This window comes from Paraburkholderia sp. RL17-347-BIC-D, assembly GCF_046027915.1.
GTDB lineage: Bacteria > Pseudomonadota > Gammaproteobacteria > Burkholderiales > Burkholderiaceae > Paraburkholderia.
Genome location: NZ_JARESS010000048.1, coordinates 1 through 57671 on the forward strand (window position 1 = coordinate 1; position 57671 = coordinate 57671).

Annotated in this window: 48 protein-coding genes and 1 riboswitch (1 of these 49 running past the window's edge); of the genes, 26 read left to right on the forward strand and 22 right to left on the reverse strand. The window is 62.9% G+C overall.

The window, feature by feature from the left end; translation table 11 throughout:
* The first annotated feature begins 443 nt into the window (after positions 1-443).
* The gene (locus P0D96_RS37995) at positions 444-1559 is read left to right on the forward strand and encodes a porin (RefSeq protein WP_408183143.1); all 1116 of its coding nucleotides are present in this window, start codon (positions 444-446) and stop codon (positions 1557-1559) included.
* 244 nt (positions 1560-1803) lie between these two features.
* On the opposite strand, the gene P0D96_RS38000 is transcribed toward P0D96_RS37995, so the two are convergent.
* Both P0D96_RS38000 and P0D96_RS38005 read right to left on the reverse strand, forming a co-directional pair.
* Entirely contained in the window at positions 1804-2058 is a 255-nt protein-coding gene (locus P0D96_RS38000; protein WP_408280157.1) for a DUF4148 domain-containing protein, read from the reverse strand.
* A gap of 10 nt (positions 2059-2068) precedes the next feature.
* Positions 2069-2344 (reverse strand): DUF4148 domain-containing protein, encoded by a 276-nt coding sequence (locus P0D96_RS38005; RefSeq protein WP_408181418.1) that lies wholly within the window; start codon positions 2342-2344, stop codon positions 2069-2071.
* 325 nt (positions 2345-2669) lie between these two features.
* Between P0D96_RS38005 and P0D96_RS38010 the strand changes: the two genes are divergently transcribed.
* On the forward strand, positions 2670-3848 hold the full coding sequence (locus tag P0D96_RS38010) for a porin (RefSeq protein WP_408318906.1): 1179 nt from the start codon (positions 2670-2672) through the stop codon (positions 3846-3848).
* A gap of 98 nt (positions 3849-3946) precedes the next feature.
* On the opposite strand, the gene P0D96_RS38015 is transcribed toward P0D96_RS38010, so the two are convergent.
* From P0D96_RS38015 to P0D96_RS38040, 6 genes are all read right to left on the reverse strand, one after another.
* Positions 3947-5443: an efflux transporter outer membrane subunit gene (locus tag P0D96_RS38015; RefSeq protein ID WP_408318908.1), complete on the reverse strand. Its 1497-nt coding sequence runs from the start codon at positions 5441-5443 to the stop codon at positions 3947-3949.
* Positions 5436-6650: an efflux RND transporter periplasmic adaptor subunit gene (locus P0D96_RS38020; protein WP_408181423.1), complete on the reverse strand. Its 1215-nt coding sequence runs from the start codon at positions 6648-6650 to the stop codon at positions 5436-5438. The genes P0D96_RS38015 and P0D96_RS38020 overlap by 8 nt, the downstream gene beginning before the upstream one ends.
* Positions 6640-9885 (reverse strand): efflux RND transporter permease subunit, encoded by a 3246-nt coding sequence (locus tag P0D96_RS38025; RefSeq protein ID WP_408280163.1) that lies wholly within the window; start codon positions 9883-9885, stop codon positions 6640-6642. The genes P0D96_RS38020 and P0D96_RS38025 overlap by 11 nt, the downstream gene beginning before the upstream one ends.
* A gap of 247 nt (positions 9886-10132) precedes the next feature.
* The gene (locus P0D96_RS38030; RefSeq protein WP_408318910.1) at positions 10133-10807 is read right to left on the reverse strand and encodes a response regulator transcription factor; all 675 of its coding nucleotides are present in this window, start codon (positions 10805-10807) and stop codon (positions 10133-10135) included.
* 16 nt (positions 10808-10823) lie between these two features.
* A complete protein-coding gene (locus tag P0D96_RS38035) occupies positions 10824-11747 on the reverse strand; it encodes a LysR family transcriptional regulator (protein WP_132375119.1) in 924 nt (307 codons plus the stop codon).
* 325 nt (positions 11748-12072) lie between these two features.
* Positions 12073-12447 (reverse strand): hypothetical protein, encoded by a 375-nt coding sequence (locus tag P0D96_RS38040; protein WP_408318912.1) that lies wholly within the window; start codon positions 12445-12447, stop codon positions 12073-12075.
* Between the two features lie 758 nt (positions 12448-13205).
* On the opposite strand from P0D96_RS38040, the gene P0D96_RS38045 reads away from it, so the two are divergent.
* Together P0D96_RS38045 and rfbC are read left to right on the forward strand one after the other, a co-directional pair.
* Entirely contained in the window at positions 13206-14201 is a 996-nt protein-coding gene (locus P0D96_RS38045) for a GlxA family transcriptional regulator (RefSeq protein ID WP_408181428.1), read from the forward strand.
* 108 nt (positions 14202-14309) lie between these two features.
* Positions 14310-14861 (forward strand): dTDP-4-dehydrorhamnose 3,5-epimerase, encoded by a 552-nt coding sequence (gene rfbC / locus P0D96_RS38050; RefSeq protein ID WP_132375116.1) that lies wholly within the window; start codon positions 14310-14312, stop codon positions 14859-14861.
* 51 nt (positions 14862-14912) lie between these two features.
* Here rfbC and P0D96_RS38055 read toward each other — a convergent pair whose 3' ends face one another.
* Complete coding sequence (locus P0D96_RS38055) at positions 14913-15803, reverse strand: EamA family transporter (protein WP_408318915.1); 891 nt, start codon at positions 15801-15803, stop codon at positions 14913-14915.
* A 107-nt stretch (positions 15804-15910) separates the two neighbouring features.
* On the opposite strand from P0D96_RS38055, the gene P0D96_RS38060 reads away from it, so the two are divergent.
* Positions 15911-16816 (forward strand): LysR substrate-binding domain-containing protein, encoded by a 906-nt coding sequence (locus P0D96_RS38060; protein WP_408318917.1) that lies wholly within the window; start codon positions 15911-15913, stop codon positions 16814-16816.
* Between the two features lie 104 nt (positions 16817-16920).
* Positions 16921-17550 carry a GNAT family N-acetyltransferase gene (locus P0D96_RS38065; protein WP_408181435.1) on the forward strand — a complete coding sequence of 210 codons (630 nt, stop codon included), beginning with the start codon at positions 16921-16923 and terminating at the stop codon, positions 17548-17550.
* Positions 17551-17751: 201 nt separating this feature from the next.
* Here P0D96_RS38065 and P0D96_RS38070 read toward each other — a convergent pair whose 3' ends face one another.
* A complete protein-coding gene (locus tag P0D96_RS38070) occupies positions 17752-17913 on the reverse strand; it encodes a DUF1328 domain-containing protein (protein ID WP_007182451.1) in 162 nt (53 codons plus the stop codon).
* Positions 17914-18253: 340 nt separating this feature from the next.
* The gene (locus P0D96_RS38075; protein WP_408318919.1) at positions 18254-19126 is read right to left on the reverse strand and encodes a spherulation-specific family 4 protein; all 873 of its coding nucleotides are present in this window, start codon (positions 19124-19126) and stop codon (positions 18254-18256) included.
* A 56-nt stretch (positions 19127-19182) separates the two neighbouring features.
* A riboswitch (cyclic di-GMP riboswitch) is annotated at positions 19183-19262 on the reverse strand.
* Positions 19263-20005: 743 nt separating this feature from the next.
* Between P0D96_RS38075 and P0D96_RS38080 the strand changes: the two genes are divergently transcribed.
* From P0D96_RS38080 to P0D96_RS38140, 13 genes are all read left to right on the forward strand, one after another.
* Entirely contained in the window at positions 20006-22711 is a 2706-nt protein-coding gene (locus P0D96_RS38080) for a polysaccharide deacetylase family protein (protein ID WP_408318921.1), read from the forward strand.
* Positions 22701-26687, forward strand: a complete 3987-nt coding sequence (locus tag P0D96_RS38085) for a tetratricopeptide repeat protein (protein WP_408318923.1) — start codon at positions 22701-22703, stop codon at positions 26685-26687. Before P0D96_RS38080 ends, P0D96_RS38085 begins: the two co-directional genes overlap by 11 nt.
* Before the next feature lie 37 nt (positions 26688-26724).
* Positions 26725-27276 (forward strand): LpoB-related protein, encoded by a 552-nt coding sequence (locus tag P0D96_RS38090; protein WP_408181443.1) that lies wholly within the window; start codon positions 26725-26727, stop codon positions 27274-27276.
* A gap of 89 nt (positions 27277-27365) precedes the next feature.
* Complete coding sequence (locus P0D96_RS38095) at positions 27366-28778, forward strand: PelD GGDEF domain-containing protein (protein ID WP_408181445.1); 1413 nt, start codon at positions 27366-27368, stop codon at positions 28776-28778.
* On the forward strand, positions 28771-29781 hold the full coding sequence (locus P0D96_RS38100) for a tetratricopeptide repeat protein (RefSeq protein ID WP_408181447.1): 1011 nt from the start codon (positions 28771-28773) through the stop codon (positions 29779-29781). The genes P0D96_RS38095 and P0D96_RS38100 overlap by 8 nt, the downstream gene beginning before the upstream one ends.
* Positions 29778-31430: a GT4 family glycosyltransferase PelF gene (gene pelF / locus P0D96_RS38105; RefSeq protein ID WP_408318925.1), complete on the forward strand. Its 1653-nt coding sequence runs from the start codon at positions 29778-29780 to the stop codon at positions 31428-31430. The genes P0D96_RS38100 and pelF overlap by 4 nt, the downstream gene beginning before the upstream one ends.
* Positions 31430-32803 carry an exopolysaccharide Pel transporter PelG gene (pelG, locus tag P0D96_RS38110; protein WP_132375106.1) on the forward strand — a complete coding sequence of 458 codons (1374 nt, stop codon included), beginning with the start codon at positions 31430-31432 and terminating at the stop codon, positions 32801-32803. The genes pelF and pelG overlap by 1 nt, the downstream gene beginning before the upstream one ends.
* Positions 32804-32942: 139 nt before the next feature.
* Positions 32943-34136 (forward strand): glycoside hydrolase family 191 protein, encoded by a 1194-nt coding sequence (locus tag P0D96_RS38115; protein WP_408318927.1) that lies wholly within the window; start codon positions 32943-32945, stop codon positions 34134-34136.
* A 38-nt stretch (positions 34137-34174) separates the two neighbouring features.
* Positions 34175-35110, forward strand: a complete 936-nt coding sequence (locus P0D96_RS38120; RefSeq protein WP_408280190.1) for an endo alpha-1,4 polygalactosaminidase — start codon at positions 34175-34177, stop codon at positions 35108-35110.
* A 35-nt stretch (positions 35111-35145) separates the two neighbouring features.
* On the forward strand, positions 35146-36168 hold the full coding sequence (galE, locus tag P0D96_RS38125) for a UDP-glucose 4-epimerase GalE (protein ID WP_408318929.1): 1023 nt from the start codon (positions 35146-35148) through the stop codon (positions 36166-36168).
* A 63-nt stretch (positions 36169-36231) separates the two neighbouring features.
* On the forward strand, positions 36232-38049 hold the full coding sequence (glmS, locus tag P0D96_RS38130; RefSeq protein ID WP_408318931.1) for a glutamine--fructose-6-phosphate transaminase (isomerizing): 1818 nt from the start codon (positions 36232-36234) through the stop codon (positions 38047-38049).
* A 302-nt stretch (positions 38050-38351) separates the two neighbouring features.
* Entirely contained in the window at positions 38352-38684 is a 333-nt protein-coding gene (locus P0D96_RS38135; protein ID WP_408318933.1) for a hypothetical protein, read from the forward strand.
* Positions 38684-38902: a DUF6566 family protein gene (locus P0D96_RS38140; RefSeq protein WP_132375102.1), complete on the forward strand. Its 219-nt coding sequence runs from the start codon at positions 38684-38686 to the stop codon at positions 38900-38902. The genes P0D96_RS38135 and P0D96_RS38140 overlap by 1 nt, the downstream gene beginning before the upstream one ends.
* A 231-nt stretch (positions 38903-39133) precedes the next feature.
* Here P0D96_RS38140 and P0D96_RS38145 read toward each other — a convergent pair whose 3' ends face one another.
* Positions 39134-39925: an alpha/beta fold hydrolase gene (locus tag P0D96_RS38145; RefSeq protein WP_408318935.1), complete on the reverse strand. Its 792-nt coding sequence runs from the start codon at positions 39923-39925 to the stop codon at positions 39134-39136.
* A gap of 149 nt (positions 39926-40074) precedes the next feature.
* On the opposite strand from P0D96_RS38145, the gene P0D96_RS38150 reads away from it, so the two are divergent.
* Entirely contained in the window at positions 40075-41550 is a 1476-nt protein-coding gene (locus P0D96_RS38150; protein ID WP_408318937.1) for an HD domain-containing phosphohydrolase, read from the forward strand.
* A 102-nt stretch (positions 41551-41652) separates the two neighbouring features.
* Here the strand turns inward: P0D96_RS38150 and P0D96_RS38155 are convergent, their stop codons facing one another.
* The gene (locus P0D96_RS38155; RefSeq protein ID WP_132375099.1) at positions 41653-42270 is read right to left on the reverse strand and encodes a LysE/ArgO family amino acid transporter; all 618 of its coding nucleotides are present in this window, start codon (positions 42268-42270) and stop codon (positions 41653-41655) included.
* Positions 42271-42367: 97 nt separating this feature from the next.
* Between P0D96_RS38155 and P0D96_RS38160 the strand changes: the two genes are divergently transcribed.
* Complete coding sequence (locus tag P0D96_RS38160) at positions 42368-43261, forward strand: LysR family transcriptional regulator ArgP (protein WP_408318939.1); 894 nt, start codon at positions 42368-42370, stop codon at positions 43259-43261.
* 17 nt (positions 43262-43278) lie between these two features.
* On the opposite strand, the gene P0D96_RS38165 is transcribed toward P0D96_RS38160, so the two are convergent.
* The 6 genes from P0D96_RS38165 to P0D96_RS38190 all read right to left on the reverse strand — a co-directional run bounded on the left by P0D96_RS38165 (position 43279) and on the right by P0D96_RS38190 (position 48550).
* Positions 43279-44772 (reverse strand): SulP family inorganic anion transporter, encoded by a 1494-nt coding sequence (locus tag P0D96_RS38165; protein ID WP_408318941.1) that lies wholly within the window; start codon positions 44770-44772, stop codon positions 43279-43281.
* Between the two features lie 142 nt (positions 44773-44914).
* On the reverse strand, positions 44915-45541 hold the full coding sequence (locus P0D96_RS38170) for a carbonic anhydrase (RefSeq protein WP_408181471.1): 627 nt from the start codon (positions 45539-45541) through the stop codon (positions 44915-44917).
* A 66-nt stretch (positions 45542-45607) separates the two neighbouring features.
* Positions 45608-45904 (reverse strand): DUF4148 domain-containing protein, encoded by a 297-nt coding sequence (locus P0D96_RS38175; protein WP_408181473.1) that lies wholly within the window; start codon positions 45902-45904, stop codon positions 45608-45610.
* 129 nt (positions 45905-46033) lie between these two features.
* Positions 46034-47491, reverse strand: coding sequence for a heavy metal sensor histidine kinase (locus P0D96_RS38180; RefSeq protein ID WP_408318944.1), 1458 nt, complete (start codon positions 47489-47491; stop codon positions 46034-46036).
* Positions 47488-48171, reverse strand: a complete 684-nt coding sequence (gene irlR / locus P0D96_RS38185) for a heavy metal response regulator transcription factor IrlR (RefSeq protein ID WP_132375094.1) — start codon at positions 48169-48171, stop codon at positions 47488-47490. Before irlR ends, P0D96_RS38180 begins: the two co-directional genes overlap by 4 nt.
* Before the next feature lie 22 nt (positions 48172-48193).
* Positions 48194-48550, reverse strand: a complete 357-nt coding sequence (locus P0D96_RS38190; RefSeq protein ID WP_408318945.1) for a hypothetical protein — start codon at positions 48548-48550, stop codon at positions 48194-48196.
* A gap of 244 nt (positions 48551-48794) precedes the next feature.
* Here P0D96_RS38190 and P0D96_RS38195 point away from each other — a divergent pair, with 244 nt between their 5' ends.
* On the forward strand, positions 48795-49142 hold the full coding sequence (locus tag P0D96_RS38195) for a DUF4148 domain-containing protein (protein WP_408181478.1): 348 nt from the start codon (positions 48795-48797) through the stop codon (positions 49140-49142).
* Positions 49143-49215: 73 nt separating this feature from the next.
* On the opposite strand, the gene P0D96_RS38200 is transcribed toward P0D96_RS38195, so the two are convergent.
* Positions 49216-50544, reverse strand: coding sequence for an NAD(P)/FAD-dependent oxidoreductase (locus tag P0D96_RS38200; RefSeq protein WP_408318957.1), 1329 nt, complete (start codon positions 50542-50544; stop codon positions 49216-49218).
* A 226-nt stretch (positions 50545-50770) separates the two neighbouring features.
* Here P0D96_RS38200 and P0D96_RS38205 point away from each other — a divergent pair, with 226 nt between their 5' ends.
* The 3 genes from P0D96_RS38205 (at position 50771) to P0D96_RS38215 (ending at position 55085) form a co-directional block, all read left to right on the forward strand.
* Positions 50771-51751 (forward strand): LysR family transcriptional regulator, encoded by a 981-nt coding sequence (locus tag P0D96_RS38205; RefSeq protein ID WP_408318947.1) that lies wholly within the window; start codon positions 50771-50773, stop codon positions 51749-51751.
* A gap of 269 nt (positions 51752-52020) precedes the next feature.
* The gene (locus P0D96_RS38210; protein ID WP_408318949.1) at positions 52021-53625 is read left to right on the forward strand and encodes a purine-cytosine permease family protein; all 1605 of its coding nucleotides are present in this window, start codon (positions 52021-52023) and stop codon (positions 53623-53625) included.
* A gap of 68 nt (positions 53626-53693) precedes the next feature.
* The gene (locus P0D96_RS38215; protein ID WP_408318951.1) at positions 53694-55085 is read left to right on the forward strand and encodes an NAD(P)/FAD-dependent oxidoreductase; all 1392 of its coding nucleotides are present in this window, start codon (positions 53694-53696) and stop codon (positions 55083-55085) included.
* Between the two features lie 123 nt (positions 55086-55208).
* On the opposite strand, the gene P0D96_RS38220 is transcribed toward P0D96_RS38215, so the two are convergent.
* Complete coding sequence (locus P0D96_RS38220; protein ID WP_132375088.1) at positions 55209-55580, reverse strand: cupin domain-containing protein; 372 nt, start codon at positions 55578-55580, stop codon at positions 55209-55211.
* Positions 55581-55794: 214 nt separating this feature from the next.
* Here P0D96_RS38220 and P0D96_RS38225 point away from each other — a divergent pair, with 214 nt between their 5' ends.
* Positions 55795-57231, forward strand: coding sequence for an aldehyde dehydrogenase family protein (locus P0D96_RS38225; RefSeq protein ID WP_408318953.1), 1437 nt, complete (start codon positions 55795-55797; stop codon positions 57229-57231).
* A 30-nt stretch (positions 57232-57261) separates the two neighbouring features.
* Here P0D96_RS38225 and P0D96_RS38230 read toward each other — a convergent pair whose 3' ends face one another.
* Positions 57262-57671, reverse strand: partial view of a LysR family transcriptional regulator gene (locus tag P0D96_RS38230; RefSeq protein WP_132375086.1) — the 3' end only. Its footprint extends 541 nt past the window's final position; the window shows 410 of its 951 coding nt (coding positions 542-951); its start codon lies beyond the right edge, outside the window; it ends in the stop codon at positions 57262-57264.

A 57671-nucleotide genomic window follows, 5' to 3' on the forward strand; every position in this document is an offset into this window, starting at 1 on the left:
CACCTACTTTCTTTGCTTGCCGCAAAGAAAGTAGGCAAAGAAAGCGGCTTTACACCGCTAGCCTTTAAGCGGGTCCCCCGCGCATCTCAGGTAGTGGTGCATTTGGAATCCGTGCTCTCGCACATTCCGCGTTCGTGACACAGCAGTCATTCTTCCGGCGGCGCTGCGCGCGCCGTCGCGGTACTTCTCTAAACCAATTGGTTTGCTGCGTCCATGATGCGGACGCGTTCGTTGCTTTTTCTTCCTTCTCTCTCGTTCCCTCTGCTTGCTCGACCCGTTCATGCACTCCCGTCAATGATCGGGGCATGAAAATCCAACGCATTTATTGAAAGTCTGTCTTGCAGGGGCGGTGTTTTCTGATCTGGATATATTCGTCTCGTGGCTGCATCCATTGCAATGCGGTCGCTGTTTTCAGGCATCCTCAATTAAATGGAAGGTGATTCATGAATCAGAAGATGAAGCTGGCGCAACTGGTCGGGGCACTGTTTTGCGTCGGTATCGCGTCGTCGGCACACGCGCAAAGCAGCGTCACGCTCTATGGGCTCCTCGACACAGGTATCGATTTCGCCAGCAACGTCAACGGCAGCCGTCTCTATCAGATGGCCAGCGGTGTGAGCGCAGGCAGCCGTTGGGGGCTCAGAGGCAAAGAAGATCTCGGTGGCGGACTGTCCGCTATTTTTGATCTCGAAAGCGGTTTCAATTCGACTAACGGTAGTCTCGGCAGCGGGCTCGCGTTCTCGCGTAACGCCTATGTGGGTCTCGCCAGTCAGACGGTCGGCACCGTCACCCTCGGGCGGCAGTGGGATCCCGTGGTCGATCTCATTGAACCGTTCTCGCTCAACGATAGCTACGGTGGCTGGTATTTCTCCCATCCCAACGACATGGATAACCTCGATAACGGCTTTGCAATCAGCAATGCAGTGAAGTACAAGAGTCCCACCATCGGCGGATTTACCGGCGAAGCGCTCTATTCGTTTGGCGGTCAGGCAGGGCAGTTTTCGAATAATGCGGCTTATAGCGCGGCGGCGGCGTATACGAATGGGCCGTTTTCCATTGGTGCGGGCTATTTGCGTGTCAACGATCCGGAGGAGTCGATTCAGAGCTATCAGAACAGCCCAGGATTTACCAATGCCGTGTACGGCAACTTTCTCGCCAATGCGCGTAGTCAGGGCATCTTTGCCGCCGGCGCTTCGTATCAACTCGGCAAGTTCAAGGTCATGGGCAACTTTACCAATGTCAATTTCCAGCAGGGCGACGCGGGTCAGGACGTCAAATTCCAGAACTATGAAATCGCCGGCACTTTCGCCGCGACTAGTCAGCTCAATCTCGCAGCAGGCTACACCTACACGGATGGCCGGGATCACGCCACCAATCAGGAGCCGAAGTATCAGCAGCTCAATCTGAGCGCGGAATACGAACTGTCGAAACGTACTGCCGTGTATGCACTCGCCGCGCTGCAGAAAGCAAGCGGCGGCGCAGTCGCGCAGATTGCCGGCTTCGATCCGTCGTCCAACGGCAAACAGGTGGTCGGCCGAGTCGGCGTGCGGCACTCGTTCTAGAATCGGAGCAGTCATTAAAAGAGCGCGCTATCCGCGAGGGTAGCGCGCTCTTCCTTTTAGGAGCCAAAGTAGATGTTGCAGTAACTGGGTGGGCCGACGCAGCTGTCGGCAGTGCTCGAAGGTGTCGTCGCGCAGCCGGACAACAGGAGTCCGGCTGCGACAGCGGCCGCGGCGAAGTGCGCGGAGCGTTTGATCGCGGTGCGAAGAGTCATCGATATCGTCGGTGAGGAAGAGGGTGGTGCGATTAACGGTAGAGCTGGTTGAGATAGTTCATCTGACCGTCACCCTCGGCTTTGATCAATTCGCGGTAGACCCGAGCGCGCGTCTTGCCGTGATCGTTCGTGGCGGTCGGCGAACTCCACTTTCCAGCGGATGACAGCGTCGTGGAACGGCTGAGCGTGCCGCCCACCGGCGGCGCGGCGACGGCCGAAGCGGCCGCGGCCGCGAGGCCGGTGGCGAGCAGCAGCGCGAGAGTGGCGCGTGGTCGGAGATCGAGCATTGCAGGCGTCTCAGTGCGCGTAAATCGTCGAGTTCAGATACGCGAGCTGGCCGTCCTTCTCTGCGTGTACCAGTTCCCGATAGACCTGCGCGCGCGTCTTTTCGCCGGTGGCCTGGCCATACGGCGGAACCCACGAACCGGCGGCATTGATCGCTGCGGTGCTATTCGCGGCAACCTGCATCGACGGTGCGCTGGGCTGTTGGGTCGGTGTCGTGGTCGATTGAGCGAAGGCGGAAGCCGTTGCGGTAGCGCCGATGAAAGCGATGGCGAGCGACAGAGATTTCATGTTCGTAATCCTCACAAATCAAGTTGGATGGGCCGATGCGCGAATCTCACTGCATTCGTGGATCGGTTGATGAGAAGGATAGTCAACCGGCTTTAGCGGATCGGCGGTGTGTGCATGAAAAGATATTTATCCGTTCGAGCGTCCGTGAGCCGATGAATCAGGCATTCGCCGGATGCATGTCACGAAGATAAAAAACGTTTCATGAAACGGCTGGTTTTGATCACGGATGTGTCACCGCGTCTATCTACATTGCGGCTACCCGCACGGTGTGCGGGATCGGTCCGACAATGCGCGGGCCGGCGCCTTCTCTTACCCGGAATCAAACATGAACAAAGCATTGGCAACCACACTCGTCGCGCTGGCCGGCACCTTCTGTGCGGCAGCACATGCGCAAAGCAGCGTGACGCTCTACGGCACGCTCGATACGGGTCTCGACTACATCAGCAATCAGAAGACGGCCGCCGGCGGTAAAAGCAACTGGATGATGGAAAGCGGCAACGTGAGCACGGATCGCTGGGGCCTGCGCGGCAACGAAGATCTGGGCGGCGGATTGAGCGCGGTCTTCGATCTCGAGAACGGCTTCAATATCGACAGCGGCAAATTCTCCAACGGCGGGGACGAGTTCGGCCGGCAAGCATGGGTGGGTATCGCGAGCAAGCAGTGGGGCACTGTGACGTTGGGTCGGCAATACGACTTTCTGGTGGATTTCGTCGCGCCGCTGTCGGCGACCGGTTCGGGCTTCGGCGGCAATATCGCCGATCACCCGTTCGATAACGACAACCTCAACAACGATCTGCGCATGAACAACGCGCTGAAATTCCGCAGTGCGACCTATGACGGTCTCACGGTCGGCGGCGCCTACGCGTTCAGCAACGCGGCGGGCGGCTTCAGCAACAACAACGCCTATAGCCTCGGCGCCCAGTGGGCGGGCGGTCCGTTCAATCTGGCCGTCGCGTATCTGCAGATCAACCAGCCGGGCGGCGTCAATCAGCCCGCCAATACGGGTGGCGCGGTGAGCAGCAGCGACGGCGATGCGACCTTCACCGGCGCGCGTCAACGCATTCTCGGCGCGGCGGGGCGCTATACGTTCGGCGCGGCGACGGTCGGCCTCGTCTTCACGCGTACGATGCTCGACGACCCGCATCAGATCATGCAAGGCGGCGCCTATTCCACGCTCAATGGCGATCTGCTGACCTTCAACAATTACGAGCTGAACGCCCGCTACGCGCTAACGCCCGCGTTTACACTCGGCGGTTCTTATACATTTACCGACGGACATTTCAGCGACGCGGGCAAGAGCGTCTCGCCGAAATGGAATCAGTTCATGCTGCAAGCGGATTACGCCTTGTCGCGCCGCACCGATCTGTATCTCGAAGGCGTTTACCAGCACGTGTCGGGTGCGGACGGCATCGCGGTGCTCGGCAATGCCTCGATCTATTCGCTGGCGGCCTCTTCGAACAACCGGCAGGCCGTGGTGGCCGTCGGCGTGCGGCACAGGTTCTGAGCGAAGCGAGCGGACTATCCGCTCGACGCGAGCGCCCGCGCAAACGCAAAAGTCGCCGGTGATGAGCCGGCGATTTTTTTTATGTACCGTGGGACGCGTTAACCCGCGGCGTCGGCAACGCGTGCTTTAGCGGCGTTCGCGTGCGTTTGTGCCTGCGCCGCCTGGACGTCAGGGGCGCTCCTGGCGGCGTCGGCCGACCAGCCACCGCCCAATGCCTCGATCAACGCCACGGAAGCCAGCAAACGCCGCGTATTGAGGTTCAGCGCCGAGATCTGCGTATCGAGTTCGGTAGTCTGCGCCGTCACCACGTCGAGATAGCTGACCACGCCGTCACGGTAGCGCGACATCGACAGCGTCAACGTGCGTTGCGCAGCGATGAGCGCTTCGTTCTGTTTCGTGGCCTCGTCGCCGAGATGATGCAGTTGCGCGAGGTTGTCCTCGACCTGCTGGAAGGCGAGCAGCACAGCGGCCTTGTACTTGGCGCCATTTTCCGCGAGCTTGGCGCGGGCCCGATCGGTGATCGCCGCGCGGCGGCCGCCGTCGAAGAGCGTGAATACGAGGCTCGGCCCGACCGACCACATTTCGTTCGGCGCGATCAGCCACGGCGAGAGCGTGTCGCTTTGATAGCCGCCGTCGAGGCCGAGCGAAATGTCCGGAAAGAACGCTGCCTTGGCGACGCCGATCTGCGCGTTCGCCTCGGCAACACGCCGTTCGGCCGCGGCGATATCGGGGCGCCGTTGCAGCAGCGCCGCCGGCACGCCGGTCGGAATGGACGGCAAGTAGGCAGAGTCGGTCACGGCGGCGAGCGTGAAACTGGACGCGGGCGCACCGGTCAGGCTGGCGATCGCGTGTTCGAAGAGCGCGCGCTGCGCGGCGATGTCGTCGGCGGAAGCGCGCGCGGTGTCGAGTTGCGTCTGCGCGCGCGATACATCGAGATCCGATGCGATGCCGCCGGCGTGGCGGCTCAGCGTGAGCGTGAGGGCGCGCTGGTAGGTGTCGATCGTATCGTTTAGCAGTTGCTGCTGGGCATCGAGGCCGCGCAGGTTGAAATAGGCGCTCGCGAGATTCGCCTGCAAACTCAGACGCACCGATTCGAGGTCGGCCTCGCTGGCCTGCATCGCGGCGCGGCCGGCGGCCACTTCATTGCGGACCTTGCCCCACAGGTCGAGGTCGTAGGCGATGCCGACGTCGACGGTATTGGCGCCGTACACCGCAGGCTGTCCCGCGCCACGCAGCGGCCGGTTATCCGACTGCCGCTGGCGTTCGACCGAGGCTTCGGCGCCGATGGTCGGAAACAGGCCCGAACGCGTCTGCGAGAGATCGGCCGCGGCTTCGTCGTGGCGCGCCATCGCCGCGGCGACGTCGGGGTTCGCGGCGGCCACCTGTTCTTCCAGATGGTCGAGCACGGGGTCGCGATACACGCTCCACCACGCATCGCGTGGCACGCGGTCAGCGGGTCGGGCGAGCTGCCACGGGCCGCTTTCTTTGAACGTGGTGGGGATGCTGGTAGGCGGCGCGTGATAAGTCGGCGCGAACGAGCAGCCGTTCAGCAACGCCGCGGCCGCCAGTGCGATGCATAGACGGCGTTTATCCATGAGTGCTCTCCACCGTGCGTCGGCCGGCCAGGGCGGTGTCGCTCGTGCCGCTCGGGCTGGTCTGCAAGCGCACTTTATCGCCGGATGCGAGCGAGTCGGGCGGGTTGTCGATTACGCGATCCGTGGCGTTCAAACCCGAGGCGATTTCGACGTGCGTGCCAAGATCGGTCGCGATCGATACGGGCTTGAGCTCCGCTCGATTGCCCTTGCCGACCACGGCGACCTGCAAACCGTTCTGCCGGAAGATCAGCGAGCTCGCCGGAATCGACAACGCGTGCGCGTTGGTCGGCAACGCGAAATGCACCTCGGTGTACTCGCCGGGAATCAGCAAACCGTCGTGATTGTCGACCGCGAGCTGGACCAGCAAGGTGCCGGAAGACGGCGTGATGGCGTCGTCGGTGTCGACGAGTTTCGCGTTGAACTTCGCGCCCGGCCGCTCGGGCACCGTGAGCGTGGCGCTCATGCCGGGCTGGATCGCGGCCGCTTCATCCTGCGGCACGCTCACGTAGACGCGCAGCTGATGCGCGTCGGACACCGAGAACAGTTCGGGCCCATTGCCGCCGCCCGCATTGATGAGCGCGCCGATGTCGGTGGTGCGCGCCGTGACGATGCCGTCGAACGGCGCGGTAATGCGCTTGAACGATTCGAGCGCTTCGAGGCGCCGCACGTTGGCCTCGTTGGCGGCGACGGTGGCCTGTTTGGCGACGAGATCGCTGGTCTTTTCATCGGCGTCCTGCTGCGAGACGGAGTCCTGCTGCAACATCTGCGTCCAGCGGCGCGCGGTGGACGCCGCGAGTTTTTCATTGGCCACCGAGTTTTGCAAATCGGCGCGCGCCTGCTGCAATTGCTGGTCGAGGTCGGGCGTATCGATCTCGCCGAGCAACTGCCCGGCTTTGACATGCGTGCCTATATCCGCGTACCACGCATGCAGATAACCCGACACCCGCGCATAGATCGGTGCATTGACGAAGGCGGACAGACGGCCGGGCAACACCAGTGCTTGCGCGTCGAGGTCCCGCTTAGGTGTGTAAGCCACTACGGTAGGCACGGCTTGCTGGGCGGACCAGGTGGTCAATTCCTGTTTCGCATGCACGCGGCTGGCAACGCCGCTCGCCACGATGCCCGCTGCCGCCAGCAGCGCGACGATACCGATGAGTTTCAGATGACGCAGCCGTTTCGGCGAATTGATCTCGATCTCAGTGGACATGATGGACTCCGGGTTCGGAAGAAGAGTGATCGTGCGAAGGGCGGTGAGCGGCGGCGTCGCGCCGGTGCACGATGCTGAATACGACGGGGACGAACAGCAGCGTGGCGAACGTCGCGCAAAGCAGGCCGCCGATCACGGCGCGGCCGAGCGGCGCGTTCTGTTCGCCGCCGTCGCCGAGACCGAGCGCCATCGGCGCCATGCCGATGATCATCGCGAGTGCGGTCATCAACACCGGGCGAAAGCGCGTAAAGCCCGCTTCCATCGCGGCGACCAAGGCGTTGCCGGTGACGGCCAGCCGTTCACGCGCGAAGCTCACCACCAGAATGCTGTTGGCGGTCGCCACGCCCATGCACAGAATCGCGCCCGTCAACGCCGGCACCGAGAGCGGCGTGCGCGTGGTGAACAGCATCCAGACGATGCCGGCCAACGCTGCGGGCAATGCGGTGACGATCACGAACGCGTCGCTCCACGAATGGAAGTTCACGACGATCAGCAGATAGATCAGTGCAATCGCGCCGACCAGACCGAGCGACAAACCGAGAAACGCGCTATTCATCGTCTGCACCTGTCCGCGCAACGTGACGATGGAACCCTTGGGCACGTCTTTCTCCGTCGCGTGCAGGATGCTCTGAATCTTCGCCGCCACCGCGCCGAGATCCTGGCCTTGGGTTGTCGCGAACACGTCGTAGAGCGGTTCGATGTCGTAGTGCGAGACCACCGCATTGCCCACGCCGCGTGTAATCGTCGCAATGCCGCCGAGAATCTGCGCCTGGCCGCTCTTGCCGGTCACGGGCAGGTTGTTCAGATTCGACAGGGACGTCATGCGATATTGCGGCGTCTGCGCGACGATCGGATACGACACGCCGTTGTTAGGGTTGAGCCAGTACGTCGGCGACACCTGGCTCGTGCCGGACAGACTCGCCACCACGGAGTTGGTGACATCCTGTTCGGTAATGCCGAGCTGATCGGCGCGCGAGCGGTCCACGGAAACGGTGAACTGCGGATACGTCGACGCCTGTTGCATGCGCGTATCGGCAATGCCGGGAATCATGCGCATGCGGCGCATGACTTCATTCGCGTACCGGTGATTGGCGGCCTGGTTCGGACCGGCCACTTGCAGATCGATCGGCGCGGGTGCGCCGAAATTCAGAATCTGGCTGACGATATCGGCCGGCAGGAAGGCGAACGTCGTGCCCGGAAATTGACGCGGCAGGGTTTCACGCAACGTGCGCACGAAGTCCGCGGTGGGCCGATGATTTTCGTTCAGCGAGATCAGAATGTCGCCATCTTGCGGCCCAGCCGTGCCGCTATTGTTATACGTGAGATTGATCCCGCTATTCGGCAAGCCGATGTTGTCGATGATGCTGCGCAACTGGTCCGGCGGAATTGCGCGGCGCACCGCGTTCTCGATCAGATCGAACTGCGCGGCGGTATCTTCGATTCGTGTGCCGATCGGCGCACGCACGTGGATCGCAATTTCGCCGGAATCGATATCGGGGAAGAAATTGCGGCCGAGCCACGGCGCGAGCAGGAACGACGCCCCCACCACGATCAGAAAGCCCGTCACGAAGCGTTTGCGATGCGTGAGCGCGAGACCGAGCACGATCCGGTACACGCCGCGCACGCGTTCGAAGCGCTGCTCGAAGCCGCGCTGGAAGCGCACCAGCGGATTGCGCGAAGGCGCGGCGTGGGAGTGGCCGCCATGCGGGTCCATCGTCGCGGCCAGTTCACCGGACGCGTGGCCGCCCGATGCATGGGCACGCAGCAGGTATTGCGCCATCATCGGCACGAAAGTGCGCGAGAGGACGAAGGAGGCGATCATCGCGAAGATCACGGCCTCGGCCATGGGCACGAACAGGAAACGCGCAATGCCGTCGAGCAACAGCATCGGCACGAACACGATGCAGATGCACAGCAACGACACGAACGCGGGCGCGACGATCTGCGCGGCGCCGTCGAGAATCGCGCTCTTTACGTCCTTGCCCTGTTCCAGATGCCAGTTGATGTTCTCGATGGTGACGGTGGCGTCGTCGACCAGAATCCCGACCGCCAATGCAAGGCCGCCGAGCGTCATCACGTTGAGCGTTTCGCCCATTGCCGCGAGCCCGGCAATGGCCGCCAGCACGGCGAGCGGAATCGACGCCGCGATGATCAGCGTGGAGCGCCAACTGCCGAGGAACAGCAGGATCATCAGCGAAGTGAGCGCGGCGGCGATCACGCCCTCGCGCGCCACGCCGCTGACGGCACCTTTCACGAAGGTCGACTGATCGCCCATCGTGACAAGCTTGAGTCCGGGCGGCAAGGTCGCTTCGATACGCGGCAGTTGTGCCTTTACGCCGGAGATGATGTCGAGTGTGGAGGCGGAGCCGTTCTTCAGAATACTCATCAGCACCGCGCGGTGCCCGTCCACGCGCACCACGTTGCCTTGCGGCGGATAACCGTCGCGTACGTGCGCCACGTCGCGGATATAGATCGTGGCGCCGTCCACGGTTTTGATCGGCAGCGCGTTCAATTCGTCGAGAGCAAGCGGACTGTTGTTCAGCTTGATGTTGTATTCGAAGCGGCCGATCTTCTCGGTACCCGCCGGAATGATCTGGTTCTGCTGCGCGAGCGCGGTGGCGACATCGTTCGCCGAGAGTTTTTTCGCCTGCAAGGCCTGCGGGTCGAGATCGATCTGCACTTCACGCGTCTTTCCGCCGTACGGCGTGGGAATCGCCACGCCCGGCACGCTCAGCAATTGCGGACGAATGAAGTTGGTCGCGTAGTCGGCGAGCTTCTGTTCGTCGAGCGTATTGCTGGTCAGCGCCAGTTGCAGCACCGGCACCGTGGACGCGTTGTAGTTCAGGATTTGCGGCGGCGTGGTGCCGGGCGGCATCTGCTTGAGCACCGTCTGCGAAACCGAAGTCACCTGGGCGGTGGCGGTGCGGATATCCACGGTCGGCTGGAAGAAGATCTTCACGATGCCGTAGCCGCGAAACGACTGCGACTCGATATGCGCGATGTCGTTGACGGTGGTGCCGAGCGTGCGCTCGTAGTACGTGACGATGCGCCCGGACATGTCGTCCGGTTGCAGGCCGGCGTAATTCCACACCACGCTGATCACGGGAATGCGGATGTCGGGGAAGATATCCGTCGGCGTGCGCAATGCGGCAAGCGGGCCGATCAACAGGATCAGCATCGCGAGCACGATAAACGTGTAGGGCCGGGTCAAAGCTAACCGGACTATTTTTAACATCGAAGGCTGCTCCGTTCAGAGGCGCGGTTGAATCTGCGCGGGCGTGTGGCAATGGGGACTCGCGTCGATGGCGCGGCCCGGTAACGGCATTCTGGGGAGCGGGCCCTAACAGGCGCGGACAAAACAAATGAAACTAGTTTTAGGAAGCGGCGTGTGATGTGCGTTTGCGTCGATAGGCGTGCTGAAACGGCTTTGGCGCTGCATGCAGCGCCAAAGCTTGCTCGTCAGAAATGCGAATGCGCCTGGGTCAGCCGAACAGATAGCCCGAGCCGCGAATCGTGCGAATCAAGGGACGTTCGCCGGGCATCTCGACTTTCTTGCGCAAACGCCCCACGTGCACGTCGATCAGATTCGTACCCGGGTCGAAGCGACAACCCCACACGGCTTCGAAAATCATCGTGCGTGTGAGCACCTGGCCGGTGTGGCGCATCATGAATTCGAGCACGCGGAATTCGGTGGGTTGCAGATCGAGCTCGCGCTGACGGTGGGTGACTTTGCGGCGCACCAGATCGAGTTCGAGCGCGCCGTTGCGCAGCATCGTTTCAGCTTTCGCGTGACGTGGACGCCGCCGCAATAGCACCTCGACGCGTGCGAACATTTCATCGGGCGAGAAGGGCTTGGTCAGATAGTCGTCGCCGCCGGCACGCAGGCCCCGAATGCGCTGATCGACATCGGACATCGCGCTCATCACCAGCACGGGCGTTTCCATGCCGACACCGCGCATGGTCGCGACGATCGTCAGACCGTCGAGATCGGGCAGCATGCGGTCGAGCGTGACGACGTCGTAATCGCCCGCCATCACTTTCGCCATGCCTTCGCGGCCGGTGTGAGCCACATCGACGGAAAAACCGCTCGCGCTGAGCGTGCGAACGATGTCGTGAGCGATCAGCTCGTCATCTTCAATCGTCAATATCCTGGGCATGATGCGTGCGCCCGCTTCAGGCGACCGCGCGCAGTGCAACCGGGCGGTCCGGCGCGCGATACTGGCTGACCGCGAAGTCGATGAAGCTGCGTACGCGCATCGACAGGTAATTGCGGCCGGAGTAGAGAATCGACACCTGGCGCGGGCCGCCGTTGATCTCGAACTGTTCGAGCACGGGGACCAGCGCACCGCGCGTGAGATCGTCGGCGATGATCGGCATGGGCAGCAAGGCGATGCCCATATGGTTGAGCGCGGCCACGCGCACCATTGCACTGCTGGTCGCGGTGAGCGCGCTGCCGGTGTTGACGCGGTAGATGCCGTCGGCGTCCGCGAATTCCCAGGCTCGCGGCGAACCGTCGGACACTGTCAGCAGACCATGCCGGTTCAAAGCAGCGGGGTCGCGTGGCGTGCCGTTGCGCGCAAGATAAGTGGGCGACGCAACCGTCAGTTCGTCGACGCTGGTGAGTGTGCGGCTCACCAGCGTGGAATTGGCGAGGCGCCGGTCGTCGGAGAAGCACACGTCGAAGCCGCCTTCCACGAGATCGATCTGCGTGTCGAACGTCGTCACGTCGAAGTCCACGCGCGGATGCAGCGTGCGGTAGGCGGCAAGCAGCGCGCCCAAGCCCGCGGTGGCGAAGGTCATGGGCGTGGCGATCCGTAACGTGCCCTGCGGGTCGCGCGTGGTCTCCAGCAGATTCGATTCCATCTCGTCGAGTTTCTCGATGATCGCGCGGCAACCATCGAGATATTCGCGGCCCACGTCCGTCAGCGAAAGACTGCGTGTGGTGCGGTTCAATAGGCGCATGTTCAGATGCGCTTCCAGCGTGCCGACGCTGCGCGTGACCGCGGCCGCGGACATGCCTAACTGTCTCGCCGCGAGATTGAAGCTGGCGAGATCGACTACTCGTGTGAAGACACGCATCGCTTGTAGCTGGTTCATGTTGGAACAGTAGAGAAGGGCGATGGGTGCATCATCGGCGATGGCGGATAAATCCGCGCTGCTAGGTGCATTAAGTCTTTTTTAATTTTGTGCAATGTTCATGAACTGTACGCGCGAACGGCTTGCCGATTCCAGGAGAACTGTCAGCAAAACTAAGCAATGGACAAAAAAAGAGCGCGGACAAAGCCGCGCTTGCGAAAGAGACTTGAATGAAAGTAACCGCAGCTACGCGGCCACTGAAGTATAGGTGGACTGCGTAACGCGTTGCGCGCGTGATCTGAAACGCAGTCCTGCGTGAAACGCAACAAGCCTGCCTGCGGGTGTTTCAGTTGAGCATGCCGTGTACTTCCAGCGACGCTTCCAGTTGCTGCGTGAGCGCGTGGTGCAGTTTGGCGAGGCTTTCGGTGGGCAGTGCGAAACCGGCCCAGCCGAGACCGGAATGCCGCAGGAACAGCACGGCGCCATCGTGCAGCGGATGCTTCTCCGCATGCCAGCACGGGTCGATCTCGATCACGTACTGGTGGGTGCGCAGCGGCTCCTTGGGCACTTCCGGGCGCATGCCGGCCCGCAGGACGCTGAGGTGCTCGATCACGGCGTCCAGATCGGCCACGTCGAGCAGCACGGCGCTGTCTGCGATGGCGATGCGAACCGCGTGCTGACCATATTCGTTGACTCTCTCGATGCTCATGGGGCGCGACATGTGCTGGCTCCTTGCGGCTATCACGATGCACAAATTATGTCGCTGCCGCGTCTGGCGAATCCTTAAAGAGCACGATCCACGGATGAAACTTTGTTTAAGGAACGCGCCTGCCGCACTCGCCACGGCCGGCGTTCAATCCTCTGATGTTTGCCGGAATTGTGCGCCGCAACCTCGCATTGTTCATACGTATAAAACCGCCAATGTTTCAATATAGAAACATTTTTAGGCGTTCGAGAATCGCGATTCCAAATCTAAATCGCGATCGATTCGTTAAATACGGGTTCGATTGCATCGGGTGGTCGATAAATTCCCAATTTGCGAATAAAGCCGCTATTGAACGGTCATTATCTGGGAGGTTTGGAGTTCAAGTTTGAAACACTTTTGGATGACGCTCCGCCATACGCGGGTCACAAATCGAATCCCTGCCGACAGGCTCGGTTCACGCGCGCCGATGCCTGAAGATCAAGGCTGCACGTGGCTTCCCCGCCAGATGGCGAAAATCGCGCCAGCATGGTTTGCTGTCGCGGCTGCGCGACCCGCCGTTCTCATATCAAACGCAAGATTACGGTTTTCTTCATACATTCTGTTTCTCGATAGTAATTTGTTTTTCAAATTTACTATAGCGATCCATTCCGCTAACATCACGCTTAATCCGTTAAGTGGCCTTGCCGTGATTCTGCCGGCAATAAATCATTTCGCTCATAGTGGCTGCTAACGGCGATCGGGGTCCACAATGTACGACAGTTTGGGGAAATATCATGCCGCACATGCACCTTGATACTGCGAGGATCACCTGGTTACATACGCCGACGCTGAACGTGCGTAGTGCAACGCGGCGAATCGGCGTGCTGCTGTTCGACGGCTTCTGGCTGCTCGGCCCAGGCACCGTGGTGGAGATGTTCCAGACCGCAAACGAACTCTCGGGCTCGCGCGCCGGTGAAGAACAGCCTTACGAAGTGCAATTCCTTTCCATGGACGGCGGCAGCGTCGCCAGTTCTTCTTCCGCGCGCATCTGGACTGACCGTATCGACGCGCGCTTTGCCAGCGGTTTCGACGTGCTGTTCATCGCGGGCGGCTACGGCGCGCATGTGGCCGCGCGCGACGAGCGCGTGCTGGGCTGGCTGCGTTCGGTGCAATCGCGCACTCGTGCGATCGAAACAATCGGTGAAGGGCGGCTCGTGCTGGAAGCGGCTGGCCCGACGGATAGCGACGGACTGCAGGTGAGCCGCTACCTCAACAATGTCACCGGCGAGTCCGCGCTCAACGCGTCCAATGATCGTAACGATTGTGCCCGCAGCGCGCTCATGTTCATCAAACGCGATCTCGGTGCCGAGCTTGCTCGCAGCGTTGCCGACCGTGTGATGCCTGGCATGGCTGCAACCTGGGTGCCGTTGCCGGCGGAAGGCGGCACGCTCAGCGTGGCCGAGAAGATCCGTGCCGCGGCGCGCTGGATGGAGGCCAATTGCGATCGTCCGGTTTCAGTGGCCGACGCCGCGCAGGTCGCGGCGATGAGCGAGCGCAATTTCCTGCGGCGCTTCAAGCATGAAATGCAGGTCACGCCGTCGGACTATCTGCTGCAGGTCCGACTGCGCATTGCCTGCAACTTCCTGACCGAGACCGAACTACCGGTCGACAAGATTGCGCGGCGCAGCGGCACGGGCAACGGCGATCGTCTGGCGAAGATTTTCCGCAAGCGCATGGCGCTATCTCCAACCGAATATCGCGCGCGCAGCCGCGTGGCGAGCGAGGCGTAATATTCATGCAGGTGCCCGTGCCGGCGGCGGGGCGCCTTACGACAGTTGGGCGCGTCCGTCGTGGCGGCCGCGTTTTCGCCGGTCAGGCTTCTTACGAGCACAGCAGCAATGGGCAACAAGGTGATCGCGACGGCATTGCCGGAGGTGAAACTCATCGAGCCCGAGGTGTTTTGCGACGAATTCGGCTTCTGCTTCGAGAGCTTCAGCGCGGACGAGTTTATCGACGACCTCTCGCAAGCTTTCCAGTTCGTGCAGGACCGGCATTCGCGTGCGGTGCATGGCGTGTTGCGCGGGTTGCACTATCAGGTGCAACGTCCTCAGGGTCGCCTCATGCGGGTCGTGGTGGGCGAAGTCTTTGCGGTTGCCGTCGACGTGCGGCTCAATTCGCCGAATTTTGGCAAGTGGTGCGGGGCGTATTTGAGCGCGGCCAATTATCGGCAGATCTGGGCGCCACCGGGCTTCGCGCTCGGTTTCGTCGTGCTGTCCAACTTTGCCGAATGTTTGTGGAAGACCACGGAATACTGGTTTCCCGAACTGGAGCGCTGCATTCTATGGCGCGATCCCGACATCGGCGTCGAGTGGCCGATCGATTTCGAACCGACCCTTGGCGCGAAGGATGCCGCGGGCCGGCGTCTTTACGAAGCGGAAAACATCGCCTGAGTTGAGTGTGCGGTCTTGCCGCGCCGAAGCGCACGCCTCGCGCCGCGCCTGTCAGCGCGTCGCCAATACGGCGCCGACGCTTGCGGTCACCACTAGCAACGTGCCCGCTATCTGTAAAACCCCCATCGGCTGATGCAGTACGACGAAGCCGGCCAACGCGCCGATCGCCGGTTCGACGCTCATCAGGATTCCGAATGAGGCGGCCGGCATGTGCCGCAGCGCCACCATTTCCAGCGCGTACGGCAACAGCGGGACCAGTACCGCGAGGCCCGCCGTCGCCGCGATCTGGCCCGTCTCGACATGCAGACCGCTTTGCGCCAATCCGAATGGCGTGGCCACGAGTGCCGCAGCGATCAGCGATACCGACAGTCCCTCGAGTCCAGCGAACAAGGTGCCGGTCTTCTTCATCAACACGATGTAGGTGCCCCACCCGAGCGCCGCGCCGCAGGCGAGCAGCACGCCGAGCGGTTCGCCGATCCAGCCGGCGCGATCACGCGAAAGCAGTATGACGCCGGCAATCGCCAGCGCGGGCCAGAGCAAGGCTCGCGCGCGACGGACCGCGAAGGTCGCGACGGCGAGTGGCCCGAGAAAGTCGATCGCGACGGCGAGTCCTAAAGGAATGCGCTGGAGCGCCGCGAAAAAGCACAGCGTCATGCCCGCCATCGCCGCGCCGAGCACGCCGGCGGCAGTCCAGTGAGCGCGCGAGTATCTCAGCAAGCGCGGACGCACCAGCAAGGCGAGCACCAATGCCGCCCAGCACAGGCGCAACCATGTGGTGCTGAGTGAACCGTAGGTGGCCATCGTCGGCGCGGAAAGCGCGGCGCCGAATTGCACGCACGACATCGACAGTACGCACAGCAACGCCGCCCCGGCCGCGCTGCGGGCGGGTTTGACGCTGGTTTGCGCGGGATTCAGCGCGGCTTGGAGGGTGGTGTCCTGCATGGTCGTCTGGTGAGTTGGCGCTCGATCGGAGTTCGTCATCGCTATCTTATCGGTGCCGGCGGTATTAAGATAAGTTGATATTTCTTATGCTGACTTCAAGTACCTTTATGACCCGAGATCTCGACAGCAGCCTGCTGCGCGCCTTCGTCACCGTGGCCGAGACGGGCGCAGTGGGCGTGGCGGCGACGCGCCTCGCGCGGACCCAGGCCGCGGTGAGCATGCAATTGCGCCGGCTCGAGGAAGAACTCGGCCAGCGTCTGCTCGACCGTTCGCCGCGCGGCGTGCAGCTTACCGAAGCAGGTCACTTGTTGCTGCCGTATGCCCACACGATACTCGGCGCGGGCGCCGATGCGCGCCGCGCGTTGAGCGCAGGTCAGGTGTCCGGCACCGTGCGGCTCGGCATGCTGGAGGACATTGCGGTCGGTCGTTTGCCGCGGGCGTTGCGGCGCTTTTCGATCGCTTATCCGCAAGTGGCGCTGGAGATCGTCGTTGACAGCAGTGCGGCGCTGTCGAACCGGCTCGCGGATGGCAGCCTCGACGTGGTGGTCGGCGATCCCGCGCTGGTCGACGCGACGCCGCTTCTCACATGGACGCAACCGCTCTTCTGGGTCGGCGCGCGCGGTTTCAGCCGCGACGCGCAGGCCGCGTTGCCGGTGGTGGCATTCGGCGGCGCGTGTCTGTGGCAGCAGCAGGTGTTGACGGCGCTGCGGCGCGCGGGGATCGCGTGGCGCATCGTGTGCACCAGCACTAGTCTGCCGGCCGTGCAATCCGCGGTTGAAGCGGGGCTCGGCGTGTCGGTGCTGCTCGACGGCAACATCCGTTCGGAATCGATGCGCGTGCTCGGTCAAAGCGACGCTTTGCCCGACGCGCCCACCGCGGACTTCGGGCTCTTCATGCGCGAGGTTACCGGCGCGCAGGCGGCCGCCGTGCAAACCTTGCAAACGTTCCTCTGCGAGGAATTGCATCTCGGTCTGCGCGAAGGCGGGCCGCAGCTCGTGCCGGCTTTGGGTTAATGCGTCGGCGCCTAGTCCCATGTGAGTTTTTACGACATTTTTTCTTGAGACGCACCCACGCGAAATCTACACTTCGAGCATCTTGATACCACGAGGTGCTCAACGTGAAGCGACGTGCAACGAAGCAACAATCCGTTCGTATCGACTACGTGTGTCACGGCATGGGCCGTGTCGAATTGCGCCGCTTCGATCCGGCACGCGATTCGTTCGTCGCGTTGACGGCGTTGTTGCATCGGGCCTTCACGCCGCTCGGCGCGATGGGCCTCAATTGCACGTGCGTGGATCAGACCGTCGAGACCACACGCTTGCGCGCAACGCGCGGCGATTGCTACGTGGCGGTGTGCGACGGGCGCATCGTCGGCACGATGACGCTCTATGCGACGGACCGTGAATCGGCGTGCGATCTATACCGTCGCGACGATATCGCCAGCATGCGCCAGTTCGCGGTCGAGCCGGTGTGGCAGTCGCGCGGTATCGGTACGTTGCTGATCGCATTCGCCGATCATTGGGCCGCGACGCGAGGTTATGCCGAGCTTGCGCTCGACACGCCGCAACCGGCAGCGCATCTGATCGCGTTTTATCGTGGACAGGGGTTTCGTATCGTCGATTTCGTGCGCTTCGACGGCAAGCGTTACGACAGCGCGATCTTGAGCAAGCCGCCGGTGGCGACGCGTACGCTCGCTAACTGGTCGCATCGATTGAGCGTGCGTGCGCCGATTGCGCGCGCGGCGTGAAGACGAGGAAGCGACAACGAAGAGCGGGGAAGTGCTGCGGTGCAATGCGCTGTGTAGAACGCATGGATGAAGGTCGAGCCCGGAAATGAAAACCCCGGTGCGGGCAGCAACAATTGCAATACGGTACGGCAAGTATTGCAACGGATTGCTGATTCTCGCGCCGGGGCAGGTGTGTTTCCGCCTAAACGGTCGAAGCGTTCATCAGCGTCGCATCACGCCCATCAGCAAGGTGACGAGGAAGATCACCACGAAGATGAAGAACAGGACCTTGGCGATTTCCGTCGCGCCTGCGGCAATGCCGCCAAAGCCGAATACCGCGGCGATGATTGCGATGATGAAGAAGATTGCAGCGTATCGAAGCATGGGGCCTCCCACCGATGGATTGCTGGATTGAAATGGAAAACGGCGACTCGTTGTGGGCACTGCGTGCTTTGACGGGTTATTTGCCGGCGAGCGGAATAGAGCAATACGTGTGCCCAGACCTGGGCGTGCGAGGGCGTGCGTCTGATCGGCGCGTCGGCGTGAAGGAAATTTCGTTTGAAGCCGGCGGCGAGAATGCGGCTGTCGTATCCACAACGCGGATTTCGACACGGCGGCGGCCGGCGTTCCAGACCCGAGCGTTCACGAATGAATGTGGGCTATAAGAGGTGCGCGGCCGGCGTCACCGGCCGCAGCAAGCAGCATGTCAATATGAGTCAGCTCATCAACGCGCGGCGGCGTCCGTCACTTCATCGTTCCAGTAGGGCGGCAATGCCTTATACGGATTGCCCCCGGCAAGCGACGTGACATACACGCCGCCCGCGCCATGCGTCTTCGCGTATTGCACGACGCCCGGCAATTGCGCGGCAGTCGCGCCATACACCATGTGCACGAAGCGGTTCTTCGGATAGGCGGCTTGCCAGCCCATCGGCTGATATTTTGCGTAACTCTTCGCAGTGCTTTCGAACACGACGAACTGGTCGGCCGTCGGCAGGCTTGCGTAGAGTTCTGGAATGTTGGTGCCCGGATTGGCCGTCACCGAGTAGGTAGCGTTCAGTCCTTTGATGTAGTTGTAGATCGACTGGTAGAACTGGATGTGCGACATCTGGCTATCGGACGTCATCTCGTCGATGAAAAAACCGTCCACCTTATACAGCGCCACATAGGTATTGATGTCGGCCACGACCGCGGAGAGCGAGCGCTTTCCGTACGAGGTGGATACGTAGCCCAGCACCTTGCCGCCCGCGGCGCGAAGCTTGGCGACGGCGGCGGCATAGTTCGGATCTTCCTTGACGCCGGGGCCGCTGTTCGGATTCAGGATGGCGGTGGTCGGCACTTTGCGCGCCGAGGTCACGAGACTGTTCCAGTTCGCGACGCTGCCGGTGGCGTTGAAGTAGGACGGTACGACGAGACTGGTGGCCGTGTTGCCCGCCGCGAAGGCCGTGCCGTTGAGGCATCCCAGCAACAGACCTGCGATGAGTCCGACGCGTTTCAGACACCTGCCGGTGCGCCCCGCAAGGCGGGTTCTTTCCGCCGATTCCAACGCGAAGACCGCACGCACACCCGCAACCGCACCCATTCCCCGATTTTCTTGCATGTAGCCTCCTGACGCGGTCTTTCGAAACCGCTGTCGATTGGCCCGCCGTGGACACGGCGGGCAACTGGCAAACTCCCGCAAGGGAGTCCCTATAGTTTTGCGTCGCCGGATCGCTCCGGGTTTGCCCAAACTGCGCTAACGGCATCCCTTGAGTTTTCTTTAGGGGGCCGATTTATTTTTTTGTCGTTTGATTCGAATCCCATCGAGAGTAACCAAAAAAATCGATTTCTGTTTTGCGTTTCGGTATTTATTGCAGCATGCCGCGGTGAGCCGAGCTTGAACGCCGGTCGAAATACGCCTGTTTGACGGGGCTTAAAAATATTTGAAAGAGCGGAGAAAGAGTAGGGCAACGCCTCTCTTTCTCGCGATTTATTGATCGGAAGATTAAGCGCCAGCAAGATTGATCTGCCTGCTGCAGCGGTTTTCCAACACATTGCGGATCTCCTTGACGAATCGATTTTAAGCAGCCGCAACACTTGATATCGGTTGTGCTCAGGTGCGCAATCGTTTGCCTTTGAATTCAAGCGGATGCATTTACCACTATTTAACAATCCAGATTCCGCCGACGACATAAGCGAGCTTGAGACGCCACATGTCATGTGCTATCTTCCACCGCCTTACCAGTAATCAGACAAAAAGTCGGTATCGCATCCGGCGCAAAGTCAGTTTTTGCGCGATGTAAATAATGCCGACGGGCCGGCTCGAAAATCCGCTAGCGGAAACATTCTCCCCACAAGGAGAACGCCGCTCGCGTTCAGACTGAACGGGGTAAAGATTTTGGCGATGAAGAAGCGGACCCGGGCATGCGCCGGCGGGGACTCTTGCGGGGTGGTCGGACGTGCGGGCGAACGATTTCTTACGCGCACCTTGATAGCGGTAATGCTTGGCGCGGCCGGTATTGCACCGCTTGCGACTCATGCAGTGACACAGACGGAGGCTGCACCGCTGCAGTCCGCTGCCGCGGCGACCCGCTCCAACTCTGCCGCGTCTGCCCCCAACCTCGCTTTCTTCTATGCCGCCAATCCGCCTGTCGGCGAATTGCAAGCATTCGATGCCGTCGTCGTCGATCCCGCCACGGGTTTCGACCCGGCCGCTCATCCGCTCGCGCATACCACCTGGATCGCCCGCACCACCGGTGCCGAGTCCGCCGGATCGGCCGACGCATTCCTCTCCAGCCAGATCGAACCGCTGTGGCAGCGCGGCTATCGTGGCTTCCTGCTCGACACGCCCGCGGCCGTGGCCGCCGCCGGCCGCATTCATGAAGCGCATCCGGACGCGCGCCTCGTGGCGGGCGGCGCCGACGTCATGCGCAACGCGCTGCCGGTTGCGAAGTCGCTCTACGCGGTAGTCGGCGATTCGCTGATGCGTGGACTCGGCGACAGCGGCCAGCTTCTCGACGTCCCCGAATCGTTGCGCGCGCAACGCATTGCGGATGCGCGCGCATTCACGCAGCAAAGCGGCGTGCCGGTGGTGTCCGTGGAATATTGCGCGCGCAACGACCGGCAATGCGCCCGCGACACGGCGGCGCGCGTCGTGTCGGCCGGCATGCTGCCTTATGTGACGAGCAAGGCCCGCGACGTGGTCGGCATCGGCAAGATCGAAGTGCTGCCGCGCAAGATTCTCGTCGTGCAGGACCGCGACACCCAGGATCCGCTCGACCTGAGCGCGGGTGTGCGCGATCTGGCCACGCCGCTCAACTACATGGGCTACGACGTAGAGTACGCCGATTTCTCGTCGCGTCTGCCGGACGCCATCACGCCGGATCGCTACGCGGGCGTCGTCGCGTGGATCCAGCGCGGCGCGGTGCCCGATCCCGAAGCGTGGCAACGCTGGGTCGCGGCACGCATGGCGGATCACGTTCCCGTCGCGTTCCTCGGCCAGTTCGGCTTCGACGCGGCCGGCTCGGCCGGCGCGGCGCTCGACCTGCAAGCCGTGGGGGGAACCCTGGCCGCGCCGGTCACGGTGGTCAAGAGCGATCCGATGGTCGGCTTCGAAATCAGCCCGAAGCCCGAGCCGCGTGATCTGCAAGGCGTGCGCGTGGGTTCGCGCAGCCAGCCGTTGCTGCGCGTCTCGGCCAACGGCGTGCTGCTCGATCAGGTCGCGCTGACGCCGTGGGGCGGCTATGCGCTCAGCCCGTACACCGTGGCGTCGCTCGACAGCATCGAGCAGGAGCGTTGGGCGATTCAGCCGATGGCGTTCATGAAAGCGGCGCTGCATCTGCAGGACATGCCGTCGCCGAGCGTCACGACCGAAAACGGCCGGCGTCTGCTCATGTCGCACGTGGACGGCGACGGTTTCGCCTCGCGCGCCGAATTTCCCGGTCCCGACTATTCCGGCGAAGCGTTGTATCAGCAGATCTTCACCCGCTATCAGGTACCGATGACGCTCTCGGTGATCGAAGGCGAAGTCGGCCCCAAGGGCCTGCATCCGGATATCTCGCCGCGTCTCGAAGAGATCGCGCGCAAGATGTTCGCGCTGCCGCATGTCGAGATCGGCACGCACACGTATTCGCATCCGTTCCAATGGGAGCAGGTGGACAGCAAGACCGGCGCGCAGGTGGACCGCGGAGGCGGCGACGCGGCGTTCTCGCTGAACATTCCAGGTTATCACTTCAATATCGACCGTGAGATCACCGGTTCGATCGACTACATCAACACGCGACTCGCGCCGCCCGGAAAGAAGACCGTGCTGCTGCAATGGTCCGGCGATTGCCGGCCGCCGGGGTTCGTCGTGCGCAAGGTGTACGAGGCCGGCGTCTACAACTTCAACGGCGGCGACACGGTAATCACCAGGTCAGCAAATAGCTGGACCAATATCGCGCCGATCGGCGTGGACAAGGGACCGGGCGCGTATCAGGTGTATGCGCCGAATCAGGACGAGAACGTCTACACGAACGACTGGCAAGGTCCGTTCTATGGCTTTACGCGCGTGCTCGAAACCTTCTCGATGACCGACCGGCCACTGCGCTTCAAGCCGATCGACATTTACTACCACATGTATAGCGGCACCAAGGTCGCCTCGTTGCGCGCGCTCGACCAGATCTTTTCAACCGTGCTCAAGCAGCCGGTGATGCCGGTTTACGTGAGCGAGTACATCCGCAAGGTGCTCGACTGGCACACGTTCGCCGTGGCGAAAGAGGTGGGCCCGCAGGCGAGCGACTGGATCGTGCGCGGCAACGGCGAGGTGCGTGAGTTGCACTGGCCGCAAGCGGCCAAACCGTCGCTCGATAACGCGTCGGGCGTGACCGGCTTTGCAGCGGGTCCGGACGGCACGTATATCCATATCGACGGCGGCAACGCCCGCTTTGCGATCGGCAGCGCGGCGGCCACACAGACGGCGCCGTATATCGGCGAAGCCAACGGTTTCGTGCGCAACTTCCGGCGCACGGCGCAGGGCGTGCGTTTCGAATTCGCCGGTCACTACCAGCCATTCGTGAAACTGGCCAACGCGCAGCAGTGCAAGGTCAGCGTCAACAAGCAGGCTGTCGCCACGCGTCGCGACGGCGAGTTCCTGCGTTTCGATACAGCGGCTGACGTCGGACAGAAACTGAACTACCAGTCAGTCGAGGTCGCCTGTGGCCGCTAATCGCCCTCGCATCGCGCCCACGTGGCTCGTCCTGCTGCTCGCGGGCGTCGTGCTGATCACGCTGTATCTCGTGCATCCGCGCGGCGGCCTGCGTAGCCGGATGACGTCGACCGACGCGCCGAGCGATCTCAGCATCGCCTACCTCGAAGCATGGCTGCGCGTGCAGCCCGACAACACGGAAATCCTCTCGGTGCTCGGCACGCAGTACGTGCGTCTGGGCCGCAACGAGGACGCGCGCCGTATCGCCGCCCGCATGGAAGCGATTCCGAGCGATCACATGCGCCGCGCGGCGCAGTTGCTGCGTCTGACCGTCGATACGCGCGAGACGTTTGCGCTGCCCGCCAACGATCCGGGCCGTGATGCCGCGCTCGCCCGTTTGCGTACGCAGCTCACGAATGCGGCGGCGCTGACGTGGTCGAATGCCGATCTGCAGATGCTGGCGGAAGCAGCCGCCTCGGTGAACGCGCAACAGCTCGCCGGCCAACTCTATGCGCGCCTCGCTGAACAGGACCCCGCGCAGCAAACGCGCTGGAACCGCGAAGTGGTGCGCTTCGCCATGTATGGGGGCGACTATCGCGGCGCGGCGAACGGCTGGTTCCGACTGCAAGCGAGCGCTGCGACCTTCGATGCAAAGCGTCAGTGCTTTCTCGAAGGTATTCGGGCCTTGCAATCGGGCAATCTGCTAGATGAGGCGCTCGCGGCCGCCAACGAACACGGCGCCGCGTTCGCGCACGATCACGAAACGCTCGTCGTGTTGCTGAATCTGGCGCGCGCGGCGCATCGTCCGGATCTCGTCGACCGTTACGCGAAGGCGCTGGCCGGCTATGCGCGAGCTCAGCCTGATCAAGACGGCGCGCTGCGTCTCGTCGCCTTCATCCGCGAACGCTCGCGTGAAGACGGCTCGCAAGGGCAGTACGCGTATATGGATGGTCCGCAAGGCGGGGCCGGTGTAGCCATGCACACTCGCACGCACGGCTCGCGCGATGTGCATCTCGTGCGCGTCGCGGTGTCCAGCGCTGCGTCTGCGCCTGCCGCCGCGGCGTCGAGTCCCGCAGCAGCTGCGCCTGCGGCGCCGTCTGCCGCATCGAACTCCGCAGCCGCATCGAACGACGTCCCGGGCCTCCTCTATCAGTCCTTCCTCGAATCGAGCGATCTGCCGAACGCCCAGCGCGTCGCTACCGAGCAGGTCAGCAAGAACCCAGGCTCGCCGGTCTGGACCAAGCGCCTTGCTCAGGTCGCCGAATGGAACCATGCGTCGCCGCTCGCCTTGCAGATGTGGCTCGCTTACGCACAGACCACGCACGATCCGGAAGGCTGGAAAAACGTCATGCGCCTCGCGCCGATGCTCAACGACGACAATGCCTATCTGGCGGCGTTGATCCAGGCATCGAATGCGGCGCCCGGCGATCTCAAGCTGGTCGACTCGGTGGTTGCGGCTTACGAGCGTCTCGGCCGTCCGGACGACGCGCTGGCTTTCCTGCGCGGCCGCCAACGCAATTCGCCGGCTGAAGCAATCGATTCGCGCCTGGGTCAGCTCGCCGAGCGCTCCGGTCAGGACGACGAAGCGCTGACCTACTATCGCAAGCTGAATCAGCTCTATCCCTCGAACACGCAATACGCGCTGCGCACGGCGAGCCTTTTGTATCGCCACGGCGACTACAAGGGCGCGCTCGACACTCTGCTCGCCGCGCGCCGGGGTGCCAAGGACGACGACGTGCTGTTCTGGCGCAATGCCGCGCAACTCGCGCGTCTGTTGCAGCGTGACGACATAGCGAACGACGCCTACAAGCATCTATTGGCGAGCGGCCAGGCCACACCCGAAGATCTGAGCGCGATGACGTACTTCTACGACGCGTATCCGGTCGACGCGGCTCGCACGTCCGAGTTGCAGTTCCGCCGCGACCACTCGCAGCGCGCGCTGCAGAGCGCGATTCACTATTACACGGATGCGGAGCAATACGACCGCGTCGACGCGTTGCTCAAGAGCCTGACGCCCGAACAACTGACGGCTGGCGAAGCCGACCCCGCGTTCCTGCGCGTGCGGGCCGAATACTATCGCCAGACCGATCGTCCGCTCGACGCACTGCACGATCTGCAGCACGCGGTGTCGCTGCCCGGCGCGACGCTCGACTTGCGCGCCGCGCTGCTCTGGACGCTGGTGGACTACGGCAGCGAAGCGCAATTGCGTCAGGCGGTCGCCGAATGGCGCGATGCGCCCGCGCAGGCGCCCGCTTTGTGGGGGCCGCTGGCCGCCGCGCTGATGCGTCTGAACCGGCCGGAAGCCGCGTTGAAATATCTGCGACTGCAGTCGGCGTCGATGTCGCGCGATCCGTTGTGGCAACTCACCTACGCCGAAGCGCAGGAAATGGCGGGGCGCAGCGATCTCGCGTGGTCAATCCGTCGCAACGTCTGGCGTCAGATGCAGCAGGAAGAGGCCGAAGTTCGCGCCAACAGCGCGCAAGGGCAGATCGTGCTGCGCACGCGCGCTTTACAGGGCAGCGAAGTGCGCGAGCAGATGCTCGGCCGCCAGGTCACGCTCGCGTCGATCTTCGAAAACGCGGACGTGTCGAAGGCTTTCCTGATCGATCTGCTCGCCAGCGACGCAGGCCGCAACGACAACGCCGAAGCACGCCGCACGCTGCTCGGCGATGCGGCTGGCCTGCCGCCCGCGCAACCCGTGAAGGCGCACGTGGCTGCGAAGTCGCCGGATCAGGCGCAGTTGACTTCGTCGGTAGCGCGTGACGTGGCGCTCGCCTGGGCGATGTCGCATGAAGCGAATCCGTTGGCAAAGCGCTGGCTGGCTCGCCAGTACGCCAATGTGCTGGTGCAGCCTTCGGAGCAGTTGATCGCGATCGCGCTTGCTGAAAACGACAAGCCCGCGATGGAGCGTCTGCTCGACCAGCAAGGCGCGCGTTTGCCGCTCTACAACCGTATCGACGCATCGATCGCGGTGGATCGTCCGGGCGCGGCTGAAAACCTCGCGTTTCAAGGCCTGGAAGGCGCGCCCTACGATTCGGAACTGCATAGCCGGCTGGAGCAGACCGCGTTGACGTGGCCGCAATCGCTCGACGCGACGGTGAACAGCTTCGTCGAACATCCGCTCGATTACGTCGAGCAGACGTTAGCGGGCAGCATCAAGATTGCTGATTTCTACATGGTCGGCGTGAACGGTGTGCAGCGCTTCCAGCACTCGACGGACGAGTCGCAACTGACCAACGTGCCGTCGGTGGATCGGTCCGTGGAATTTTTCGCGCGGCGTCAAACGTACGACACGGCTTTCATGGTGACAGCCGGCCGCCGCGAAGCGCTCGACAGTTTCTATAGCGTGGCGGTGGCAGCGGAGTGGGGCAGGAACTCGCCGTTGTCGGTGGCCGTCAAGGCAGGCCGCAATCAGACGGCGCGTGAATCGCAGGCACTGCTGGTCGGCGGCATGAAGGACAACGTAATCGGTACGGTCACGTATCGCATGACGCAGAATCTGTACGCCACGGGCAGCGTCGAAGCGGATCGTTTCTATAGCCAGGCACGCAATTACCTCGGCAGCGGCGTGCTGTCGACGGGCGAGATCGGCTATCGGATCCGCACGAACTATCCGGACTACACGTTCCGCCTGGTCGGCGCGCATGGCGACTACGGCGCGAGCGGCAACGCCGACGCCCTGATTTCAAGGCTGGTCCCGGCAGCCGCCGGGCCGGTCACCGCGTCGACTTTCATCCCGCAGACATACTCGCAATACGGCTTTTTCTTCGGTTTCGGCAACGATCTGATCGACCAGTACACGCGCGCGTGGCGGCCGTTCCTCGACGTGGGCCTACAGCACGACTCGAATCAAGGCTGGGGGCCGGCGATCAGCCTGGGGCTCGCGGGCACGATCTTCGGCGGCGATCACGCGGCAATCTACTTCTCGCATCAGCGCGTGTCGCATCTCGGCACGCCCGTGACCCAGATCGGCGCACGGTATAGCTGGTTTTATTGAACCGGATTTCGAATACATATCCAAAGGAGCATTCTTCATGGTCGGCATTAAACGATTGGTTCGTACGAGCGCCTGGTGTGCCGCGGCAACCGCGCTGGCTCTGGTGGTGAGCGCATGCGGCACGGTGCGTCAGACCTCGGGCCCGGCGCTCTCGCGCGGCGACAAAGTGGCGGTGGTGTCGATCGCCAACTACACTGAAACGCCGGACGCAGGCCATAGCGCCGAGTCGATCGCGGCCAACACGCTGCGCGCGGGCGGTATCGCCGATGTGCGCATCGCGCCGGCCGATTCGAGCCGCAATGCGATGTTCGACACCACGCAGCGCGCCGATGGCGACAAGGCGCTGGAATGGGCGCGTTCGCAGAACGCCCGCTATGTGCTGTCGGGCGCCGTCGAAGAATGGCGCTACAAGACGGGCGTGGACGGCGAGCCGGTGGTCGGCGTGACCTTCGAATTGATCGACGTGTCGAACGGCGCCGTGGTGTGGAGCGCGACGGGTACGCGTACGGGCTGGAGCCGCTCGGGTCTGTCGAGCGTGGCGACTTCGTTGATCGGCAAGGTTCTGTCGCCGTTGCAAGCGCGCCAATAAGGACGCCGGTAAGCATATCCCCAAGGTTGCGGCTTGCGCCCGAAGTGCGGGCCGCAAGCTGAAACCCGACATGTGAAAAGGAAATGGCCGTGAATACCGCAGCCGTGGAAAACAACCCGGGCGCCTCGAAGCCGCGCCATGCGCATCCGTTCGGCAATCTCGGACGCGTGCGCCGCTTGCTGGCGCCCGCGGTGGCGCGGCCGTTCGCGATCGTTGAAACTGTCGTGCTCGTGCTGGTCGTGCTGGCCGTGGCCCGCTGGCTTCATCCTGAAGACCCGTTGCTGCTGCACGCCGGTTTTCCGTGGCTGTGGCTGGTGCCGTTGCTGGTGGCGTTGAGATATGGCAGCCTGCTCGGTCTGCTGAGCGGTGCTTTCATGCTCGGTGCATGGACGCTCTTTTATCAGCATGGCGATCCGTTCCCCACGCTATATTTCGCGGGCGGTTTGATCCAGACGATTCTCGCCGGGCATTTCGGCGATACGTGGGGCAGCCGCGCCGGGCGCGCATCCTCGTTGAATGACTACCTGAACGACCGTCTCGTGGCGTTGACCAACAGTCACTATCTGATGCGGCTCTCGCACGAGCGGCTCGAAAAGGACCTGCTGTCCCGCCCGACCACGTTGCGCGATTCGATTACCGAATTGCGCCGTCTCTCGGTCGCCACCGATACGGCGCTCGCCGTGCCGGCGGCGGGCAAGGAAAGCGACCCGCTGGGCGGCGCGAGCGGTCTGCTCGAATTCGTCGCGCAGGCCTGCCAGATCGAAGTCGCGGCGCTGTATCCGGTGCATCACGGCAAGCTCGGCACTCAGGCCATCGCGCAGATCGGCGACGCGTTCGAACTCGCCATGCACGACGAACTCGTCACGCATGCGCTCAACACGCTGAGCGTCGCGCATCTGAAGAACGAAAACACGGTGGTGCCGGTCAGCCAGTACCTGGTCTGCGCGCCGCTGGTGTCCGCGGACGGTGAATTGCGCGCGCTGCTCGTCGTCAAGCGCATGCCGTTCCTGTCGCTCAATTTCGACAATCTGCAATTGTTGCTGGTGTTGCTCGGCTATTACGCGGACGGCGTCGAGCATTCCGCGTTCGTGCAACGCATTCTCGACCGCGTGCCGAATTGCCCGTACGAATTCGCGCTCGACCTGAGCCGCCTCACGCGTCTCCAGCAGAAGGCGGGCGTGGCGTCGTCGCTCGTCGCACTGGCGTTTCCGCGCGATGAAGAGGGCGACTCGCTGTTCGAGCACGTCATGCGCCGCCGTCGTTCGCTGGACGTGATGTGGCCGGTGCAGACCGCGAAGCAGTCGGTGCTGGTGAATCTGATGCCGGCCACCGACACGACCGGTATCGACGGTTATCTGGCGCGGATCGAAGCCAGCCTGACGGCCCAGTTCAACACCGACCTCGAACACGCGCGCGTCGGCGTTCACACGCTTCACCTCGAGGGCGACGAGCCGGGCGCGGCGCTGATGCGTCTTCTCAAACGAAGCGGCCTCGATGTCTAAGACCCTTTCACTCATCGTCAGCGCGCTCGCGGCCGTGGTGGCCGTGATCGTGCAGTATCTGGCGATCGCGAGCCTGCTGCAACCGGCCGGCACGATCGATCCTTTGCTGCGCTTTCTCGCGCTGCAAGCGGTGGCGGGACTCGCCGAAGCGGTCGCGTTCCGCGCGTGGTTGCCGGCGAATTATCGCGAGCCCCGCGTGGTGTCGTTCGTGTTCCTGTGGCTCGCCTGCACTTTCGTGCCGCTGTTCGGCGGCCTCGTGGTGCTGATTAGCTGCCTCTGGGCAGCGCTCTTTCCGGGCGACAAGGACAGCGATCAACTCGCCGATGTGCCGCGGCCGGAATTCGTCACCTACCTGGTGTCGCGTGTGTCGCACGGCGGCGGCGCGCGGCTGCAGGCGCGCCTTGCCAACACCCAGGTGTCGCCCACCGACCGGCTGTCCGCGCTGGTGGCGATCCAGAGCATGCCCACTCGCACGACGGGCACGTTGCTGCGCGAGTTGCTTGCCGACCCGCTCGAAGACATTCGCCTGATCGCTTACGGCACGCTGGATCACGCCGAAAACGAAATCATGCAGAAGATCTTCCGGACCAGCAAAGCGCTCGAAGCGACCGACAGCGACGTCGAACGCCATGCGCTCAACCGCATGCTCGCCGAGCTCTATTTCGAGCTCGTGTACCAGAATCTGGTGCAGGGCGCGGTCTATCGCCATACGCTGCAACAGGCCGACCGCTACGCGCAGGCAGCGCTCGAAACCGATCCGGGCGACGCCGCGCTGTGGCTGATTCGCGGTCGTCTCTCGCTGGCGAGCGGCTTGCCTAACGCCGCGCACGAATACATCGGGCGAGCGCTCGCACTCGGTTTCCCGCGCGAACGGCTGGTGCCGTGGCTGGCTGAAGCCGACTTCCTGCGCGGCGACTACGCTCGTGTCGAGCAGCTTCTCGCATCGCTGGGCAATGCTGCCGCGTTGCCCACACTCAAACCGGTTGTGAAGTACTGGTCATGATGAAAGAACTCCCGATCCGCCGTGCCGCCGATGCCGATGTCTGCCTGCTGCTCGAAGGCACGTTCCCGTTCGTGCGAGGCGGCGTGTCGAGCTGGGTCAATGAAATGATCCGCTCGTACCCGGCAACCCGTTTCGCGATTGTCTTCATTGGCAGCCGGGAACAGGACTACAACGGTGCTGCTTATGCGCTGCCGGACAACGTCGTGCATATCGAAACGCACTACCTGTACGAGCAGGCCGTTGCGGACTTCCAGCCGCGCGCCGTCGATGGCGACGCCGCGGCCTTTGCCCGCTCGCAGAAATTGCATGACGCTCTGCGCGATCCGCGCAACGGCCGGGACGTGAGTGCGCTGATGGCCGACGTGATTCCGATGCTCGGGACGAACGGCGCGCTGAGCGAGGAACAATTCCTGTCGAGCCGCGCGGCCTGGGACACGATCGTCGATCAGTATCAGAAGTACTGTACCGATCCTTCGTTCACCGATTACTTCTGGACCGTGCGCATCATGCACAAGCCGCTGTGGCAGCTCGCGCGCGTCGCTGAAAAGCTGTTGCCGGCGAAGGTGTACCACACGGTATCGACGGGATATGGCGGCTTTCTCGGCGCACTGGTGCATTACCGCACGGGGCGCCCGCTGCTGATCTCCGAGCACGGCATCTATACGAAAGAGCGCAAGATCGACCTGCTGCAGAGCCAGTGGATTCGCGACAACCGCGGGGTGTTCGAGCGCGATATCTCGCGCGTCAGCTATTTCCGCGAACTGTGGGTGCGTTTCTTCGAAGCGATCGGCAAGCTCGCGTACGATGCGGCGGACGACATCGTCGCGTTGTACGAGGCGAACCGCCAGCGCCAGGTCACGGACGGCGCGCGCGCCGAGCGCACGCAATGCATTCCGAACGGGATCGACGTCGACGCGCTCGCACCGCTGGTCGCCGAGCGCAAGCCGCGCTCACACAAAGTGGTGGCGCTGATCGGGCGCGTGGTGCCGATCAAGGACATCAAGACCTTCATTCGCGCGATCTTCATTGCGTCGCGCACCATGCCGGATCTCGAAGGCTGGATCATCGGACCGGAAGAGGAAGATCCCGCTTACGCGCTCGAATGCCGCGCGCTGGTGGAGAGTCTCGGGCTGAGCCGCAACGTGAAATTCCTCGGCTTCCAGCGTATCGACGACATGATGCCGAAAATCGACGTGATCGCGCTGACCTCGATCAGCGAGGCGCTGCCGCTGGTGGTGCTGGAAGGTTTCGCGGCCGGCGTGCCGGCTATCACGACGGACGTGGGTTCGTGCCGTCAATTGATCGAAGGCGTGGATGAGGAAGATCGCGCGCTCGGCTCGGCGGGCATGGTGGTGCAGCTCGCGGACCCGGCGGCATTCGCCCAGGCGGTGCTGTCGCTGCTCGCCGACGAAACCCGCTGGCAGGCCGCGCAGCAGGCCGGACTCGCGCGCGTGCGCCGCTACTACACCAAGAAGCAGATGATCGACCGCTATCGCGCGCTGTATGAGCGCCTCGCCGCCATGCCGGACCGTGACCGTAACGGCACGGCCGCCGATGCGGCGCGCTGTCCGATGCACCACGGCACCCAATCCAAGGCAGAGCCGCGCGTGCAGCAGGCGCAGCCCGTTCAATCGCAGGAGACACGCTGATGGCGGGTATCGGCTTCGAATTACGCAAGATCATGCGCCGCGACACGCTGACCGGCGTGGCGCGCGCCTATGCCTACGCGGGCCTGATCAGTTCCGGTCCGCTGATCCTGTCGATCTTCGGGATCCTGATCATCGGGCTGATCAGTCTCACTTCGGTGATACCGACCTTCGCGATCGTGCAGTTTCAGGTGTCGGTCACGTATCTGATCGCGCTCAGCCTGATTCTGACCGGGCCGCTACAGCTGTCGTTCACGCGCTTCATCTCAGACCGGCTATTCGAAAAGCGCGACGACCTCGTGCTGTCGAACTATAACGGCGTAGTGCTGGTGTCGTCGGTGCTGGCCAGCGTGGTCGCGGTGATCGCGATGCTGGTGGGGTTCCGCGAGGAGCCGCTGATCTACCGCTTGCTGATGATTACGGGCTTCGTCGTGGTCAGCAACATCTGGATCGCCGTGATTTTTTTGTCGAGCGTGAAGCAGTATCGGCAGATCCTCGTTGTGTTCGCCGTGGGCTATGCGTGCGTGGTGTGCCTGGCACTCGCGTTGAACGGCTATGGACTGGTCGGCTTGCTTGGCGGCTTCGTGGCGGGGCATATCGTGCTGCTCGCCGGTCTGTCGGGCTTGATCTACCGTAACTACCGCAGCGAGCGTTTCGTTTCGTTCGAGGTGTTCGAGCGGCGCTTTGCCTACCCGAGCCTCGCGCTGGTCGGCCTCTTGTTCAACATCGGCGTGTGGCTCGACAAGTTCATGTTCTGGTATGCGCCGGGCACGGGCACGCACGTGATCGGACCGCTGAATGCGTCGGTGATTTACGACATTCCGATTTTTATTGCCTACGTGTGCGTGATGCCCGGCATGGCAACGTTTCTCGTGCGCATCGAAGCGGATTTCGTCGAGTACTACGACGCCTTCTACGACGCGGTGCGCAGCGGCGCGACGCTGCGCCATATCAACGAAATGCGCGACATGATGGTAGGCAGCGTGCGTGCCGGTCTGTACGAAATCATCAAGGTGCAGACGGTCGTGCTGCTGCTGATCATCGCCTTCGGCGAGCGCGTGCTGGGCTCGCTCGGCATTTCGCCGTTGTACATGCCGCTGCTCGTCGTCGACGTGGTGTCGGCGAGTCTGCAGGTGTTGCTGCTGGGTCTGCTCAACGTGTTCTTCTATCTCGACGGGCGGCGCGTGGTGCTGCGGCTCACCGGTGCATTCGTCGTGCTGAACGGACTTTTCACCGGCATCACGCTCAGGCTCGGGCCGGATTTCTACGGCTATGGTTTTGCGCTGGCGCTGCTGGTCGTTGTGGTGGCATCCGTAAAGGTGCTCGACCGCAAATTCATGTCTTTGGAATACGAAACGTATATGTTGCGGGGTTGAACCCAAAGCGTCGCTGTTTGCGACTCAAGATCGTGTTCGTGCTGCCGTTCTAAAAGTGGCGACATCCCGGCGCGTTTGACGAGCGTGAATTGGCGCGCCGGCACCCTTGGCCTCACACCGTTCGACTTCGGATTCCACCATGCATCAGTATGATCCTGGCCCGCTTCGGCGGCCCGCGCGCGCGCGCCTTGCCGCCGACGTCCATTACGGCCGCCGCATCGCGCAACGCTGGATCGGTGCGGCCGCGATCGTCGCGTCCTGCAGTCTGCTGGCAGCCTGCGGAGGCGGCGGCAGCGGTACGGGCGGCACGAATGGCACAACGGTGTCGTCGACGAGTTCGGCCACCGGCAGCGCCACGAACTCCAGTAACGCCGGTAATTCCGGCAACTCGACCGGTTCGACGAACTCGTCCGGTTCGGGCAATTCATCGACGAATACCAATTCCGGCTCGAGCACCACGCCGACGATCTCGACGGCGCGCGCCTTGCCGGCGTCGCCGGTCTGGGCCGTCTATTACGGCCAGGGCAGCGCGATCAGCATCGCCCACGCGGCGGCCACGTTCAAGCTGATCGTGATCGACGCGGATCCCGGCAACGGCACGCCCGCCTTCTCGGCCGCGCAGATCGCCGCGTTGAAGGCGAATGGCGCGAAGGTGCTCAGCTACCTGAATTTCGGTGCCTGCGAGAAATCGCGCACTTACTGGAACACGGTCCCGTCCGGCTTCATGTCGTGCGGCGCGAATACCTCGGCGCAAGTCAGCAGATATTCGGGCTTCCAGGAATACTGGATGAATCCCGCCAACGCCGACTATCAGAACCTGATCGTCAACTACGTCGCGCCGCGTCTCGCGGCTACCGGTGTCGACGGATTCATGCTGGATAACTTCGAAATCGTCGGCCACGGCGCGAATGCGTCTACGGCCCCATGCGATGCAGCCTGCGCGCAAGGTGGCCTCGATCTCGTCAAGCGACTGCGCGACCGCTATCCGGATCTGGCGATGGTGCCGAATGCGGCGCCCGTGCAGGCCATCGGCGGGACGACGGGCGGTGTATCGTTTCCGTGGCTGATCGACGGTGTAATCGCGGAACAGGTGTTCTTGCCGTCGACGAGCACGTCAGTCGTGCAGTTGTTGAAGTCATGGCAAAGCACCGAGCAGAATCTCGGTCGCAGCGCTTTCTTCGTGGGATCGCTCGACTATACGTCGTCATGCACGGCGACTTCGACCGCGCAAACCGCGTGGACGGCGGCGCAGCAAACGGGCTTCAGTCCTTCGATCTCGACTGTGTCGCTTGATAGTATCTGCTGGTGGTCGTTCCTGCCTGTGGGTAGTTAGAAGCGACAGCCAGAAACGGGCGACGTTGCCCGAACAACATGAAAGAGGAACCGGCTTTGTCCGAGCACGAGCACGATCACGACCGACGTTTCACCTTGCGCGCGCTGCTGCGTCGTGTCAGCCGGTTCGCGCGCATGGCCGCGCTCGGCGCGCTGGCTTCGGTGGCGCACGCGCAGAGCGCAGCGGACGCGCCGGCGGGACCGTCGGTGGCGCTGTATTACGGCGCGAATCCTCCCGTCGAAGAACTGGCCGCATTCGATGTCGTGGTGGTCGACCCCGACGCGCACTTTGATCCGCGCGCTCACGCGAAGGCGCATCCGGCGTGGTTCGCGTATGTGAGCGTCGGCGAGGTGAACCCGCATCGCGCGTATTACAGCGCCATGCCGTCCGCGTGGCTGCCGGGCGTCAACGAAGCGTGGGCCTCGCACGTGATCGATCAGACGGCCGCCGAATGGCCGGCGTTTTTCGTCGACAAGGTGATCTCGCCGTTATGGAAAAAAGGCTATCGGGGCTTTTTCCTCGACACGCTCGACTCCTACCATCTGATCGCCAAAACCGATGCCGCGCGAGCCGCGCAGGAAGCTGGACTGGTGCGCGTCATCCGCGCGATCAAGAAGCGTTATCCGAAGGCGAAGCTGATCTTCAACCGCGGGTTCGAGGTATTGCCGCAGATCCATGATCTCGCCTACATGGTGGCGTTCGAATCGCTGTACCGCGGTTGGGATGCCGGCAAGCAGCGTTATACGGAAGTGCCGCAGGCCGATCGCGACTGGCTGCTGATGCAGGCGGCGACCATCCGCGATCGATACAAGCTGCCGGTGCTGTCCATCGACTATTGCCCGCCCGCCGACGACACGTGCGCAACCGCCACCGCGGCACGGATTACGCAAGCCGGCTTCGTGCCCTACGTCACCGACGGCGGACTCGCGACCGTCGGCGTGGGCGCGGCCGGGACCGGCAATGAGCGGCCGTGACACTCGAATTGAATAACTATAAAAGGGAATTTCGCATGGACTTGAAAGGCACGATTCTGGTAACCGGTGGCGCGGGCTTTATCGGCTCGCATACCTGTGTCGAATTGCTGAATGGCGGCTACGACGTGGTCGTGGTCGACAACCTGGTGAACAGCAACCGTGAGTCGCTCAAACGCGTCGAGCAGATCACGGGCAAGCGCGTGGCGTTCTACGAAACGGATTCGCGCGATGAAGCGGCGTTGCAACGCATTTTCGACACGCACGCGGTGACTGGCGCGATTCACTTCGCGGCGCTCAAAGCGGTCGGCGAATCGGTCTCGAAGCCGATCGAGTACTACGACAACAATCTCGGCAGTCTGCTCACGCTGCTCTCGGTCATGCGCGCGCGCGATGTGAAGCAGTTGGTGTTCAGTTCGTCGGCCACGGTGTACGGTGTGCCGAAGACCTCGCCGATCGACGAATCGTTTCCGCTGTCCGCCACCAATCCGTATGGACAAACGAAGCTGATCGCCGAACAGATCCTGCGCGATCTGGAAGTATCCGATCCGTCCTGGCGCATCGCCACGCTGCGTTATTTCAATCCGGTCGGCGCGCACGAGAGCGGTCTGATTGGCGAAGACCCGGGCGGCGTGCCGAACAACCTGATGCCGTATGTCGCGCAAGTCGCCGTCGGCAAGCTGGAGAAGCTGCGCGTGTTCGGTGGCGACTACGACACGCCGGATGGCACTGGCGTGCGTGACTACATCCACGTGGTGGATCTCGCGCGCGGACACCTTGCCGCGCTCGACGCGCTGGTCGAGCGCGATGCGAGCTTCGTCGTGAATCTCGGCACGGGGCAAGGCTATAGCGTGCTGGACGTGGTGCGCTCGTTCGAAAAGGCGTCGGGCAAGCCGGTGCCTTATGAAATCGTCGCGCGCCGTCCGGGCGACGTCGCGTCCTGTTTCGCCGATCCGGCCGCGGCGGAAAAGCTGCTCGGCTGGCGCGCGCAATACGGCATCGAACGCATGTGCGCCGACCATTGGCGCTGGCAATCGACCAATCCCGCCGGTTACGCCTGAAGCTCGACTCGATTCGGGGCGGCTCGCCTCATCCGATACAACATCACGTGGGAAAGCAAATTTATGTGTGGCATTGTCGGCGCGGTAGCGCAACGTAACATCGTCCCGGTTCTGATCGAAGGACTGCGGCGTCTGGAATATCGCGGTTACGACTCGTGCGGTGTCGCCGTGCTGGCCGAAGCCGGCCCGCGCCGCGCGCGCAGCACGGCGCGCGTCGCGGACCTCGACGCGCAGGCACGCGAGACGCATCTCGAAGGCGGCACGGGCGTCGCGCACACGCGTTGGGCGACGCACGGCGCGCCGGTCACGGACAACGCGCATCCGATTTTCTCGAACGACGAGTTGGCGTTGGTGCATAACGGCATCATCGAAAACTACGAGCCGTTGCGCGAGATGTTGCGCGCGAAGGGTTACGTGTTCGTTTCGCAAACCGACACCGAAGTGGTCGCGCATCTCGTGCATAGCCTGTATCGCGGCGATCTGTTCGAGGCGGTTCGCGAAGCCGTGAAGCAGCTGGACGGCGCGTACGCGATCGCGGTCGAGCACAAGGCGCATCCGCATCTGGTGGTGGGCGCGCGGCAAGGTTCGCCGCTCGTCGTCGGCATCGGCGAAGGCGAGAATTTTCTCGCGTCGGATGCGCTGGCTTTGGCCGGCGAGACCGAGCGCTTCATCTTCCTGGAAGAGGGCGATGTGTGCGAGCTGACGCTCGAGCGCGTGCGGGTCGTGAGCCGCGACGGCGCCGACGTAGCGCGCGAAGTGCGCACGGTGGCCGCGTATGGCGGCGGCGTGGAACTCGGCCCGTACCGGCATTTCATGCAGAAGGAAATCTTCGAGCAGCCGCGTGCGATCGCCGACACGGTGCCGCAAGGCGAGTCGCTCGATGCGTCGCTATTCGGTGAAGCGGCCGCCGCCGTGTTTGCGGATATCGACAGTCTGTTGATTCTCGCGTGCGGCACCAGCTATTACTCGGGACTGACGGCTAAATACTGGCTCGAATCGATCGCGAAGATTCCCACTCAGGTCGAAATTGCCAGCGAATACCGCTACCGCGATTCTGTGCCGAATCTGAAGGCGCTGGTGGTCGTGATTTCCCAGTCCGGCGAAACGGCCGACACGCTCGCTGCGTTGAAGCATGCGCAGTCGCTTGGGCATCAGCACACGCTGTCGGTCTGCAACGTGGCGACGAGCGCGATGGTGCGGCTGACGTCGCTGTCGTTTCATACGCATGCGGGCCGCGAAATCGGCGTGGCGTCGACCAAGGCGTTCACCACGCAACTGGTCGGCCTGTTCGTGCTTGCCGCGACGCTGGGCAAAATCCGCGGCACGGTGAGCCCGGAACAGGAAGCCGACTATGTGCGCCAGTTGCGCCATCTGCCGGCCGCGTTGAACGCGGTGCTGGCGCTAGAGCCGCAGATCATCGCGTGGTCGGAGAAGTTCTCGGGCAAGGAAAGCGCGCTGTTCCTCGGACGCGGTTCGCACTATCCGATCGCACTCGAAGGCGCGCTCAAGCTCAAGGAGATTTCCTATATTCACGCGGAGGCTTATCCCGCCGGTGAGTTGAAACACGGCCCGCTGGCGCTCGTCACCGATGCGATGCCGGTCGTGACGATCGCGCCGAACGATGCGCTGCTGGAGAAGCTGAAGTCGAATCTCCAGGAAGTGAAGGCGCGCGGCGGCGAGCTTTATGTGTTTGCGGATGCGGACACGCGGATTGGCAGTGAGCCGGGGATTCACGTGATCAGAATGCCGGAGCACTATGGGCCGTTGTCGCCGCTTTTGCATGTAGTGCCGTTGCAATTGCTCGCTTACCACACGGCGTGCGCGCGTGGGACGGACGTCGATAAGCCGAGGAACCTGGCGAAGTCGGTTACGGTGGAGTGAAGGGTTAGCGGCGGGGTAGTCGGCGGCGGCGGCTCCCCGTCGGCTTTGCTGTTGAATGGTTGCCTTCCAAAGCTTGCTCAGAGCTTTGATCAGCGTTCACGAACCGCACGGCGACCGCATTCTCCTCCTCCTTACTCCTTGGCGTCATGACCCGAGCGCATGCTGTTCGGTGCGACGATCATTGGATTGCGCAAAGACCTGTATGGATGTACAGTATCCGGCATGGGATTTCGTTGCGCCGCCGTGATTGTGGCGGCGTGATCGATGGCGCATAGGGAGAGGACATGTTTCGATTTTTGGGCTTGGGCGCTCTGCTGTTCGCGGTGGCTTCGACGGCCATGGCCGGCGCACACTACGTCGAAGTCTGGAACCCGCCGGAAGCACGAGCGAGCATGCCGCATCGCGCGGTCGTTGCCCATCGACCTGCCGGTGGTCGGCACATCGTTCCTCATGCCGTGAAAGCCCGCGCGCGGCCTGCATCGGCGCCAGTTGCCAGGTTCGTCGCGAAAACGGACCGGCGGGAAAACGTGCCTGTTCATGCGCCGGACATGTCGGAGATTCCGCGGCAGATCACGCCCGAGGGCAATGTGTTGCGGGTGGATTCGCGCGGCATGACGGTTGAGGTGACGCGCTGATGGAGTCCCAGACCTATCACGGCTACACCGTCTGGGGGCACGCCATCTTGCAGCAGGAGGACATCTTGCAGCCCGAACGCTACGCCGCTAGCGGGACCATTACGCTCGCCGGCAAGCTGATCGAAGCGTCGGGCATTCTCGCCCACTTCGATACTGAGGAAGAAGCGCAACGCGCAGGCCTCGAGTGGGCGCGTGCCTGGATCGATAGCCACGGGTGACCGGCAAAAAAAAGTCGGCGATAGCCGGCTTGAATGGTCCTGGTTTTCCGAGGCTTCCAGAACCTGAGAGAAGGTGAGGGCTGCGTCTGACGGTCACTGAGACAACGTCGCAAACGCACGACGCACCCTCAAGTCAAGATGCTGCGACTGCTTCGATTAAGAGACGCTTAAGCAGGCGTGGAGCGGCTGCATGAGCGTTGAGATCCCCGAACCGCTAGTGAGCCAGAATCTTCACTTCGCCGCACGAGCGGCCGTGATAATAGCCGCGGCAACTTCAGTCGGCTGCGACAGCATCGCAACGTGGCTCGCATTGACCTTGACCAGCGTGGCGCCGATCTGTTGCGCCATCGCGGCCTGCAAGGGCGCGGGGATCATGCGGTCCTTCTCCGTCAGCACGTACCACGACGGCTTGCTGTGCCACGCCGCGCTCGCCACCTTGTCGTCCGAGCAACCGGCAAACCAGGGGCCTTGTGTGGCCGCTACGATACGGGCCTGGGCCGGCGGGAGGTCCTGCGCGAAGTCCTTGATGATCCCGTCTGTCGACAGCGTCAGATAACCGGCGGAGTCCTTCTGCAACTCCGTCGCCCATGAAGGCGCGGGCTTGCCTTTGAGGATGTCGTTGATCGACTGACCGCTATCCGGGGCAAACGCCGCGACATAGACGAGGGCCTTGACCTTGTCGTCGTTGCCTGCCTGAGAGATCACCGCACCGGCCCACGAGTGGCCCACCAGAATGACGGGCCCGTTCTGTTGTTCAATGACGCGTTGCGTCGCCGCTGCATCGTCGTCGAGTGATTTGAGGGGGTTTTGCACCGCCACCACGTGCAGACCTTTTGCCTCCAGGAGCGGAATCACTTTGTTCCAGCTCGAACCGTCGGCGAATGCTCCGTGCACCAGGACGACGTTTTTGCCTTTCAGATCGCCGTTCGGCGCGGCGGCGCTTGCCGGCGTGACAGCGGCCAGCGACAGCAAGCCTCCCAGCATCAACGTGGCAGCCAGGCACTTTTTCAGCAAGGTATTCATAATGTTCATCCTCTTCGTCAATTTCGTTGGGTAAGAAACAACTTGCGGATTGGAGGATGCGCCGATCGGCCGATTTCCTGTATCGGTCGAATGACCGAGCCGGCACAGTCCGGCTGGACGCGCGAGTACTGACAACAAGGTCGAAAGCTATGCATGACGTTTCTGCAATCCGGGTGCTGGACGCAGTCAAGGCCCTCGCGTTCATTGGCGACCTCAGCATGGGGCAGCCTACCGACCATTCGCCGCGCACCGCCTGGCTGGCGGCGCGACTCGCCGCCGAGGCCGGTCTGGACGGCACGCAATGCGACGTAGTCAAGGAAGTGTCCCTTCTGAGGTGGTCCGGCTGCACGGCAAACGCGGCCGGTTTTTCTGACTGGCTCGGCGACGACATCGGCGGCCGCGCGGCCATGCTTGCCATGCGGCCGGACTGGACCGGGACCGGCGAGTCGCCGGCGCAAGTGGGCGCCGCGATCACGCCGCTCGCCCAGATACACTGCGAGGTCTCGGGCGAGGTGGCTCGTATGCTCGGGCTCACTCTTGCGACTCAGGAGGCGCTTCGACGTATTTTCGAAAGTTGGGACGGCGGAGGTTTTCCTGACCATCGGCCGGGGCGCGATGTACCCGCCGCGGTGTTCATCGTCGCCGTGTCGGGGGATCTCGAGATTCTGAGCCGGGTCTATGGTATCGAGCGCGCGCAGATGCTGATCGCGCAGAAGGCCGGCCGGCAATACCCGTTGGAATTGGCACAGCTGGCCTCGGCTCGGGCGGCCGCGTGGATCGAGGAACTCGGGGATTCGATCGCGCAGCGGCGTGACGAGTCGGGCTGCACGCAAGCGCTGCAACTGGTCAGCGCGCCGGAGATCGTCGCCGACGTGATCGACCTGAAGCTGCCGTGGATGACCGGCTATTCGCGGCGAGTAGCGGAGACGGCCGGTGTCTGCTGCGCGCATTTAGGCCTGAGCGACGATGCGCGGCGCTGCACGTACACGGCGGGGCTGCTCCATGGCATGGGACGCATGGCGGTCCCCAACGCCATCTGGAATACGGCGGGCGAGCTTTCTCCGGCAGCATGGGAAAAGGTTCGCCTCGTGCCCTACTGGACCGCGCGTGCGGGCAAACAGATCGAGGGTCTTGCTCGCGAGTCGGAGATCGCTTCTTTCGCGTACGAGCGTCTCGATGGTTCGGGCTATTTCCGCAGCAGCGCCGGCGATGCAATTGGACGCGAAGCGCGGGTGCTTGCGGTTGCTGCCGCCTGGGTGGCGCTGCGCTCAGCGCGCCCCTGGAGGCCGGCATTTTCGCCGGAGCAGTCCGCGGCGCTGCTCAACGAGCAGGCGCGGGCGGGGCGTTTCGATACAGAGGCGGTCGAGGCAACCGTTTCCTCGGAACTCGGCGATGGTCCCGCATTCGGCGAACGTGCGCGCAATCCGAAAGCAGGGTTGTTGTCGCCGCGAGAAGCGGAAGTGCTAAAACACATCAGCCTGGGGGCGAGCAACAAGGAAGTCGCCCGCATTCTTGAACTGAGCCCCAGTACCGTGCGCACGCATGTGGAAAGCGTCTTTCGCAAGCTCGAATGTTCTACCCGTGCCGCGGCCACGTTGAAGGCTTCCGCGCTCGGGTGCATCTAGGTGGGTGAGCTGCGTACGGGTTTGCAGTGGCGCGGACACCCGTACTTTCTAAAGTTTTTGTTTTCCGGCAACACCACCTGACGGCAACCGCGCTGGCGGCGCTCACCGAAACTGCGTCACCGCGAGCAGCAGCACCATGCTGCCGATCGCCCCATCCAGCACGCGCCATGCTGTCGCCCGCTTGAAGAGCGGCGCGAGCGCCCGTGCGCCGTAGCCCAATCCGATAAACCAGATTCCGCTGACCGCCATCGCGCCCAGCGCAAAAGCGATCCGCGCGCCTTCGGGTTCGCGTGCGCCGGCCGTGCCGATCAATAGGAACGTGTCGAGATAGACGTGCGGATTGAGCCACGTGAAGGCGAGCGTCATCAGAATGATCGGCACGGCGCGCTGCACGGGCGCCGCGCTGACGTCCCCGCCTTCCAGTACCGCATGCCCAGGCCGCACCGCGCGGCGCAACGCGCTGATCCCGAACCACGCAAGATAGGCAAGCCCGACATACAGCATGGCGTGAACGAACACAGGATAGCGCTCGACCAATACCGATGCGCCGCCGACGCCCGCGCCGATCAGAAGGCAGTCCGACAACGCGCACAGCGCGACGATCTTGCCGACATGCGAGCGCATGATGCCCTGACGCAGCACGAAGGCGTTTTGCGCGCCGATCGTCACGATCAGGGAGGCGCACAAGGCGGCGCCGTGAGAAAAAGACAGCCAATTCATAATCGATCCAGTAGACGGGAGAAGCGAACGAGGCTAGTCTGCGGGTTTGCTGCTCATAAGAGAAGCTAATTCGCTTAATGCCGATTAAGGAACGCTAATGCTCGACTATGCGTTGCTCGATGCGCTGGCCGCCGTGGTGCGCCACGGTTCGTTCGACCGTGCCTCCAGCGAACTGAATGTGACACCGTCCGCGGTATCGCAACGGGTCAAACTGCTGGAAGAGCGCGTGGGCAGCGTGCTGGTGAAGCGCGGCCAGCCCTGTGTCGCGACCACCTCGGGCGCGCTGCTGTGCCGCCACACCGAACGCGTGCAATTGCTCGAAGCGGAGCTGACCGGCCGCCTGCCGGCGCTGCCCGGCGCGCTGGTCGAACCGTGGCCGGCGCTGCGCGTGGCCGTCAACGACGACAGCGTCGGCACCTGGTTTATCGACGCCGTCGCGCAATTCTGCGTCGAGCGGGAGATGCTGCTCGATCTGGTGATCGACGATCAGGACCACACCGCGCAGCGGATTCGCGACGGTAGCGTGCAAGGCGCGGTCACCACGCAAGCCGAGCCCGTGCAGGGTTGCCGCTCCACGCGTCTTGGGCGGATGCGTTATCTGGCGGTCTGTTCACCGGAGTTTCTCGCACGTCACTTTGCCGACGGCGTCACGCGCGAGAGTTTGCGGCGTACGCCGTGCGTCGACTTCAATCCCAAGGACCAGTTGCAAAAGCGCTTCATGCGCCGCATCACGCGCGCGGACATTGATCCGCCGTTGCATTGGATTCCGCACGTCGCCGGTTTTTTGCGCGCCTGCGTCACGGGCCTCGGCTGGGGCATGTGCCCGGAGCGCATGATCGCCCCGCATCTGGCCAGCGGCGAACTGGTGGAGATCGCACCCGGCAAGCATATCGATGTCGATCTCTACTGGCAGAGCTGGCGTTTATCGATCGACTGGCTCGACGACTTCGGCGCGGTGTTACGTAAGCGGGCAACCGAGTTTTTGGACTGAACATCCGCAATGCATAATCAGGCGGCTGGCCAGTGCCGGTACTCGATCCGCACACTGCTGGTCCGCGCATCCGCCATGAAACTGTCGATCACGCGCCGCACGTCGTAGTCAATATGATCGGCCTGGGTCGCGTCGAGAATCAAGGTCGCGCCCGGCGGAATCTGCCCGAGATAACGTTTCAGTTGCGGCGTGCAGAAGAAGCTCGCGTTCTTGCGCAAGGTCAGCACGTAGTGATCGCCGTCGCGCGTGAAGCTCATCGCGCGATGCAGGTTGCGTTCGACAACAAGTACCACGCTCAGCGCGAAGCCGATCGCAATGCCGCTCAGCAGATCCGTCAACAGCACCCCGGCGATGGTGCCGATGAACGGCACGAACTGACTGCGTCCGGCGCGGCCCATTGCGACGAACAGCTGCGGCTTCGCGAGTTTGTAGCCGGTGTGGATCAGGATCGCCGCGAGGCTGGCGAGCGGAATCATATTGATCACGCTGGTCAGCGTGAGCGTGGCGATCAGCAGCACGAGGCCGTGTGTCATGCACGAAACACGGCTGCGGGCACCCGCATGCACGTTGGCCGCGCTGCGCACGACCACGGCGGTGAGCGGCAGCGCGCCGATCAGACCGGCAAGCAGGTTGCCGACGCCTTGCGCCTTCAGTTCACGGTCGGGCGGCGCTCTGTGATGCGCGGGATCGATCTGTTCAAGCGCTTCGAGACTCAGCAAGGTTTCCAGACTCGCGACGATCGCGATCACCACGGCCACGCGCCACACAGCGGGGTCGAGCCGATGCGCGAAGCCGGGAAACGTGAGCGCGTCGCGAAACGCATCCCATGATCCGAGCGCGGGCATCGCCACACGTTGCACGGACGCGATCGCGTTGCCCGGTGCGAGAGAGTCGGAGAATCCCGCGACCGCGATGCCGATCAACACCACCACAAGCGGCGCGGGAGCCGCGCGTACGAGCCGCCAGCGCTGCAACGTTGGCGTGTTCCACGCCACGAGTATGGCGATCGACGCGATCGCGAGGAGCGGCATGACCACGGAGATGCCGTCGCCACTGATGCCCGCGGCCAGCGGCAACTGGTTGGCGATCAGCAGAATGCCGATCGAGGCAAGCATGCCGTTGATCACCGGCACCGGCACATAGCTCGCCAGCCGTCCGGCGCGTAGAAAGCCCAGCATGATCTGCAAGGCGCCCGCGATCACGAGTGCGCTCAGAAACGCGGCGAAGCTGCCGAGCGTGGCCAGCGCATTGACGACAATCACGACGAGCCCGGCAGCCGGTCCGCTCACGCTCAGCCGTGAGCCGCTCAGCAACGCGACCACAAGGCCGCCGATCACGCCGGCCAGAATGCCGGCGAACGGCGCGACGCCGGAAGCCTGCGCGATGCCCAGGCATAGCGGCAACGCGATCAGGAAAACGGTGATGCCCGCGAGCAGGTCGCTGCGCCATGCATACGGGCGAGACGCGGGGCTGCTGTTGACTTCAGGTTGTTCAGAGGTGGATGGAATCATCGTAAAGCTTGCCTCGAAGCTGGGGAGTCGAAAAAAACGCCGCGCTTATCGGCGGCGTTTGTCGTGCGCGGTTACAGCAGCGCGGGCGATTGGGACGAGTCGGTCTCCTCGCGCGTATTGCGACTGGTTGGTGCAGTGGCAGTCAGCCCATCGCGGCTTCGGTGGCTGCGTTGCGGTTCGCGGTCCAGGGTGTGTCGGTCAATGTTTTCAGACGCCCTTCGAGCATCGAGAAAATCCAGCCGTGAATCTGCACGGGACGTCGCGCGCTTTGAATCAACGGCATGGCGTGCAGCGCCTGAACCTGTGCCAGCACATTGAGTTCGGCGAGCCGATCCACGCGTGCCTCGAAGCTCGGCAGCTCGCGCAATTCGGTGGTGTGCAGCGCGCACAGCCGGCGAATTCCCCCAATGCGCCGATTGACGTTCGGCAGTTCGGGCACGGGTGGCCGCAGCGCCGCCTGCACGCCGCCGCAGCAGTGATGGCCGCAGACGATCACATGCTCCACCTGCAGTGCGGTGACCGCGTATTCGAGCACGCTCGTGAGGTTGTCGTCGTTGTCGGCGACGAGATTCGCGATATTGCGATGCACGAAGATCTCGCCGGGCATCGCCCGCGTAATCGCTTCCGGCACGCGGCTGTCGGAGCAACCGATCCACAGCACGTTCGGTTGCTGATTGCTGGCGAGGCGCCGGAAATACGCAGGATCACGGTTGTTGATTTCGTCGGACCAGGCGAGGTTTTCGACGAGCATGCGTTTCGGGTATGTCATGAACGAGCTTCCGTTGATGCGACGATCGCGTTGTGAATTGCATCTGTATCTGTTGCCGAACGAGTGTCAGTCGTTCTCGGCCCAGTAGCGTTGCATGGCTGCATGGCGGGCTTTATTCGCGTCGATGCTCCGTTGACTCGGCGGATAGTCGGCCTCGGTGTTGGGAATGAGACCTTGCCGCTGAGCCTCGATTAACTCCTGACGCACCTGTTCGCGGGATTTCCCCATCTGTTGCGGCTGGCCCGCGAGGGTGCCTTGTGGTTGCGAGGTGAAGGTGGGAATGCTGTTGTTGTCGTTTGCTACGGCGGTGGTGGCGAGTGTGCTCAGAATCAGGGCGGCCAGGGCAGTTGCGTAGTGTTTCATCGAGTCCTCTGCAAGTTGATTGGGATGTCTGATCAATGTTGATCAGACAGGGACATTGTGCATAGCAGGGGATGAGACCGTGGTGATCGCCGCATGATAGTTTTGTCATCGTGCGGGCGTGTGCCTGGCTCAACTGATCGGCGGATGCTTCGGGAAGCGCAAGCTGAACGTGGTGCGCACGTGCGGCACGCTTTCCACGCTGCATTCGCCGTGATGTTCGTCCATGATCGACTTGACGATGGCAAGTCCGAGGCCCGTGCCGCTTGCCGAGTTGTGCCGCGATGGATCGACCCGGTAAAAACGGTCGAAGATGCGCTCCAGATGCGGTCGCGCGATGCCGGCGCCGGTGTCCGACACCGAGACGTGCGCATAGCGGCTGCGTTCCGCGCACTGCACGTCGACGGTGCTGCCGCGCGGTGCGTGGGTCAACGCGTTCGAAATCAGGTTGCTGAGCGCCCGCTGCACCATCAGCACATCGCCTTCGAAACGCGCATTGCCCAATACGACGATTTCGACGCCGGCATCCGCCGCCATGATTTCGTAGTAGCCGGCAATGCGCAGCGCCTCGCTGCGCCCGTCGACACATTGCAGCGTCAAGCGGTGGCGAATGCTGTCCGCCCGCGCGAGAAACAGCATGCTGTCGATAAGACGCGCGAGGCGCTGGAATTCGTCCACGCTCGATTCGATCACGCCGCGGTATTCGTCGGCGGAACGCGGTTGCGAGAGTGCCACTTGCGCTTCAGCCAGCAGATTCGTGAGGGGAGTCCGCATGTCATGCGCAAGGTCGGATGAAAATTGCGTGAGACGCGTGAACGATTCATGCAGGCGCGCCAGCATGCGGTTGAAGGCACGGCTCAGTTCCTTCAGTTCGCCAGGCATGTCGCGCTCGGGCAATGGTTCCGCAAGATGGCTGCTGGAGATCTGCTCGGCGCGCGCCGTCAAACGAGCCAGCGGCCGCAGTCCGAAACGGGCGATCGACCACGCAAGCAGTGCATTCACCAGCGTCCCCGTCACGATGACGACCAGCACGTTGAGTGCGTAGGCGCGCAGTAACGCGCGTTCGCCGCTCGCGTCGTATTGCACGACCACGCGCACTTGTGTGCCGGATGGGTCGCCGAGCAGCGCCATTGCCACCAGAAAGCGCAGCGGCAGTTTCTCGATCGACACGCGCACGGGTGCGAGGCCAGCGCGGACGGTCATGGTCTCCGCATTCGGCCAGTAGCCGTTGGTGCGAATGAGCGGTGCGCTGCGCGAATCGAACAGCGCAATATCCAGGTTCTGATGTCCGTATAGCTGGTTGTGCCACGTCTCACGATCAGCGCTGACCGCCTGGATGCTGGGCATGGTGTGCAGGCGCAATTGCAGCGCGGCGAGCGTGGTGGTCATCTCGCGCGCCGACGCGGCTTCGATGCGCGTTTTCAGGCCGTGATACAGCAGTACGCCATTGAATATGAGTAGCAGCGAAGTCGAAAGGGCGAAGAGTATTGACAGCCTCGCACGCAAGGTGCGCGGCACGAGCCGCGCGGGCGGCCTGAAGCGCAGCGTTGACGCGCGCAGGCGCACCGCCGCGAGTAGACGTCGGATCATGACTGCGATGGGCCGCGCTCTTCCAGTACGTAACCCATGCCGCGCACGGTGTGAATCAGCTTGGGCTCGTAATTGTCGTCGACCTTCGCGCGCAGGCGGCGGATCGCGGCGTCGACGACGTTCGTGTCGCTGTCGAAGTTCATGTCCCACACCTGGGAGGCGATCGTCGAACGCGGCAGAATTTCACCCTGACGACGCATCAGCAGCCATAACAACGCGAATTCCTTGGCCGTGAGCAGGATCATGTCGCCGTGGCGCGTGGCCTTGCGGCGCGTCAGGTCGAGCACCAGATTGGCGACTTGCAGGGAAGCCGCGTCGCGCGTTTGCCCACGTCGCAGAATCGAGCGCACACGGGCCAGCAGTTCGGCGAAGTCGAACGGCTTGACGAGATAGTCGTCGCCACCCATGTTGAGGCCGCGCACTTTGTCGTCCACCTCGTCGCGCGCGGTGAGCAGCAGGACCGAAGTCGAATGGGTGCGGCGCAGGTTTTTCAGCACCGTCCAGCCGTCCTGGCCGGGCAGCATGACGTCGAGGACGATCAGGTCGTAGTCCTCCGTCAACGCGCGGTGCTGGCCGGTCACGCCGTCTTCCACCCAGTCGACGATAAAGCCCGCTTCGGTCAAACCTTTGCGAAGATACGTGCCGGTTTTGATTTCGTCCTCGACGATCAGGATACGCATGATTTTCTCTCAGTGCCGCGGGTCAGCGGCCGATGCGTGCATTGGGCGCGCATGACGTGGAGGCATTGGCTGCATCGAGCCCGTGATCGACTGCAGGCAGCGAACTGGAAGTCCGCGGCATGGTGCGAGTCATCGCGGAAAACACCTCGAGCGAGAGCAGGCCTCGCGTGAATAACGGCCCGTCCTGGACAGTTGACTTTGCATATGCGGAGGGGCAGGCTGGTTCGCCGCCGTCGAACAGCCCGTCAGGCTGAATCCACCAGAACGCCAGCGAACTGAGTGCAATGACGAGCAGCGCGGCTCCCAGAGAGACCGGATGATCGATGCGGAGCCGTTCCCAGCGTGCCGGGACGCTTGCACTGAAATGCGTGATGCGCATCGTCAGACTTCGCATTCGTTGAAAGTGCCGCATACGGGTCAATTTGAAGATAGAACGGGTCCATCGTACGGATACCTGATCGATGCGAACATGAACGCAACATGACAATTCCGTCATATATTTTGCGTGCATGTTTTATTGCGGTGCGTCGCACGCATGACAGGATCGTCATGGCACGCTCATGTTCAGGGAGCCGCTTCGATCTAGCATGGGGGCTCAATCAAACGGAATCGGAGAATAGATCGTGCGGAATGCGAAGTGGTTTGCGGGAGTCGTGCTGGGCTTTGCGTGGATGAGTGTGTCGGTGGCAAGCGACGGTGTTTCGTCGCTTGACCCAGCCACGGGGCCGCGTGTGGCTTACGAGGCGCAGGAGCAGGTGCAGCGAAAGCCGCAACAGGTGCAGGGTGGAGAAGAGCGTGCGGTGCGGAAGGCGCGGCAGGCGCCGCAAGGAAAGACCCGCGAGGAGGTGAAGCGTGAACTGGCCGTCGCGCGCGCGTCGGGTTGCATGGACGTGTCGGACAGCCAGTATCCGCAGCCGTGTCCGTTGCCGGACGGCGCGCGTTCCGTGGCGGACGCGTTTCAGATGCGCTAGGTTGAAGTAGGTGGCAAGCCGCTCACTTGCCGAACCGATCGGATCCATCGGCGCGTGAGCAGCAAAGTTTTATCTAGTGCAACCGGATCACCGGATGCACGCGTCTGCGCAACCAGTGGCTCGCCGTATCGAGCGCCATGCGCGCGAAACCGGTCAGCGTCATGACGTGCCGCCGATAGATGAGCTTGTAGACCGCAGTGGCGAGCCAGCCATCGACAAATACCGGCTGCGTCAGCAAGCTGTTGCTGAGGCTGCCTATGGTGCCTTCACGCCCGAAGCCGACCAACGTGCCGGCGTCGCGGTACACGAACTCGGGTAACGCTTCACCTGCAATCTGGCACTTCAATGCGCGCGCGAGAAACAGCGCCTGTCGATGCGCGACCTGCGCGCGCGGGGCGAGGAACGCGCCGGCGTCGTCGGCGGGGCAGGCCGCGCAGTCGCCAAGGCCGAAGATATTCGGATCGTTCGTGCATTGCAACGTGCGATTCACCTGGATCTGCGCGTTGCGATTCACCGCGATGCCGTCCAGCGTGCGCAATACCGGTGGCCCCGAGATGCCCGCTGTCCAGATCGCGATGTCGCTGGCGAGCGGGGCGCCGCCGTCGGTCAGCACGGCATCGGCGCGCACTTCGGTGACACGCGTGGCACTTAACACTTCCACGCCGAGACTGGCGAGCATCCGCTGTGCGCGCGCTGAAATCGTTTCGGACAAAGCAGGCAGCACACGTCCGCTACTTTCGATCAAACGGATGCGGAAGTCGCGCACCGGATCGAGTGAAAACGGACTGTAGCGATTCAGCAAACGCACCGTGTCGCGCAATGCGGCGGCGAGTTCGACACCCGTCGCGCCGGCACCGATGATGTTGATCGACACCGGCGTATCCGCATGCGCGGTCTGCGCCCGGCGCGCATGGTTCGCGCGCAGACAGGCATCGAGCAACTTGCGGCGGAATGCTTCCGCATGTGCGACCGATTCGAGCGGCAACGCATGCTCCGCGGCGCCGGGCACGCCGAAATACTGTGTGACGCTGCCCATGGCCAGCACCAGCGTATCGAAAGCGATTTGCCGTGCCGGCAGAATTTCGCGGCCGTCTGCATCGTGTAACGCGCTCAGCGTGATATGCCGCTCGGCGCGATCGAGCGCAGTGAGTTCACCCTGTTCGAATTCGAAGCCGTGCCGTTGCGCCTGCACCGCATATTGCAGTTGATGGGTCGCGGGATCGAGTTGACCTGAAGCGGCTTCGTGCAGCAGGGGCTTCCAGAAGTGCGTGGGCCAGCGGTCGACCAGCACTATCTGCGCGAGGCCGGCACGCCCGAGCGATTCGGACAGGCGCGTGGCGAGCCCGAGTCCACCCACACCGCCGCCGACGATCACGACCCGATGCGCCGCCGAATTGTCCATGCGTTGCGCGGATTGCGCGTGGTGCGCCCGCTGCGTTGTTGCGCTTGCCTGTTGATCGATTGCGGCCATGATCTCTATCCTCCTGACGTTATTCGTGCCGGGCCGGTGCTGGCGCCGCGCCGAGCACGATTCCAAACATTCCCCGGCTCATCTGTCAGGCCAGTATAGAATCGGCGAAAACCGCAGCACAATTTAATGTTTATACGGAACATATAGGTTTTCACTTATGTTAAAAGCCGCGACGTTTCGTCAGTTAAAGGCCTTGCATACGATTGCGAAGCTCGGCAGCGTGTCGCGTGCGGCCGAGGAATTGCGGCTCACGCAGCCGGCCGTGTCGCTACAGGTGCGGCTGCTCGAAGAGGCCGCGGGCGCGCCGCTGTTGCAGCGCGTGGGCCGTGGTGTGCAGTTGACCGCGGCCGGTGAGATCCTCGCCCGTTATGCGTTGGAAATCCTCGACCTGTGGAACGGCGCGGCCGACGATCTGGCCGCGTTGCACGGCGAGCAGGGCGGCACGCTGCGCATCGGCGCGATCACCACGGCCGAGTATCTGATCCCGCCGTTTCTGGTGCGTTTCACCGAATTGCGTCCGCAAGTGAAGGTGCAGTTCAAGGTCGGCAATCGCGCGGACATCATCCGCATGCTGGCGACGCACGAGATCGATCTCGCGGTGATGGGCAGCGCGCCGCGCGAATTGCGCACGGCGGCGACCGCGTTCGCCAAGCATCCGATGGCGTTCGTCGCCTCGCCCGCGCATGCGCTGATGAAGAAGAAGCGTTTGTCGCTCGACGATCTGCAAAGCGCGAATCTGTTCGTGCGGGAACGCGGTTCGGGCACGCGTTCGACCGTCGAGAATCTGTTTCGGCTCGCGGGCCTCAAGCTTCATATCGGCTCCGAGCTGTCGAGCAACGAGGCGATCAAGCAGTTGGTCGAGGCGGGATTGGGCATCGCGTTCCTGTCGCTGCACGCCTGTTCGCTGGAGTTTCAGGCGGGCTTGCTCGCGCTGTTGCCGATGCCCGCCAACCCGATCGAGCGCGACTGGTATGTGATGCATGTGTCGGATAAACGTCTGCCGCATGTGGCCGGGCTGTTCCGCGATTTTTTGATCGAGCACGGCATGTCGGGCGCGGTGCCGGTGCCGCTGCCGACTGTCGCTGCCGCAAAAAAACGCCGCCAGACGCGCCAGGCGGGCGGCGCGGACGCGACATAACGCGTGCGGATTCTCGCTATTCGCTTCGACGTTTGCGCTGCGCGAAGCCTGCGGGAAGTCCCTAAGCGGCCTTTCCGGGCGCCCGCAGAGCCTTGCCGGGCGGTGCTTGCCGATAACATCGCCGGCGATCGAAGTAAAGGTTGGGCGGACGATATTTTTGCCCGCGCTGATTGTCTTTACAGTGGCGTCCAGACATCTGAGAAAAGTGGACGCCGCATCCCCGTGGCGAGCCATTGTGATTGACCTGGCCGTTACAGGAGTCGGAGACAATGAGCAGCAACAGCATCACTCAAGTCGAAACATTCGGTTTCGAACGCATTCCGGATCGCTCGCGTTATGCGCGGCCAATCGATCTGTTCCGCTTGCTGTTCGGCGGTTGCAATACCTTTTCGACCTCCGTGCTCGGCAGTTTTCCGGTGCTGCTCGGTTTGTCGTTCAAGGCGGGTGTCTGGTCGATCGTGCTCGGCGTGCTGATCGGCTCATGCATTCTTGCGCCGATGAGCCTGTTCGGTCCGCGTAACGGCACCAGCGACCCGGTCTCGTCGGGCGCGCATTTCGGCATTCATGGGCGGATCGTCGGCTCGTTTCTGGCGGTGCTGACCGCGGTCGCGTTTTTCTCGCTGGCGGTGTGGAGTTCGGGCGATGCGCTCGTGGGCGGCGCGAATCATCTGCTCGGTTTGCCGGTCAACTGGATGACGCTGAGCTTCGCATATGGTCTGTTCGCGGTGCTGGTGCTGACCGTGTGCGTGTATGGTTTCCGCTTCATGCTGTGGGTCAACAAGATCGCGGTGTGGGCGGCGAGCATTCTGTTCGTCGTCGGCCTGTTCGCGTTCACCAAGTCGTTCGATGGCGCCTACGCCGGCAAGGTCGCGCTCGGCTCGGTGGGTTTCTGGCCGGCCTTCGTGAGCGCCGTGCTGGTTGCGATGAGCAATCCCGTATCGTTCGCCTGCACGCTCGGCGATTGGGCCCGCTATATTCCGGAGAACACGCCGAGAAAGCGCACGATCCTCGCGGTAATGCTTGCGCAACTGGCCACGTTCGTGCCGTTCTTCTTCGGCCTCGCCACGGCGACGATCATCGCCAGCAAGGCGCCGGATTTCATCGCGTCGAATAACTATGTGGGCGGTCTGCTGGCGATCTCGCCGAACTGGTTCTTCCTGCCGGTGTGTCTGATTGCGATCATCGGCGGCATGTCGACGGGCACGACCGCGCTGTATGGAACCGGCCTCGACATGTCGAGCATGTTTCCTAAGTTCCTGAACCGCGTGCGCGCCACGTTGCTGATCGGCAGCCTCGCCATCGGCTTCATTTTTCTCGGCCGCTTCGCCTTCAATCTGGTCGAAAGCGTGTCGACGTTCTCGGTGCTGATCAACGTCTGCAGTTGCCCGTGGATGGTGATCATGATCATCGGCTTCGTCACGCGGCGCGGTTTCTATCTGTCCGACGACTTGCAGGTGTTCAATCGCGGCGGCCGTGGCGGTCACTACTGGTTCACGCACGGCTGGAACTGGCGCGCGATGGGCGCATGGATTCCGAGCGCGGCGATCAGCCTGTGCTTCGTGAATCTGCCGGATCAGTTCGTCGGTCCGCTCGGCCAGCTCGCCGGTGGCCTCGACATCAGCATGCCGGTTTCGCTGACGCTGGCAGCCGCGTTGTATATAGCGTTGCTACAGTGCTTTCCGGAGCCCGACGGCGTGTATGGACCGCAAGGCCGCCGTTGGCTGCGCGGCGGTTCGCAGCGCAATGTAACCGTGCATCCCGTGGTGCCGGCGACTAAGCCTAAAGCAGCCACGCAGCGGCGGACGAAACCGCAACGCGCCGTGGGTGCGGAACGCGAGCGCGAGGCGGAGCTGGACACGCAGGACGCAGGTTGAAGCGCACGCCGATGTGCGCGGCTTCGTGCGGTACAAGCAATGGTATTTAAATTGAGTAGGCAAACAGGATGAGCGAGTCAGTAAAGCGCGCGTTTGAAGGGGTAAAACTGTTTCCGTTCTGGCTGGACAATCCGCGCGCGCCGGCTGTCGAACGGGAATTGATCGGTCCGACCACTGCGGATCTGGTCGTGGTGGGAGGCGGCTTCACCGGTCTATGGGCCGCGATCCAGGCGAAAGAAGCCGACCAGTCGCTCGACGTCGTGCTGGTCGAGGCGGGCAAGGTGGCTTATGGCGCCTCGGGCCGTCCGGGCGGCATCATCTCGACTTCGGTGATGCACGGCCTGCCGAATGCGACGCGCGTCTTTCCGCAAGACCTCGACGTGCTCGAAAAGCTGGGCCAGGAGAATCTCGACGGCTTCAAGGAGTCGTTGACGCGCTATGGCATCGAGGCGGATGTCGAATGGAACGGCGAGATGACTGTTGCAGTCGATCCGGGCCACCTCGGTCATCTGAAGGGCGATTACGAGTTGCATGTCTCACATGGGCACGACGTGGTGCTGCTCGACAGCAAGGGCGCGCGCGAGCAACTCGATTCACCGCTTTTCGCAGGGGCGATGTGGTCGCGCAATCGCAGCGGCACGATTCATCCGGCGAAGCTCGCGTGGGGTTTGAAGGCCGCCGCGCTGAAACTCGGCGTGCGTCTGCATGAACATTCGCCGATCACGCGCCTCGAAGATTGCGGCGCGAAGATGATCGTGCACACGCAGTCGGGCCGCATCGAAACGCCGCGCGTGCTGCTCGGCACCGGCACCGCGGATGTCGGCGTGACCGACATCAAACGCCGTGTGATGCAGGTGCGCGATCACATCATCGCGACGGCGCCGTTGAGCGAAGAACAGATGACGCGCATCGGCTGGAAGAATCGCCAGGGCATTTACGACACGCGCACGCAGCTCAATTATTTCCGGCTCACGAAAGACAACCGCATTATCTTCGGCGGCCGTGTGAGCTATCACTTCGGCGGCAATCCGAACCCCGCCGCCGATCGCGACGAAAGCACCTATTACAAGCTAGCGGAAGCGTTCTACCGCACCTTCCCGCAACTCGACGACGTACGCTTCACGCATGCCTGGGGCGGCCCGATCGACTACTGTTCGCGCGGCGCCGTGTTCGCGCGCCGCTATCACGGCGGCAAGAGCGTGTTCGTCGCGGGTTATACGGGCTTTGGCGTGGCGGGCAGCCGCTTTGGCGCGAAGATGGGCCTCGACATGCTGTGGCATCGCGAGACGGTGATCACGTCGCTCGATATTTCGCGCAAAGGGCCGTCGTATATTCCGCCGGAACCCGTGCGCTGGATCGCCGCGAAGATCACCTTCAACGCGTTCGACGGCGCCGACGATCGCGGCGGCTGGCGGCGTCTGTGGATCAATTCGATCAAGGCGCTGGGTTTTCCGATGTAGTTGATGGCGTCCGCGCAATCGTGCCGGGCGTTTTTTTGCGTTTTTTGGTTTCTTCGCCAGAATAAAAAACCGCACCTCAATGGGTGCGGTTTCCGGTGAAGCAACGGTGCGATGCAGTCAGAATCAACCGCAATACACGATGCTGTACTTCTTGGTCGCCACCGGCATGTGCCACGTGCCCGAGAAGCCTTTGTGCAGGATGAAGGCGTCGCCGGCGGCATAGCGTTCGCTGCGGCCGTCGTCGCTGGTAATCACGACTTCGCCTTCGATCAGCACGCACACTTCGTGAATCGGCAGGTCGGCCAGCTTCAGCGTGCCCGCATCGCATTGCCACACGCCCGCGGACAACATGTTGGTGGCGTCGGAGAAAGCATTGAGGGCGTGCGGTGCCTTGGCGCCTTCGAGAATGACGTCGGCCGGATCGTGCAGGGCCGGGTTCAGGCCGGATGCGCCAGGGCCTTTAGCGTCGATGCGGGTGAAAGTGATGTTGCTCATGTGTCTCTCCTGGTTGATTGGATCGAGGTCGCTATCGGTGTGAATCGATGCGAAAAATGGATTCGAAGCCGGAGTCTGAGCCAAAGCCGCGTAGCGATGAATTTCGATTTGAAGACATTCAGATTGAGTGGCGTCGATGTAAAGCAGGCGATGCCGCCGCGGGTGCGATTTGCCCCGCATCTGACCTGAAACTTTCATGTAGAGGACAAGCCCCATGCAACACGCCAAGCAGTTTTATATCGACGGTCAGTGGGTCGACCCCGTCGACCAGACCAACGCCGCCACACTCGACGTGATCGATCCGTCCACCGCCGCCGCGTTCGCGCAAATCTCGCTGGGCAGCGCGGCGGATGTCGATCGCGCCGTCGCGGCCGCGAAGCGCGCATTTCCCGCCTACAGCGATACGACGATCGCGCAGCGCATCGATCTGCTGCAAGCGATCCTCGACGTCTATCGCAAACGCTATGACGACATGGTGCATGCGATCAGCCGCGAGATGGGCGCACCGCTGCAGTACGCGAACGACGCGCAGGCATGGACCGGCGTCGCACATCTGGAAACCATGATCCGCACGCTCGATACCTTCGAGTTCGAGTACGTGAAGAGCGGCATTCTGATCCGCAAGGAAGCGGTCGGCGTGTGCGGGCTGATCACGCCGTGGAATTGGCCGGCCTTGCAGATCACCACCAAGGTCGCGCCCGCGCTCGCGGCCGGCTGCACGATGGTGCTCAAGCCTTCGGAACTGGCGCCGCTGTCCGCCATCATCTTCGCCGAGATCCTCGACGAAGCGGGCGTGCCGGCCGGCGTGTTCAATCTCGTGAACGGCGAAGGCCGCACCGTGGGTGAAGCCATGTCGTCTCATCCGGATATCGACATGATGTCGTTTACCGGTTCGACGCGCGCGGGCGTGCAGGTCGCGAAGGCCGCGGCGGACACGGTCAAGCGCGTGCATCAGGAATTGGGCGGTAAATCGGCCAACCTGATTCTCGAAGACGCCGATCTGAAGGAAGCCGTGACGCGCGGCGCGCGTGCCTGTTTCGACAACAGCGGCCAATCGTGCGATGCGCCTACGCGCATGTTCGTGCCGCGTGCGCGCGAGGCCGAAGCGCTGGCGTATGCGAAAGAAGCCGCGGAAGCGTTGAACGTCGGTCCCGCGGACGCGAAGGGCACAGACCTCGGCCCCGTGATCAGCGAACAGCAGTTCGACAAGATCCAGCAGCTGATCGGCGTGGGTATGGAAGAGGGCGCCACGCTGGTAGCCGGCGGCCTGGGCCGCCCCGAAGGATTGAAGGGCGGCTACTTCGTGCGTCCGACGGTATTCGGCAAGGTCACGCCGGACATGACAATTGCGCGCGAGGAAATCTTCGGGCCGGTGCTGTCGATCCTCGCGTACGACTCCGAAGACGAAGCGATCGCGATGGCCAACGACAGCCTCTATGGTCTCGCGGGCTACATTCAATCCGGCTCGATCGAGCACGCGCGTGCGGTGGCGAAGCGCCTGCGCACCGGCACGATCTATCTGAACTACGCGGACTACAACCCCGAGGCGCCGTTCGGCGGCTTCAAGCAATCGGGCAACGGGCGCGAGTACGGCGAGTTCGGTCTGGAGGACTTTCTGGAGATCAAGGGCGTGGTCGGTTACGCGGATTGAATTCGCACAGCGCCGTGAGGTAACAAAACACTAAAGCAGCAACTCGATCGAATGAAATAGCCGGCGCTGCTCGGGATCTTGCGAGCGCGCCCCTTCATCGATCACTTCACGCAGGCATTCGAGAAAGCACGCGGCCGCCGGACTCGTCGGCGCGCCGCGGCGTGAGGTGATGCTGACGATGGTTTCATCGACCGTCTCACGCAATGGCAGCGCCCACAGCTGCTCCTTCGCGAGCGTCACTTCCACGAGCGGCCACGGAAAGATGCTGAGCATGTCCGTGTGGGCGAGCAGACCCAGCACGACCGCCAGCGAGTGCGCAAGCAGAATGGTGTGCGGCACCTGCATGCCACGCTTGCGGAACACATTGTCCGAGATCGACTCGCGACTCGCCGGGTCCCAGTTCAATATCCATTCCGCGTCTTCCAGTTCGAGCAGCGTGC

What these genes read in the sequence shown, in the direction of transcription:
- P0D96_RS37995 (WP_408183143.1), top strand. Translation starts at nt 444, where the DNA reads ATGAATCAGAAGATGAAGCTGGCGCAACTGGTCGGGGCACTGTTTTGC.
- P0D96_RS38000 (WP_408280157.1), bottom strand. Translation starts at nt 2,058, where the DNA reads ATGCTCGATCTCCGACCACGCGCCACTCTCGCGCTGCTGCTCGCCACC.
- P0D96_RS38005 (WP_408181418.1), bottom strand. Translation starts at nt 2,344, where the DNA reads ATGAAATCTCTGTCGCTCGCCATCGCTTTCATCGGCGCTACCGCAACG.
- P0D96_RS38010 (WP_408318906.1), top strand. Translation starts at nt 2,670, where the DNA reads ATGAACAAAGCATTGGCAACCACACTCGTCGCGCTGGCCGGCACCTTC.
- P0D96_RS38015 (WP_408318908.1), bottom strand. Translation starts at nt 5,443, where the DNA reads ATGGATAAACGCCGTCTATGCATCGCACTGGCGGCCGCGGCGTTGCTG.
- P0D96_RS38020 (WP_408181423.1), bottom strand. Translation starts at nt 6,650, where the DNA reads ATGTCCACTGAGATCGAGATCAATTCGCCGAAACGGCTGCGTCATCTG.
- P0D96_RS38025 (WP_408280163.1), bottom strand. Translation starts at nt 9,885, where the DNA reads ATGTTAAAAATAGTCCGGTTAGCTTTGACCCGGCCCTACACGTTTATC.
- P0D96_RS38030 (WP_408318910.1), bottom strand. Translation starts at nt 10,807, where the DNA reads ATGCCCAGGATATTGACGATTGAAGATGACGAGCTGATCGCTCACGAC.
- P0D96_RS38035 (WP_132375119.1), bottom strand. Translation starts at nt 11,747, where the DNA reads ATGAACCAGCTACAAGCGATGCGTGTCTTCACACGAGTAGTCGATCTC.
- P0D96_RS38040 (WP_408318912.1), bottom strand. Translation starts at nt 12,447, where the DNA reads ATGTCGCGCCCCATGAGCATCGAGAGAGTCAACGAATATGGTCAGCAC.
- P0D96_RS38045 (WP_408181428.1), top strand. Translation starts at nt 13,206, where the DNA reads ATGCCGCACATGCACCTTGATACTGCGAGGATCACCTGGTTACATACG.
- rfbC (WP_132375116.1), top strand. Translation starts at nt 14,310, where the DNA reads ATGGGCAACAAGGTGATCGCGACGGCATTGCCGGAGGTGAAACTCATC.
- P0D96_RS38055 (WP_408318915.1), bottom strand. Translation starts at nt 15,803, where the DNA reads ATGCAGGACACCACCCTCCAAGCCGCGCTGAATCCCGCGCAAACCAGC.
- P0D96_RS38060 (WP_408318917.1), top strand. Translation starts at nt 15,911, where the DNA reads ATGACCCGAGATCTCGACAGCAGCCTGCTGCGCGCCTTCGTCACCGTG.
- P0D96_RS38070 (WP_007182451.1), bottom strand. Translation starts at nt 17,913, where the DNA reads ATGCTTCGATACGCTGCAATCTTCTTCATCATCGCAATCATCGCCGCG.
- P0D96_RS38075 (WP_408318919.1), bottom strand. Translation starts at nt 19,126, where the DNA reads ATGCAAGAAAATCGGGGAATGGGTGCGGTTGCGGGTGTGCGTGCGGTC.
- P0D96_RS38080 (WP_408318921.1), top strand. Translation starts at nt 20,006, where the DNA reads ATGCTTGGCGCGGCCGGTATTGCACCGCTTGCGACTCATGCAGTGACA.
- P0D96_RS38090 (WP_408181443.1), top strand. Translation starts at nt 26,725, where the DNA reads ATGGTCGGCATTAAACGATTGGTTCGTACGAGCGCCTGGTGTGCCGCG.
- P0D96_RS38100 (WP_408181447.1), top strand. Translation starts at nt 28,771, where the DNA reads ATGTCTAAGACCCTTTCACTCATCGTCAGCGCGCTCGCGGCCGTGGTG.
- pelF (WP_408318925.1), top strand. Translation starts at nt 29,778, where the DNA reads ATGATGAAAGAACTCCCGATCCGCCGTGCCGCCGATGCCGATGTCTGC.
- pelG (WP_132375106.1), top strand. Translation starts at nt 31,430, where the DNA reads ATGGCGGGTATCGGCTTCGAATTACGCAAGATCATGCGCCGCGACACG.
- P0D96_RS38115 (WP_408318927.1), top strand. Translation starts at nt 32,943, where the DNA reads ATGCATCAGTATGATCCTGGCCCGCTTCGGCGGCCCGCGCGCGCGCGC.
- P0D96_RS38120 (WP_408280190.1), top strand. Translation starts at nt 34,175, where the DNA reads ATGAAAGAGGAACCGGCTTTGTCCGAGCACGAGCACGATCACGACCGA.
- galE (WP_408318929.1), top strand. Translation starts at nt 35,146, where the DNA reads ATGGACTTGAAAGGCACGATTCTGGTAACCGGTGGCGCGGGCTTTATC.
- glmS (WP_408318931.1), top strand. Translation starts at nt 36,232, where the DNA reads ATGTGTGGCATTGTCGGCGCGGTAGCGCAACGTAACATCGTCCCGGTT.
- P0D96_RS38140 (WP_132375102.1), top strand. Translation starts at nt 38,684, where the DNA reads ATGGAGTCCCAGACCTATCACGGCTACACCGTCTGGGGGCACGCCATC.
- P0D96_RS38145 (WP_408318935.1), bottom strand. Translation starts at nt 39,925, where the DNA reads ATGAATACCTTGCTGAAAAAGTGCCTGGCTGCCACGTTGATGCTGGGA.
- P0D96_RS38150 (WP_408318937.1), top strand. Translation starts at nt 40,075, where the DNA reads ATGCATGACGTTTCTGCAATCCGGGTGCTGGACGCAGTCAAGGCCCTC.
- P0D96_RS38155 (WP_132375099.1), bottom strand. Translation starts at nt 42,270, where the DNA reads ATGAATTGGCTGTCTTTTTCTCACGGCGCCGCCTTGTGCGCCTCCCTG.
- P0D96_RS38160 (WP_408318939.1), top strand. Translation starts at nt 42,368, where the DNA reads ATGCTCGACTATGCGTTGCTCGATGCGCTGGCCGCCGTGGTGCGCCAC.
- P0D96_RS38165 (WP_408318941.1), bottom strand. Translation starts at nt 44,772, where the DNA reads ATGATTCCATCCACCTCTGAACAACCTGAAGTCAACAGCAGCCCCGCG.
- P0D96_RS38170 (WP_408181471.1), bottom strand. Translation starts at nt 45,541, where the DNA reads ATGACATACCCGAAACGCATGCTCGTCGAAAACCTCGCCTGGTCCGAC.
- P0D96_RS38175 (WP_408181473.1), bottom strand. Translation starts at nt 45,904, where the DNA reads ATGAAACACTACGCAACTGCCCTGGCCGCCCTGATTCTGAGCACACTC.
- P0D96_RS38180 (WP_408318944.1), bottom strand. Translation starts at nt 47,491, where the DNA reads ATGATCCGACGTCTACTCGCGGCGGTGCGCCTGCGCGCGTCAACGCTG.
- irlR (WP_132375094.1), bottom strand. Translation starts at nt 48,171, where the DNA reads ATGCGTATCCTGATCGTCGAGGACGAAATCAAAACCGGCACGTATCTT.
- P0D96_RS38190 (WP_408318945.1), bottom strand. Translation starts at nt 48,550, where the DNA reads ATGCGCATCACGCATTTCAGTGCAAGCGTCCCGGCACGCTGGGAACGG.
- P0D96_RS38200 (WP_408318957.1), bottom strand. Translation starts at nt 50,544, where the DNA reads ATGGACAATTCGGCGGCGCATCGGGTCGTGATCGTCGGCGGCGGTGTG.
- P0D96_RS38205 (WP_408318947.1), top strand. Translation starts at nt 50,771, where the DNA reads ATGTTAAAAGCCGCGACGTTTCGTCAGTTAAAGGCCTTGCATACGATT.
- P0D96_RS38210 (WP_408318949.1), top strand. Translation starts at nt 52,021, where the DNA reads ATGAGCAGCAACAGCATCACTCAAGTCGAAACATTCGGTTTCGAACGC.
- P0D96_RS38215 (WP_408318951.1), top strand. Translation starts at nt 53,694, where the DNA reads ATGAGCGAGTCAGTAAAGCGCGCGTTTGAAGGGGTAAAACTGTTTCCG.
- P0D96_RS38220 (WP_132375088.1), bottom strand. Translation starts at nt 55,580, where the DNA reads ATGAGCAACATCACTTTCACCCGCATCGACGCTAAAGGCCCTGGCGCA.
- P0D96_RS38225 (WP_408318953.1), top strand. Translation starts at nt 55,795, where the DNA reads ATGCAACACGCCAAGCAGTTTTATATCGACGGTCAGTGGGTCGACCCC.